Consider the following 57,671-nt stretch of genomic DNA (forward strand, 5'->3'; position numbering starts at 1 on the left):
AAGTGAACGGCATTAGCCCACAGAGGGCGGTTTTGATTCAATTATTGGCGTGTGACTTATTCGCTAATCCGTTAACGACTTACTCAGCTAGCTGCTTCAACAGTAACTCTGTAGGGCGAACAATCGAGATGATCGATTCATCATAGATTTTCGCTGCTTCAGACAATATCGCTTGGTAAGCATTTGCATCTGATGCTCTAACTTTTTCATCCGCTTGTGCTTTAGCAATCAAGGTTAACGCCAAGTCTGCGACTTCCGCGGTTTTCTCTGCGACAATCACAGTCTCTACCGAAGACACATTACCTGCGAAGACAGTCTCAGCAGCGAGTGCAGCCGCTTTTGCTTGTTGATAATGCTGGGCAAGTTGCTCAAGCGCTTGTTGATTACCCGTCGCGACTTCGTTGACCAAATCTTGCATCTCATACACGGCGTAGCTTTCGACTGGCAGTGCATCAACAAAGCGATTTAGACGCTCGTATTGGCTGTATAAAGTGCCCTTAGGTTCAGTCGAATTCCACTTTTCCCAGTTACGTGCATAATATTGTGCTGGCTCAGTGTACTTGGCAAGCACGCGCAGGTCGTGAATATCTTGGCCTTTGGCAATGCGTTTTAACAACATATCAGCATCCGCATGGTGACGCAGCCCAACCGACACTTCAGACCATGTATCCATCGCTTTCATACGCTTGTACATGCTGCGTTCGTCCGTCAATTCCGCATCAGACCAGAAGCGCTCTGCAATCGCATAGCTGCGTGGCCATAGGTAGTTTTCGACCGTGAGGCTGTCTTTGTTCTCTAGCCACATGGTGATCTCGCCGCCCAAGATAAGCTCTTTTTCTTTGTCGGTTAATTCTGCAGGGTAACCACCATTTGGCTCAGGGATCACGCTGCCTTCAACATCGCTGCTCGCAATCACTTCACCTGTGGTTGGCCAACGCACATTACCGACCAATTGGTAACTGCCTTCTGCAAAACCCTTTGGATTCAGGTTTAGGTTGAATTCGGTGTACGACATGAAGTTATCGAAGTGGCCAACAAAGGTTTTACCCGGCACATAATCAAGGATGAAGATCTCTTCGCGAGACTTGCCGTTGTAATCACTGAATGCGCGGAAAGTGCCGTCTTTCGCTTCAATAATAGTCAGTGTTCCCTTACGTGGGCCGCCTTTTGAACGTGGCTTCTGCCATTGGTACGTCACGAACTTTTCGCCACTGTGCAGCTTATCGTCAACCGTGATGCCCGTTGGCATTGGGTCATTGCGATAGTGGTAGTTCGTCGGCTGAGGTTGATCTAGGTAATAACCCGTAGAAAGAATACCTGGGTAGCCCTCTTTCGCCGCACGACCAATGCTATCGTGCCCTTGCCAGCTTTGAATCACGATCGAAGTCGGCAGGTCTTTATGCCAAATCTCATCCCAACCGGTCATCTTCTTACCGCGCTCTTCGAGCATCTTCTCAACTTTTACATTGAGGTAAGACTGCAGACCACGCTCGCCATCGATATTGTTTTCTTCAATGAACTGTTGGTGCTTTTCGCTGTTTTTCCACTGTGCATAATTCGGCTCATCGCCACCAATGTGGAAGTACTCATCAGGGAACAGCTCGGTCACTTCATCAAACACATCACCAAGCATCTCATAGACTTCAGGGTTAAGTGGATCCATCAGTGGTTCAAACACGCCCCACCCTCTTTCTTGCTCGTAGTTTTGCCCTTCACCGCCCGACATCAAACGCGGGTAAGCGTGAGCAACCGCAGAAGAGTGACCCGGAAGAGAGACCTCAGGAATCACACGAATACCAAGATTACGCGCGTATTCAACTAAGTAGCGAACTTGGTCTTTGGTGTAGTAATTACCATCAGCGGTTTCAGACCATAAACGCGGCCAAGATTCGGTTTGAATGCGGATACCTTGGTCGTCCCAGAAGTGCCAATGGAATACGTTCATCTTCGCCGACGCCATCGCATCTAACTGACGAATCAGCACATCGAATTCAATGAAGTGACGTGAAGTATCGTAAGAAACACCACGCCAGCGAAAGCGAGGCTCATCGACAATGGTTACGGCAGGAATATGGTAGCCAGTCGCTGTGGTTTCAACGAGCTGTAAAAGGGTTTCGATGCCGTGAATCGTGCCGTATGGGCTTGGAGAGCTCAGCGTGATTTGTTCACCCTGAGTGGTAATCTTGTAGGACTCTACAGAGTCGATATTTTGTATTTCAGACTTTGGTGCTGCGTCGATATCTATGATCAGGTTCGCTTGATCTGCACTATCAACCTGCCAATTTAGAATCGGCACACCTGTCTGACGCTCAAGGCGATCAATAAAGCGTTTCGCCGTGTACTCAACGCGATCAGAATTAAAGCCTTTGATGTAAACTTTAAAATTACCATCTACTTTCACTTGCCCAGCTTGCAGCTCGACCGTTTGTGGGTACGGCATTAAATTTAGATCGGAATTTGGAGCCATTGCTAACGCCATTGGGGACACTACTGAACCTGAAATCGATAGGGATAATATAGTTTTTTTCATTATTAGTTTTCCTATATAAATATGGTTCTGTTTTGTTTATCGGAGGCAATTCACAAAACAGAACCATCAACCACTGCTGTTGTTTATCTTTATTCCAAACGCTTCTCGTTAGTCCACAAGAGCGACTGCTTCACGAACCAATGCCGCGATCTCGTCCCACTGTTCATTCTCGATCATCTTCGGAGATACCATCCAAGTACCGCCACAGCACACCACGCGATCCACGGCTAGGTAGTCATTCACGTTGTGCTTGCCGATACCTCCCGTTGGCATTAAAGACACATCAACGTATGGCGCTAACAGAGATTTCACCATGTTGATGCCGCCAGACGCTTCTGCAGGGAAGAACTTCAAGAAGTTAAGGCCAAGCTCTAGCGCTTGCTCTACTTGGCTTGGGTTATTTACGCCCGGAACGATTGGCATGCCGATTTCTTGGCAGCGTTTTACGGTGTTTGGGTTCAGACCCGGAGCTACGATGAATTCGCTGCCCGACTCTTTCGCAAGGTCGATCTGCGCTGGCGTTAATACTGTGCCAGCACCGATACACATTTCTGGATACGCATCGCGCATCGCACGAATCGCGTCTGCTGCCGCTTCAGTGCGGAATGTCACTTCAGCAACGGGTAGGCCGTTTTCTACCAACACTTTTGCCAGTGGAATCGCGTGTTCAACCTTGTTGATTTGGATAACAGGGATAACTTTGAATTGCTTAAGTGTGTTGATCATTTCTTGAGACATAATAATTCCGCTTTTTATTTTATTTTTTAATCAGTTGGCTCATAGCGCTCACGGGGATGATTGCGCCAGAGTATTGAATAACGATTGAAGCCAGTTGGTGGCCAAGTTCGGCTGCGTCGGTGGCGCTCTCGCCAGTAAGACGCGCAGCTAAATAACCCGCGGCGAACGAATCACCCGCCGCGCAGGTGTCGACCACGTTAGAAACACGCGTCGCTGAAACATAATTCTCAACAATATCGTCCTGATCAATTTGAACAATCTTGCATGGCTCACAGCCACGCTTGATGACGATCTCTTGGCAACCCAAACGAAGGCAGCGTTGTTGAACGCTCTCTGAGTTACCCCATACAAGCAGGTCGTCGTCTTCGGTAATCAAGGCGATGTCCACCAACGGCAGTAACTTGGCATACCAATGTCGAGCTTGCTCAGTGCTCCAAAGTTGCGGGCGATAGTTATTATCAAAAATCACCTTGCCGCCTTGGTTTGAGAACACGCTAATGGCTTTGAATAAACGCTCGCGAGAGGCATCATCCAAGATCGCGATACTGATACCGCTGATGTAAACCGCCTCGACTTGCTTCTCTGTCAGAGCGATTTCAAGCTTATTCAAGTGATTAGCATGGAAATAAGATTTTACCGCCGCATCGTTGCGCCAGTAGTGAAAGTGTCGCTCGCCCGTTTCATCGGTTTCGACCATGTAGAGTCCAGGCAGCTTGTTTGGGATGCGTTCAACGAAATTGGTTTGAATACCTTCGAGCTGCCAGCTATCAATCATATTTAGAGACAGCTCATCGCTACCAAGGCCCGTCGCGTAATGAACAGAGAGGTTTTGATGTTGAGTTAAGCGAGAAAGGTAAAGTGCGGTATTAAGTGTGTCACCGCCAAACTTTTTGGTTAATGGAGAGCCGCTGATTTCGACCATACATTCGCCAAAGAAAGCAATATTGAAATGAGAAGATGCAGGCATAGCCGATCCTAAAATAGAGATAAATGGGGAAGAAGGCTCTGCCGCTAAGCAGAGCCTGAGCTAACTAAATCACTCCACTGTTTGTCGTACTAACTTTGCTGTACTGACTCGCCGCGGAGCGTTGAGTTAGCTTGTTTGATTTGCTGGACGTTGAGGTGCCGCTTCTTCTTCAAGTACGCCAGACTCAGACATTTCCATCTCCATCAGAGCGCGCTCGTCATCAAGAATTGCTTTCGCCATTTCTGGTGTCACTTGGTTAGCCGGAGTACATAGGCTTACCAGCACACCCGCCGTTAGAGCCACTAGACAAGAAGGAATCACAGGGTTGCCCCAAAAAGCCGTGTAGTCTGCATTTAGCATTACGACAAATGAAGCCACAGATGCACCCGCTAGCGTAGCAAGAGCACCCTGCCAGTTGTAACGTTTCCAGAATCGACCCAACATACCGCACACAAACATGCCCGACATTACGGTTGAAATCATTTTCGTGATGTAGCCAATGATGTCGTTTGACGTCAGTGCGAACAGCAGTGCAAAACCAATCACCACAATCAGTGCCAAGCGAGAGTAGTTCACCATTGACTCTTTGTTCGGTACGCGGCCAGTAAACATCACGTAAACATCACGCAGTAGGATAGAAACACCAGCTATCGCATCTGAACTTGCACTCGACATGGTTGCAGAAAGACCCGCGATAAGAACAATCATGCCAACGCCAACCGGAAGAACCGTTGCAGCAACATAAGGGAACGAGTAGTTCGCATTATCCAATGTTGGGTCAATGGCATGTGCTGCCATACCGATGATTGCAGGGATGATTGAGAAGAAAAGGTACAACACACCCGATGCAACAAATGAGCGACGAACCGTTGATACATCTTTACCTGAGTAGATACGCTGACGGAATGAAGGCGTCGCCAGTACACCCACGCCGATAACCACAGCCAGAGATACAGCAGGCAAAAGACCCAGTTTATCGATTGCTAAAAAGCTTGTAGCAGCAGGATCCATCGCAGCGTAAAGGTTATCCATGCCGCCGATGTAATCGACTGACATTACCGCCATCAAGATGAAGCCAGCAAAAAGGATGATCGCTTGAATGGTATCGGTCCATACAACCGCAGTGTAACCACCGATCACCACGTAAATAGTGAATGCTGCAGCAATAATGATTTTCGCTAGGTTGAGATCGATGTCTGCAATCCACGCTAAGTACATGCCGCCACCTAGAATGTGAGCGCCTAACCAACCAATTGAGGCAACAAAGATCAGTACACCTACAACGTTTTTCACGATGCGGTTAGCGCCAACATAGTAAGCCAGCTCTTCACTCATGGTCATGAAGTTCAATTTACGAACCGGAGCAAACCAAAGTGCAAGTAATAGGATGCCTATCGCACCACCAATGCCGTACAGAGCACCTGCCCAGCCATTTGCGTAGCCGAAGCCAACCGCACCCATACTTGAACCCGTACCGACCATCGTCGCTACTGTTGTACCAAGTACTAAGAACATAGGTAGGCCACGGCCACCTAATAAGAAATCTTCGCCAGATTTTTGATTACGCGAGACAAACCAGCCTAACCAAATTAAAAATAATACGTACACGCCGAAGCCTGTAAGAAAAAGTGTACTGTTCATTTGACACCTCTCAGTGAAATATTGAGTTCATTCCTGAACTTTATTTATGATTCATTCATTTTATATTTCATATAATTACTTTATTGATTTTATCTTTTTTAATTAAAGTAATTTTTATAAATGTAGGGTGAGAGTATTAAAGGATAATAACAGGGATGACTAACCCCTAATACTCTCAAAGTAGGTAATTGTGATTAGGTTATTACTATCCGCGATCGGCGCGGTAGCAAGTCACATCTACTTCAACCTTCACGTCTACAACTAAGTCGCAGACCATGCAGATTCGAGCCGGTGGGTTAGCACCGAAGAACTCTTTGAATACCTTATTAAAAGATTGGAAGTAACGAGAATCCGTTAGCACAACCTTTACGTGCATTACGTCTTCTAGGCCGTAGCCCGCTTCAGTCATGATATCGACACAGTTTTGGATCGCTAGGCGAGACTGGTCAACAATACCACCCTCAACCACTTCACCATCTGTCATCGGTGTCTGGCCAGAAACGTATAGGAAACCACCTGCTTCAGTTGCACGTGCAAATGGTAAATGTTGTCCGCCTGTACCTGTACCGCCTTCAACACCGTAACGTTTAATAGTCATTTTTTAACTCCACTTATTTATAGATAATATTGGGTTTATAGATAACATTGGTTTTATAGATAAAACAAATTCTATTCCAATATATTTAAATTAATTCGCCGTTTTTATAATTATCTGAATTTAATAAATAATTTAAATTCTAGTTTCGGTAAATAAAAACGCCTGAACGATTATTTCTTACTTTTCCTTGCTGGTAAGTTAACTCACCATTTACAAATACACTTTCTATTCCTTGAGCAACTGAAATAGGATTTTCAAATGTTGCTGTGTCTTTAATATTCTTTGGATCAAATAAAACTAAATCGGCAAAGGCACCACAGCGAACTTCGCCTCGGCCCGCTAAGTTGTAACGCTGAGCCGACATTCCAGTCATCTTGTGAATCGCTTCTGGCAACGAGAACAGTTTTTCGTCTCGGCAATAGTGACCTAGCACTTTCGGGAAGGTGCCCCACAATCTTGGGTGTGGATGCGGGTCATTAGGTAAACCGTCGGAACCGACCATGGTCAGTTTGTATTTCAATACGCGCTTTACGTCGTTCTCATCCATGCAGTGATAAACCGCGCCCGCTGGTTGAAGCGCTTTTGCTGCGTCCATCAGGGGGAGGTTCATTTCATCAGCAGTCTGCTTAAGCGTTTTGCCTGCATGTTCTGGTTTTGCTTCAGACCAAGTGATGAAGATGTCGAAATCGTCAGTCACTTGTTTCAAATCTAATGTTGAAGAGCTCGCTGAGTATGGGTAGCAGTCGCAAGACACATCTTGGTGCTCAGAAACCTTGTCCATTAAGTCGAGTACTTCAACGGTTCTACCCCAGTTCCCCGCACCTGCACATTTAAGGTGGGAGATAACAACAGGCACTTTCGCGTATTGTCCTGTCTCAAACGCCTCTTCCATCGCGCTTAAGATCTCTTCAAATTCGGTACGCATATGCGTGGTATAGATGCCGCCGTGACCAGAAAGCACTTTCGCTAACTGCATCACTTCGTTGGCATTCGCTTGTTTCGCGCTGGCGTAAGCCAAACCCGAGCTCAAACCTAATGCGCCTTGTTCCATCGCCAAATCAAGGTTGGTTTGCATCGCTGCGATTTCGTCTTCGCTTGCAGTGCGTTGCAGGTCATCCATCACTTGGTTACGCAATGTGGTATGGCCGACTAATGCTGCAACGTTTACCGCCGGTTGAGCTTGCTCTACCGCTTGTGCATACGCGGCGAAAGTTGGGTATTTAAAGTCAGCTTGTGCGCCTAAAAGATTCATTGGATCAGGTGGATCGCCAGCCAAAACGGTTGGTGATGCGCTGATACCACAGTTACCAACAATCACGGTTGTGACACCTTGGCTGATCTTAGGCAGGCAGTCTGGGTAACGAATTACATTGGTATCGTCATGTGTGTGTACATCAATAAAACCAGGAGCCAATGCTAAGCCTGCTCCCTCAACCAATTGGCCACAATCTTCATGATCGATTTGACCAATTTCGGCGATTTTTCCATCTCGGATTGCTACATCGGCACAAAACGATTGTTCGCCGGTGCCATCAAACACCTCTACATTTTTAATTATCGTATCGAACAACATTTTCACTCTCTCAATCCACTGTGTTGATGGAGCTATATTAGAAATTCAGCCGATTATTTTCAGTGACAAAACACACATAATATTTTAATTTGTGTGATAGCTTCTACCACAAAAAAGATTGCGGATATACTAAAACATTAAATAACAACAACTTAAATCATGTTAGGAATCAGCAATGAAACATAACCCTGCACATAAAGATGTTATAAAGTATCAAAACGATAGTTTTTTCTTGACTGAAAAAGGCCAAAAAGGGAGAGCGGTATCGCAATCTGAGAACGGTGTTTATCGACTAGTTAATGAAGATGTTTCGCTCCCAGTTGCGGTTATCAAGCAATCCGCCTTAACCAATAACCTAAATTGGATGCAATCATTCGCCGATCATCATCAGGTTAAATTGTCGCCACATGGCAAAACATCAATGACACCTGCTTTTTTCCGCCAACAGCTAGAAAATGGCGCTTGGGGAATTACCGTTGCGACACCTGCACAAGCAGAAATTGCAGCAATGGCAGGTGCAAAACGCATCATCATGGCTAATCAATTGGTGGGCAAAACCAACATGGCGATCGTTGAACAGCTGATCAGTGAGTTTGATGTCGACTTTTACTGTTGTGTGGATTCTTCAGTAAACGTGCAGCAACTTAACCAATATTTCGCCAATACAAAGCAGACGCTAAAGGTACTGATCGAATTTGGTGTACCGGGCGGTCGCTGTGGTTGTCGTTCACCGGAAGAAGTTCTAGAACTGGCTAAATTCATCCAAGATACACCAGCCCTTTCGCTGGCAGGTATTGAGGTGTATGAGGGTGTGATTCACGGTGACAATGCAGAACAAGACATTCGTACCTTCTTAAATCAGGCGCTCACTTCAGTCGAAAGCCTGGCATCAGATGGCCTAATTGCAGGGCAACCTATCATCACTGGCGCAGGCTCAGCTTGGTATGACGTGGTTGCAGAATGTTTGGCGAACCTAACCGATTACTTGGCGATCATCCGCCCGGGCTGCTATGCCATTCACGACACAGGCATTTACCTAGACGCACAAAGCAAGGTGTTGCAACGCGCTCAAGTAAACCAAGGTTACGCGTGCGAATTGGGAGGTGATTTAGAATCGGCACTTGAGGTATGGGCGTATGTAATCTCTCGTCCGGAGCCAACCAAACTGGTGATCGGGCTAGGTAAGCGTGATGTGGCCTTCGATGCAGGCTTACCGATTGCCGAGCGCGGCTATCGCAATGGCGAAGCAATCTCAGTGAAAGGCTTAACCTCTACTGCGGTGATGGATCAACATACCTTTGTTGAAACCGATGGTTCTTCTGAGATTGAAGTGGGCGACATGATTGCTTTCTCGACCTCACACCCGTGTTTAACCTTCGACAAATGGCGCTACATTGCCATCAGCGATGATGATCATCAGGTAAGACACTGGGTAGAAACCTGTTTCTAGGTCGATTTTTCAATAAGCTAGAATCAACGAAACAATAAGATATACTAACGGGGCTAAGCTTTAGCGACCAATGACTAGGTATTAGCAAATAGCCCCATCAACAAAGGATCAGGATTCTTGAGTTTAGAAGTAGATATCATTTCACAGATAACAGAGCGTTTTCCTGCTCTTCGTGATGCAGAAAAGAAAGTCGCCAAGCTGATCATGGATGACATTGATTTTGCTGCTAATGCCAGCATCACAGAGCTAGCCGAAGGTGCTCAAGTGAGTGAAGCCACCATCACACGTTTTGCTAAAGCGATCGGTTGCAGCAACGTACGTGATATGAAGATTAAGTTGGCTCAGACGCTAACCGTTGGCCAGCGCTTTATCCTCGAACCTGTTGACCAAACGGGTTATCAAGGTATCTACGAATCAATCAAGCAGAGCCTAGATATCAACCGAACTCTGTTCAAAGAGCAAGACGTTGAAACTGCAGTGAACTGGCTACATAACGCCAGACAGATCATTGCTATCGGCATGGGTGGCGGTTCGACCATTGCTTCTCAAGAGCTGCAACATCGACTGTTTCGTTTAGGCTACCCAGTGGTGTCGTACAACGACGGCTTGATGTCACGTATGGTAGCCGCCACGGCAGATGCCAATGATGTGATGGTGATGATTTCAGCGACAGGTTTTACACCAGTGATCACCGAAACCGCCGAATTAGCCAAGCAGTACGGACTTAAGATCATCGCGATTACCCCACAAGACACACCGCTGGCAAAAATTGCGGATATCTTGTTGCCAATCAAACATATGGAAACCGACTTCATCTACAAACCATCGGCTTCTCGCTACGCTATGTTGGTGTTAGTGGATGTGCTTTCGATGGGCATGGCGGTCAATCACAAGAACCGTTCGCGCGATAAACTGCGTCGCTTAAAGGTAGCGCTCGATTCTTATCGAGGCGGTGGCGATAGACAGCCTCTCGGTGACTAACGAATCAAGGATAGAATGAGCTTAAATTCACGCGCGCGGCAGTCCTTTACCAGTTCGTATAAGCTCATTTCCAATCCTGTGATTTCGATACCAGCATCCATTAGTCGACAGATTGCCAGATTCTTGTTGAGCGCCGTTCGCGAGCTAACACAGTCGCCAACTACCTGAACCTTGTACCCAAGTTCCAACAACCCCATTGCGGTTTGATAAACACAAATATGAGCCTCAATACCACATACTAACCAAGTCTCTACATCCTTGTCATGATTAGAATCAGCGTACTGCTTTGCTTTCAACAAACACCGCAACAAATACTACAATAGAACAAATACAATGTTTTTTATGTTTTATTTTTCAATTAGTTAGGCAAACCCGCTCTCACTTCAACCTTAAAAAACATCGTTTTATTTAGCAAGTTTAACCTTTTGTCAATATGTGAATTTTATTTATAAAGAATATAACCAACAAATATGACCTTACCTCTTGATAAATCAAGGGCTACAGATAGTCACTTTATCAATGAAAAAATAGGTTTCATTTGTGAGGGTTTTATAAATCATTCGTCAGCGATACCGTGATTTACATCACAGGATGAGTAAACAAGGTATTATCATGAAAAAATCAGTATTAGCACTCGGCTTAATCGGTTTAGTTTCACTTCCAACTTTTGCAGCAAGCACAGATGGTGGCGCGTATGTAGGTGGTGGACTTAATGTCTATCAAGATTCCGATACAGATGGTCACGGTAATTTAGATTCAGATGGTATGGGTTATAACCTATACGGTGGTTACCAATTCAACCGTATTGTTGGCGTAGAGCTTGGCTACAACGATTATGCAGATTACAAAAATGGCGCAGAAAAACTTTCACCAACGTCTATTTCTGTATCAGCAAATGTCGGTTACACGTTCGACAACACCATTCGCCCATTTGTACTAGCTGGTTTAAGTTCCGTAGACCTCAACGCGAACAGCGGCGCTGGCTACAATGATGATAGCGGCACAGGCTTCCACTTTGGTGTTGGTGTTGAATACACACCGGTTGAACACTTAACACTTCGCCTGATTTCGCAAGCAGACGCAGTAAGCGTAGAAGACTCTTATCAAATTAGTGGCTCTACGATCTCAACTGACGACCACACTCTAGCATTCAACAGTGTTAGCTTCGGTGGTTCATACAACTTCTAATATTCACCCCAAACGACTACGTCGTAAGTAAATAACTCAAATACACTTTGCTACTCTGCCCTATGATAAGGCAGCACAGTAAAGTGAATTTTTGTATCTATGTAACGATTCAACTTACAAAGCCATACAGTAATAGGTACAAAACTACGGAATAATGCTCACGAACGGTCGAAAGGTCGCAAAACAAAAGTTATTGATACTGGCATGACATTAAAGAGTGAGTAACGAAGATGAATAAGATAACAAAATCAGCATTAGCACTGGGTTTAATCAGCGCAGTTTCTCTTCCCGCTTTAGCAGCAGGTACTGACGGCGGTGCTTACATTGGTGGCGGTCTTGGCGTATCCCAAGATTCTGATACTGATGGTCAAGGTAATTTAGATTCAGATGGCATGGGCTACAACCTATACGGCGGCTACCAATTCAACCGTATCGTAGGTGTTGAACTTGGCTACAACGATTACGCAGACTACAAAAAGGGGGCTGCAAAACTGTCTCCGACGTCTATTTCGTTGTCAGCAAATCTTGGTTACACATTCGACAACACAATCCGCCCATTCGTATTGGCTGGTTTAAGCTCTGTTGACCTAAACGCAAACAAGAGCGCTGGTTACAATGATGATAGCGGTACAGGTTTCCACTTTGGTCTAGGTGTTGAATACACGCCAATCGAACATCTAACACTACGTCTAATTTCACAAGCAGACGCAGTGAGTGTTGAAAACGACTACGGCTTTAAGAAAGAAGACAAAACACTAGCATTCAGCAGCCTTAGCTTCGGTGGTTCTTACAACTTCTAATGTGATTGAACCACATAGAATAAGCTGAATTTACTAATTCGCTTTGCTGTTCCACCTTGTCATGAAGGTCACTCAGTAAAGTGAATTTTTTGTATCTTCACAACCTATCGCGTCATGTCACTTTTGCCAGTTTATCGCTCACCGTTACTTATTTGAGCTTTATGCGTTGATATTAGAGCTTTCTTGGTAGCGAGACTAAAATAAAGAGATAAGATACGCAGGAAAAAAGACCTATGAATCTACCAAGCTTAAACATGTCGATAAACAAGCTGCCCTTTGTGTTGGCTGTGTATTATCTGCTTATCATCAACATCCCTCTCTCCCTAGAACTGTTTAGTATTGTTCAGGCATCAAAGTCTGAAAGTATCGCGTTTCTTATATCCATCCAGATCTTCTTCCTTGCTGCTTTTAATTTCATCTTCCAAGTCTTTAATTGGCCGATATTCTCCAAACCGTTTTTCATCTTATTACTGATCACCTCAACCTTAGTCAGCTACAGCATGTTCAATTACGGCATATTCGTCGACTACGGGATGATAGAGAATGTGTTTGAGACCAATAGTGGTGAAGCAGCAAGCTATGTAAGTACCCACTCCATCTTATGGTTACTTGCCATGGGCGGTATTCCATCGATCATCCTGTTGTTCACCAAACTTGAAAAAGAATCTTGGAAAGATTTCTTTGTCTGGAAATCGATTGGGCTGCTCTCCTCCTTGATCGTCATTGCCATTATTGCCGGGCTTTTCTACAAAGATTACGTATCGATTGGTCGTAATCATTCGCACATCAAAAAGATGATCATCCCGACCGAGTATGTGTCATCAACGGTTAAATATATCAATAACACCTACATAAAACAGCCCATCCCTTATCAAGAGTTAGGGTTAGATGCGAAGCAAACAGCACAAGCCAAAGCGGCAACCAAACCAACATTATTAGTGTTTGTTCTTGGTGAAACCGCACGCGTGTACAACTACCAATATCATGGCTATGAGAGAGAAACCAACGCTCATACCAAGCCTTACAACCCGATATTTTTCTCTGATGTTCAGTCGTGCGGAACAGCCACCGCGGTTTCTGTGCCATGTATGTTCTCGAACATGAATCGCAGCAACTACGATCGCGACAAAGCCTACAACCAAGATAACGTGGTCGACATTATGAACCGCGCGGGCATTCACTCTATCTGGCGAGAGCATGATGGGGGAGACAAGACGGTCGCACACCGAATCAAAGAGATGACGCTCGTCGCAAAGGACAGCGATCCATTCTGTAATAACGACGTATGCTACGACACAGCTATGCTAGAGAACTTCGAACAAGATACTCAAGAACTCAAGCAAGATAGCATCATTTTCTATCATATTTCGGGGTCTCACGGGCCTACTTACTTTGAACGTTACCCCGACGAACATAAGAAGTTTACGCCAGACTGCGCTCGCGCTGATATTGAAAACTGCACCAAAGAGCAAGTGGTTAACACCTACGACAACACCATCTTGTACACAGATTTCTTTCTCTCACAGGCTATTCAAAAGCTAGAGAAACTCACTGATAAGTACAACGTGGCGCTGATGTACATTTCCGATCATGGTGAATCTTTAGGGGAAAACGGCGTCTACCTACATGGCATGCCTTATTCATTGGCACCGAAAGAGCAAACCCATGTGCCTATGATCGTGTGGATGTCTGATGGTTTTGCCGAGCAGAAAGGGATAAACCAAACCTGCTTGAGAAAGGCAGGCAAAGAACAGAGCTTCTCCCAAGACAATCTGTTTGACTCACTGCTTGGTCTAATGGACGTACAAACTAAAGAATATCGAGAGAACCAAGATATTTTTGCTTCTTGTCGCTAGTGCTTTTGCTTATGTAAACCATCGGAAAACTCAAGTTGCCTGAGCAAGCTCTCCTCAACTTCCCCTAAAAAGAAAAGACCTCGGTCTTTTTTTTTCGTCGCTAACATGGAGCCAGAGTGCTAATTTATAACGACGAAACAATGAGCTACATTTAATAGACACAATAATGGAAGAGTCCGTCGTGCTCCAAAGACCAACCTGTCTTATTAGACTTAATCTCACTCACATCGCTCATTGAGCTTACCAAGATTAAGCTCAGTTCAATACGGCACCTGAATGGCGCCTAATATCAATGTTTACGTCATATCATTAAGGACAAATGAATGGACGCTTTCATAATTTCAAGCTGGCAATTTTCTGAGGGTGTGGCACATGAACACACCACCAGCCCAGCCTCATTCGAGCAATCAACTTGGTATCACTGCCAAAGAGATGCTGACGGTTTGAGAGAATGGCTCCACAGTAATACGGTTCCAAATGCCATCATCGATTCATTACTCACCGATGACACCCGCCCTCGGTTCGAACAGTTTGGCCACGACTGTTTTTTGATGATTCTGCGAGGCATTAATCTAAACGAAGGTGCTAACCCTGACGACATGCTTAGCCTACGCATCTTATGGTACAAAGGCACTTTAATATCGACACGTAAAGTTCCTTCAAAAGCGGTCAGTAATCTGATATCTGATCTCATTCAAAACCAAGGCCCTACATCATTACCTGATGTGTTGTTGGGCATGATCCGTGGAATCAACCACAGTATTTCAACCTTCCTAGCACCCGTCGAACTATTAATTGACGAGTTAGAATCTAAATCCAATATCGACATAAGATCCATTAACGCTCTACATTCAAGGCTACTCAGACTAAGGCGTTATTTGAAGCCACAGAAATACGTTTTTGAAGATTTAATGAGTGACCTACCTGCACCATTGAGTAAGCACAACAGTCATATAAAGAACAGCCTTGATACCATCCTGAGAATTAACGAGTCTGTTGAGTTTTACATCGAACAAATTAATGTATTTTTAGCGAGCCTAAGTCAGCAACAAGCTGAAAAAATGAATAGAAATACGTACCTATTTTCTATCATTGCAGGTATTTTCCTCCCTGCTGGGTTTTTCACCGGTTTACTGGGTGTCAATATCGCTGGGATACCCGGAACAGATAACCCAATAGCATTTCCACTATTTTGCATTGGGCTGCTCGTGGTCGTAGCGGCAGAGGTCGTTATTTTGAAAAAATTGAGGTTTATTTAATGGTTGAGTTTTTGCAATCCAATATGTGGCTTAGACAAGTAGTTTTAGGTTTACTTCTTATCACTGTGTATTGGGTGATCAAACGCTTAGGTAAGAACTGGATAGAAACATTAGCGGAAAATAAGCGTGTCGAATTGAAGCGAAAGCAGTTCGTGATTAAGTGTTTCAATATTGTTCTGTTTCTACTCTTCATCGCTGTGTTTACGATTGTTCTTAACTTGGGTTTTGGTGATATTTCGCTGTTCTTATCATCCATATTTGCGGTACTGGGTGTCGCTTTATTCGCGCAATGGTCCATTCTAAGTAACCTCACAGCCAGCGTACTAATATTTTTCGTCTTCCCTTATCGCATTGGCGACAGAGTAAGAGTCGCGGAGAAAGACGAAGACATCAGCGGTGTGATCATCGATATCACCATGTTCCACGTTATTCTTCGACACAGTTCGGGTAACATTATCACCTACCCCAACAACCTGATTTTACAAAAAGGCGTGATAAAGGTTTTGGTTGAACCTGAAGCAAAAAGTGAAGCTTCAATAAGGTAACAGGCCTAACACCGAACACCTATGCCAAAGAAGGTGGCTTAACCATTGATGTGTATGGAGGAGTGAGATCGGAGTAACCACTCTTTGTCTATAACGCACATTCTTTCTATAGCGAAGGCTCTGTCTTTTGTGTCCCATTAGCCGCAAGTTTTATTGAGTTTAGATTTGCGACTAAATATACTGGAGATACCATCAGACGGAGGACAAAAATGAATAATAAAAACAAACATATAGTTTTAATTCATGGTCTATATATGCCTGCGTTGATCATGCAATATCTGGATAGAAACTTCAAAAAACGCGGCTTTACAACGCACAAGTTTGCCTACAACTCGCTGCGTTTCCCTTCTGCAGCCAAACATCTCAATCGTTTCGTGAATGCTCGTTTTAATGAGTATGATGAGGTCTATTTTTTCGGTCACTCACTGGGTGGCTTGCTGATTCGTCATTACTTTAAATTCTACCAACCACACTTCGCCGACACCTGCATTATTACCGCAGGCACACCGCACAATGGCGCGACTATCGCTAAAACACTGTCGAATCATGGTCTTGGCTTTATATTCGGTTCGAGCAAAATGATCTTAAGTGATGGCTTGGGTGATTACGACATTGATGTGCCGATTGGTGTCATTACCGGCACTTACGACGCCGGAGTTGGACGAATTGTTCTGGGAAGAAATCCTGGCGATGGTACAGTAACACTCGAAGACGCCAACCTGAGAGGAGCCACTGATACTTACGCCCTCAAACTCAACCACACAGCGCTTGTCTACTCCAAGGAAGTCGTAACACTGTCAGCTCAGTTCATTGAACACAGAGCTTTTAAGGACGCTTCATAGCTTATTCGAGTTAGCTTTTGCGCGTTGACTCCTGTATCGAGCTCTGTTCTCTTATTTGTGATAGACAAAAACAAAAATACCACTCTGCAATAAGAGTGGTATTCAAAGATTCATTGCTAAAGTGAGTGCTTGTTATACTTTCTATACTTGTTACAAGCGATTCACTCGCGTTGGTAGGAACACCTCACCCAACATGCATCGCACCGAACCACCGCCGATGTCTTCGATCGTTCTCACGTTAAATGGTAGTAGCTTACCGTGCGTCGAAAGCTGAGCTAACTGAGCTGGAGAAAACGCATCGTAAGCCGATTGAGACATCGCGATCACCTTGTCGCCATTCACAGTTTCAAGCTGAAGGATGTTGCCACAAAAACGATTCATCTGATCGATTGAGATAGAGATAACTTGCTTGTCTTTGGCAAGAGACTTCACAACAAAGCGGCGCTCAAACTCTGGGATCACTTCATCACAGATCACGCAGAAGTTATCACCAATCGCCATCATCACATTGGTGTGGTAAATCGGTTGACCAGACGGTAATGCCGTTTGGAACGAGACCACGCGAGAATAGCCAATGCGCTTCGCGTAATCTTCCAATACTTCGCGGTCACAACGTTGTGAAAGCGCAGCATAAATGGTCTTGTTGATATGGTCGATCACCATCACGCCAGTGCTCTCTAGATAAGAACCTTGAGCAACGTACGACTCCATAGACTCACTGTGATTAACAATGCGACCAGACGCTTCCAACGCTTCAATAAGTGCATTCGGCTTAACTTCATTTTGACGGTTTTCACACGCCATAGGGAAAGTGAATAGGCTTCCATCACTACAAGTACTGAACCAGTTGTTTGGGAACACTGCGTCAGGGGTTTCAACACCCAGTTCCGGATAATCAAACTCTACAACTTGCACACCTTCTTTACGTAGCGAAACCACCATAGCCTTAAACTCGGCCATCGTTTCTAGCTTTACCTCAGCTTCAGTCAGATCGACTCTGTGCTGAAACTCGTTATCACGGGCTGTTTCTTCGTTAAATTTAAATTCTTTTGGCGGCACCATAACAACGCAATTTGCGTTTTGAACATTAGTAATATGCAGTGATTTTTTGTGTAGGTTTAACATTTTAACCGTCCCTATCTTTTATTTACCTCAGAATTGTAAACAACTTGTTACGACAAAATTCACTGAAAATCACAATGATTTGAATATTTATCCCAAGTAATTACTGCAGATTTTAGATTAGTCGGTAATTTTTACTGCAAGATAACAACACATCAGAAAGAACCAACTGTATGCATATTCGTTAAAGAATTTTCTGGATAAATATTCTCATTTCATTTTTCAGCTCCACACGAGTTTTGATTACAATTTAATCCATTTAACGTTAGGATTATCACCGTTGCATAACCATCAATTACGTTTGAAATAAGCTTAACTTTTCCTGTCTAATTCAATCTAAAATTAGCTTCATGAAAGACACTCTTTGGAAGTGTTCTGTGTCGCTTAAACCAAGTACTTACATAAGAACTAAACAAAAATCTATCGAATGGCTTAATACTTATAAGAACGCGTTGGCACTTATATAATTTCAAACTAAAACTGAAAAATTCAAATCAAGACTATAAAAACAAAGCTGCACATCACGATGCTCTAGCATCAAAGATGCAGTAGCTTATAAAGGGAAAACTATGTACAAGAAATTTGAAGGCTTTACTGAAGCCTTTCCAAAGGGAGAGCCGATACAACCTCCTACTGGAATACTGGCATTCTGCCGCCATTACACACGAGGTTTTGAAAAGCCGTTGATCTTGCTCGGATTGATGAGCATGACCATCGCGATCATCGAAGTTGCGCTGTTCGGTTACATGGGTCAACTGGTTGACTGGCTATCAACCAGCAACCCGGACACTTTCTTGGCAGACAACGAGTCGACACTGATGGGGCTCGGCGTTCTGCTGTTGGTCGTGATGCCAATCTTGATCAGTGTTTATTCGCTATTGCTTCACCAAACTTTGCTAGGCAACTATCCAATGTCGATTCGTTGGTTAGCTCACCGCTACCTTTTGAAGCAAAGTTTGTCGTTCTATCAAGATGACTTTGCCGGGCGTGTCGCGACCAAAGTGATGCAAACCTCGCTCGCGGTACGTGAAACCGTGACCAAAATGGTCGATGTGTTTGTTTACGTGACGGTTTACTTTACAGCGATGCTGTTCATACTCGCTGAATCGGATTGGCGCTTAATGGCTCCAATGTTGATTTGGTTGTTCATTTACGTTGGCATTCAACTGCACTTCGTACCAAAGCTGAAAGACGTGTCTTCAGAACAAGCGGATGCTCGCTCGTTGATGACGGGTCGCATTGTGGATAGCTACACCAACATCGCTACGGTCAAACTTTTCTCTCATAGTAAAAGAGAAACCGAGTACGCAGAAGAAGGGATGGAAGGCTTCCTAGACACAGTCCATCGCCAAATGCGCTTGGTTACTGGCTTCAACATCTGCGTTGAATTCGCTAACTACTTGTTGGTGTTCAGCATTGCCGGTATCTCTATCTACCTATGGCTAGATAACGCGATCACCGTAGGTGCAATTGCGATTGCGGTCAGCTTAGCTCTGCGTATTAACGGCATGTCGAAATGGATCATGTGGGAAATAGGTGGTCTGTTTGAAAACCTAGGTACCGTGATTGATGGTATTAAAACACTGTCTAAGCCCATTGCTATCGAAGACAAAAAAGATGCGAAACCTTTGGACGTTCCACAAGGCGGTATCAACTTCGACAACGTGAGCTTTAACTACGGTGAGAATAAGGGTGTGATTAACAACCTTAACCTCAACATTAAACCGGGTGAAAAAGTCGGCTTGGTTGGCCGTTCAGGGGCAGGTAAATCGACATTAGTTAACTTGCTACTGCGTTTCCACGACGTAGAAAGTGGTCGCATCCTGATTGATGACCAAGTGATCTCAGATGTCACGCAAGATTCTCTGCGTAGCAACATAGGCATGGTGACTCAAGATACCTCACTGCTGCACCGTTCGATCAAAGACAACATTCTTTACGGTCGTCCTGAGGCAACAGATGAAGAAGTGTATGCCGCAACCAAACAGGCACACGCTCATGAGTTTATCGAAACGCTAACTGACCCGTTTGGTAACGTTGGCTACGATGCTCAAGTAGGTGAACGTGGCGTTAAGCTTTCTGGTGGGCAGCGTCAACGTGTCGCTATCTCACGTGTACTTCTGAAGAATGCTCCGCTGTTGGTTCTAGATGAAGCAACATCAGCTCTCGATTCAGAGGTTGAAGCTGCGATACAAGAGAGCTTGATTGAACTAATGGAAGGCAAAACGGTTATCGCGATTGCACACCGTTTATCGACGATTGCAGCAATGGACCGTTTGATCGTACTCGACCAAGGTAATATCGTTGAAGAAGGCACGCACCAAGAGCTGATTCACCAAAATGGTATCTATGCTCAATTGTGGAATCACCAGACTGGTGGCTTTATTGGTGATGATCTTGAACAGACAACGAGCGCTTAATTTATATTCCATTTTAAAAGTGCGGCGTAATTCACACCAAAATGTTAATTGGCGGTAAATTACACATGGCAGAATGTTATGTCGTAATCATATAATGACATTAACAGCAATGACGCTTCGCTTGCGCGTTCTGGAATAAGGCTAGACTTCGGGGGGAGGCTAGCCTTTTTTATGCCTGTTGATCTTCGTCCCTTTCTCATCTGTTTTCCTTTGTCCCATAAACTTCATCGATCCTTTTGTTTTTTTCTTGGCGTTTTTTTCTTAAAATGCGCGCAGTATTCTTTCTAGAGATCAACCATGAACAAAAGTGTCTTAACTAACGTTATTGCGTTAGCACTGCTTGCTGGCGGCTATGCGACAGCAAACCAATACTTGCTTTATGCAGGCCTATTCGCCTTTTCTGGTGCTATCACCAACTGGCTTGCGATTCACATGTTGTTCGAAAAAGTACCCGGCTTATACGGTTCTGGTGTTATTCCAGCACGCTTTGAAGAGTTCAAGGCTGCAATCAAGCAACTAATGATGGAACAGTTCTTTACTGAAAGTAACATCGACCGCTTCCTTAGCAGTGAGATGACCGGAAAATCGCTCAATCTAGAGCCCGTAATTAAAAAGCTCGACTTTAACCCAGCATTCGATTCACTGGTTCATGTTATCGAAAACTCACAGTTTGGTGGCATGTTGGCGATGGTTGGTGGCACAGAAGCACTACAGCCAATGAAGGCGCCATTTGTTGAGAAGATGCAAGAGTCTGTGATTGAAATCAGCAAGAGTGATTCGGTAAAAAATGCCATCAAGGATGAACTTGAATCACCTGCGATGATGGATGAAATCAAAGAGAACATTGAAGCGATCATCGATCAGCGCTTGAATGAACTGACACCAAAACTGGTTAAAGAGATGGTTCAGACCATGATCAAGAAACACCTTGGTTGGTTGGTCGTTTGGGGTGGGGTATTCGGCGGTGTGATTGGTTTAATCTCTGCCGCAATTACGCTGTAAGGCGGAGAAGTTTATCCGATTGCTCTTTATCTGACGTTCAACAAAAATGGAAGCTTATTGGCTTCCATTTTTTATATCTAAATAACCTTGGTAAGGCAAAGCCGGTCACTATTTTATGGTGGCCAACAACTCAGGGTTAACACCAAAGCCCTTCTTGTGTTCTTCAATCACCACTTCGCTGCGTGTCTGAATCACACCTGGCAGGGTACCCAATTTCGTTGCCATAAACGCTTGGTACGCCTTCATGTCTTTTACTCGAACCTTGATCATGGTGTCAAAATCCCCCGACAGCGAATAGCACTCTTCGACTTCAGGCATCGTTTCAACCGCTTGGGCAAATTTATCAAAAATTGAAAAACTGGTTTGATCGAGGCGAATATGGATAAACACTTGGACATCGAGCCCCAACTTTTCTGAACAAAGCTCAGCATGATAACCAGTGATGTAGCCCACTTTTTCCAATCGCTTCAACCTATCAGAGCAAGGTGAAGTTGTTAGGTTGACCTGTTTCGCTAGTTCAACAACGGGCAAACGGCCTTTCATATGCAGAATTCTTAGTATCTCTTTATCGATACGATCGAGTTGATGCTGAGACATAATATTCCTTAAACATTCTAGATTGCGCTCAGTATATTCCATACTAAGAGCAATCGAAGAAAACCTTGCTCACACATTTAGAAAACTAAATAGACCATTCCTATTCACGTTAAATATAAAACCGAACGGAGCGATAACAACCCTTATAAATCAAACTCCAGTTATTAACAAATTATTATAGAAATGACCCGATTAACAAATAAGTTGAGCCAGAAACGAAAGAAAGGATATAGGCCAAAGTGAATAATAGAATTCTCAAAGAGAAAGGATGACTCTATTATGAAAACGCAAGAACTCGCATATAAACCTTACGGAATCGGTTCATGGACACACGTAACGGTATCAAAAGATGTTGCCCAAGCACTCGCAAGTGAATACTCAAACTATGGCTGGGAAGTTAAGATTGATGGTAATGTCGTCGAGGCAGAACCTTCACTAAAAGCGGCATAAAAAACGAAAAAACCTCCATTAGGGAGGTTTTTAAATCTAAGTTAGTAAGCACTTACTACAATCTAAGCCAGACCAACTTGGGGAACTGCAGTTCCTGTTTCACAACGACAGTTACACGTTCGACAGAAGTGTTGAGTTTCCATGTCGTAGTACAGGTTTCCACTAAATAGCTTTGACGTCCATTGCATCATACGGCCAGAGGTTGTCTCAGGCTCAGATTCACAACGTTTCATTATAGACTTATGTAGTGTTGTTTTTTTACATCCTTTGCAATAGAGATCAGGCATACCTTTGTCCTATAGGTCTTTAGTGGTTACTGATAATTGACACATGATGTCCAATTCAGTGTAATAATTCACCGAGCTAATAACAAAAGTGAGCGCCAAGTTCAAAAAATAGCCATTTTATCGGTTATTTTTTGACATCAAGCGCTATGAAAAGCCTTTATCTTCTATTTATTTCCCTTCTATCATTTGGTTTCGATTTACATTGTAAACCTCATAACAGCCGTGCTTCTTCTGTATCCTACTGGTTTTTTATAAGACAAAGGTAGTGCCCAGACAAAAAAATAGAGCCACCGAAGTGACTCTATTGCTTTTATTTTTCAATTTCTTTTTACAATTGCTTTTTAGCTAACGTTCTTTGCTAATTCACATATGTTTTACAATGTAAATTAGTCTAGCTCAACTAGGTTCTTCTCGAACTCAGCGTGTTGCTTCTTAACTTCGTCTTCAGGCTCGCCAGTCATTAGGCTCACGATAACGATAGAAAGCGTCGATAGGATGATTCCCGGTACGATTTCGTACACATCGAACCAACCGCCCGTGAACTGCTTCCAAAGAACAATCGTAACACCACCAACCACGATACCCGCTAGAGCGCCGTTACGGTTCATACGAGACCAGTATAGGCTTAATACGATTGCTGGGCCGAATGCAGCACCAAAACCAGCCCATGCGTAAGATACAAGGCCAAGTACTGAGCTGTCTGGTGTCATCGCCAGAACAAGAGCAACAAGAGAAATTAGAATAACCGCGAAACGGCCGACACGAACAATCTCTTCTGACGTTGCGTCTTTCTTCAAAACTTGCTTGTACAGATCTTCTGCCATTGCAGATGAAGAAACAAGAAGTTGTGAATCCGCAGTACTCATGATTGCCGCTAGAATGGCAGCAAGTAGGATGCCGGCGATTACTGGGTGGAACATCGCGTTCACAAGAAGCATGAAGATCTTCTCGCCATCATCTAGCTTAGGTGCGCCAGAGTTCGTCACATAGATTAGACCAACAAGACCCACAAGCATTGCACCAATCATAGACAGTGCAGTCCAGATAACGGCAATGCGGCGCGCTGTTGTTAGGTCTTTATTACTACGTGTTGCTTTGAAACGCGCAAGGATGTGTGGTTGACCGAAGTAACCCAAACCCCATGCCGCTAGTGAGATGATCGCAATAGCAGACAGTGGCTCACCCTTCGCATCATTCCATAGCGTTAGCAGCTCTGGGTTGATGTTGTGTAGGTCGCTAGAAAGCTGACCTAGGCCACCGTTCATTGCCGCGATTGGTACAATCAATAGCGCTGCAGACATGAGTAGACCTTGAACCAAGTCAGTCCAAGATACCGCTAGGAAACCACCAAACAGAGTGTACGAAACTACACAGACTGTACCGATAATTACCGCTGTTGTGTAATCAAGGCCGAATACCGTTTCAAACAATTTACCACCTGCTACCAAGCCTGAACTTGTGTAGAAAAGGAAGAATAAAAGGATAAAGAAAGCAGAAATTGTTTGGATCAGCTTAGAATTATCATTGAAACGACGAGATAGGAACTCAGGCAGCGTCAGTGATTCAGTCGTAATGCTGTAAGTACGTAGACGTTTTGCACTGATTAACCAGTTTGCCCAAGTACCAACAAGTAGACCACCAGCAAGCCAAAATGCTTCAAAGCCAGCAGCGTAAGCGTAACCTGGCAGGCCAAGTAGCAACCAACCACTCATGTCTGATGCGCCAGCAGAAAGTGCAGCAGGCCATGGGCCTAACGAACGACCACCTAGGAAGTAGTCTGTTGAGTTAGATGTACGTTTGTAAGCAATAACACCGATCGCTAGCATCATAATTAGATACGCAATGAACGTCGTCGTTATTGCAAAACTGTTTTCTATCATTTGATAGTCCTCATTTTGTAGAAAGCCTTCCATGCCTAATTCAATGCAAGACACTCACCGTAAAGGCAAGCGAGTGCATTGAGTTAGGTATTGAGGCTCCAATGCACTATGAATTAAATCCAAAGATGGAGAAAACCCAACAATGGAAAAAACCAAAAGTGCTTAGAGCCAATTTTACTGAAGGTTAGTGAGCTTCGCTTCCAAGTTCGAGCAAGGTCGCGTTACCGCCCACGGCTGTTATATTTATAGTTCGCGTACGCTCGGTAATGAAGCGCAGCGATAGGTGTGGATCATTAGCAACATTCATTGTCGCCAGATCCGTTTCAGCTACTAAACCGACGATTGCACCGTCACGCTTAGCAAGCTGTAAATTGATAGCTTGTGCCGTTTGCGAGTTACCTACGTAACCCACGCTACGTACATCGCAAGACAACAACTGTTGAGCAGCGTCATACGAGGCAACTTGCACCAAGTTAGTTGGCAAGTTCGCCGACTTAGCTGCGTCTGCAACTAAGGTATTGAACTGCACATCATCACTGCACAATTGGACGCTGTTACCTGCCAATAGCGCAGCAGTAATCAAAGCCATTGCAGTTTGCAGCGCTGGCACTTTCACTTCGCAATCATCAACAATCACCAAAGCCACACCGCGACCTGCGGCATATAGCTCATTGGTTTCGCCCGTAGGACCTGCCATTAGGTGATGTTCAGAAAGCAGTGCAGACGCTTGCTCTAGATGATAAGTCGCCACCATCGCCAAAGGCGCAGATTGACTTTCGATCTCTGATTTAAGCGCAAGTACCTGAGCACTCTTGTAATCAAAATCGGTAAGATTCCATTGTTCCCACGCTAGCAAAGCATCAGAAAAACCTGTCACTTGATGAACCATGATAATGCTCCTTATGCCTTGTCTTGTGATTGAGAGAAATGAACATCAGTAAAGCGATATAGGTAGTGAGGACCACCCGCTTTAGGGCCAGTACCTGACAAGCCTTGACCACCAAATGGTTGAACACCAACAACGGCGCCCACTTGGTCACGGTTGATGTAGCAGTTACCCACACGAACGTGTTTTTCGATCCAACGGTAAGTTGTCTCGTTACGGCTGTGGATACCCATGGTTAAGCCAAAGCCCGTTTGGTTGATTTGGTCTACCACTTGCGCTAGCTCACTCGCTTTGAAGCGAACAATGTGTAGCACTGGGCCAAACTGTTCTTCTTTCAAGCAGTTGATGTCATCAATTTCAAAAGCACTTGGTGGAACAAAATCACCATGTTCACAATCACTACCTAGAGAAAGTTGAGCCACCTTCTTCTGGGTATTGGTCATGTTTTCTAAGTGCGCCATTAGCTTCTGTTTTGCGTTTTGGTCGATAACAGGGCCAACATCGGTTTTATGAAGGTGTGGAATGCCAACACTCAGCTCGTCCATTGCACCGTGAATCAATCCAACCACGCGGTCTGCAATGTCTTCTTGGATGTAAAGCACACGTAGTGCAGAACAACGCTGACCTGCTGAAGCGAATGCTGAACGAATCACATCACGAACTACCTGTTCAGGCAGTGCAGTACTGTCGACGATCATCGCGTTTTGGCCACCTGTTTCCGCAATAAACGGAACTGGCTTAGCGTTACGAGTAGCTAATGACACATTGATACGCTGTGCCGTTGGCGTAGAACCCGTAAAGGCAACGCCCGCAATCGCATCATGGCTTGTTAGTGCACTGCCGATCTCAGCGCCACGACCCGGTAGTAACTGAATGGTACCAGCAGGGAAACCCGCTTCATTCATCAGTTCCACTGCGCGAGCTGCAATCAAGCTTGTTTGCTCCGCTGGCTTAGCCACAACCGTGTTACCCGCAACCAAAGCTGCTGTAATTTGGCCAAGGAAGATGGCGAGAGGGAAGTTCCAAGGGCTAATACAAACGAACACACCACGACCTTGTCGTGAAGCGATTCGAGTTTGGCCATCAAAACCTTTTAGTTCGAAACCTTGTAGGTTATCCGCTTGTTTTGCGTAGTAACGACAGAAGTCGACCGCTTCACGCACTTCATCAACGCTGTCGTGAATCGTCTTACCTGCTTCTTGATGACAAATTGCCACCAGCTCAGCAAGGTTGTCTTCCATCAGGTCAGCCAACTTATCAAGCGCCGCCGCTTTGGTTTCAACTGAAGTTGCGTTCCAATCAGCAAATGCTGCATCTGCGCCAGTGATCGCTGCGGAAACATGATCAAGGTTAGCGAAAGCCACCTGACCGACATTAATACGACGATCGTAAGGTGCGGTTACTTGCTCAACGTTCTGATCAACCTTGATCATGCTTTCGACAAGAGATTCACCGTTGATCACAGGGCCCGCAGTCCATTGATTGTTTAAGAAGCCTTTTACTTGCTCTTCAAACTGATGCGCTTCGCTTTCAATATCAATGTTCACACCGTAAGAGTTCTTACGCTCAGGGAAAACCGCTGGAGGCAGAGGAATCTTAGTGTTGTGCAATGTATCGAACGCCAGAAGCATATCGACAGGGTGTTGAGTCAGCTCTGCCACAGGGCAACGCGCATCAACTAGGCGGTGGACAAACGAGCTGTTTGCGCCGTTTTCTAGCAAGCGACGTACTAGGTATGGCAGTAGATCTTTATGGCTGCCAACCGGTGCGTAGATACGTACCGACTGTTGGTAAGCTTCCATCGCATGGTTGTACAGAGAATCACCCATGCCGTGTAAGCGTTGGAATTCAAAGTCTTTATGGTCGGTCATGACAGCAATAGCAGAAACCGTATGAGCATTGTGGCTCGCAAACTGCGGGAAGATATTGCCGCGAACACTTGGGCTCAATAGGTAACGCGCACAAGCAAGGTAAGCTACGTCTGTCGCTTCTTTACGTGTGTAAACTGGGTAATCAGTAAAGCCAGCTTGTTGCGACCATTTGATTTCGCTGTCCCAGTACGCGCCTTTCACCAAGCGAAGCGGGATCAAATCACCCTGCTCTTTCGCTAAGCGGTTTAGCCAAACCAGAACCGGTAGTGCACGTTTTGAGTAAGCTTGAATAACCAAACCAAATTTACCCCAACCTTTCACAAGATCAGTGCGGTACAGTTTTTCGAATAATTTAAGAGAAAGCTCTAGGCGATCCGCTTCTTCCGCATCAATCGTAATCGCAACATCGAGCTCTACTGCACGGCGCAATAGCTGCTCTAGCGTGTCGCAAAGTTCAGTCAATACGCGGTCTTCGTTCGCCACTTCATAACGTGGGTGAAGCGCAGAAAGCTTGATAGATACCGATGGCGCAGGGCTCGATTTTGAAGAGACCTTCGATTCTGGAGAAACATAGTTGTCTCGACCTACGGCTTCAATCGCCATTAGGTAATCTTTGAAGTATTTGTTTGCGTCAGCTGTAGTCAGTGCCGCTTCACCTAGCATGTCGTATGAATAGGTAAAACCTTTGTCACGCATAGACTTACCGTTCTTCTGCGCTTCAGCAATGCTGCGGCCAAGAACAAATTGGTGACCCATCACCTTCATTGCCTGGTGCATCGCTTTGCGAATTACCGGCTCAGAAAGCTTGTTCACTAAACGGTTAACCGCTTGACCTGCACTCTGCTCTTTAGATGAAAGTCCAACCACCTTACCTGTTAGCATTAATCCCCAAGTGGATGCGTTAACAAATACTGAGTCTGAATTCTTTAGGTGAGATTTCCAATCCGCAACGCTTAATTTGTCACGAATCAGAGCATCAGCGGTTGCTGAATCAGGAATACGCATCAAGGCTTCCGCCAGACACATTAGCAAGATGCCCTCTTGAGTATCTAAGCTGTATTCAAGCAACAATGCATCGATCATCTGGATAGAAGTCTTATCCGCACGGATAGCTTCGATCAATGATGTCGTTTTGTCTGTGATCTGCTGCTTTTCTGACTCAGAAGGGGTAGCTAGCGGCAGAAGTTGCTCTAGCCATTGGGTTTCATCCACCATATATAATGGTGAGATAAGCGACCATAGATCAGCAAGCGACTGCTCGTTGAATTCTGGCTTTAACACATCAGTAGCTGTAAACATGCGTTTTCCTTAATCTCACACCCGGAATTAGCCCGGGATCTCTACAATGGCTGCAGTGTATTTAGAGTATATAAGGATTACTTGTCAAAAACTCCGAGTTTTTTGCTAAAAACTCGCTTTATTAACAAAACAAACACAAGGTCACATATGAAACTTTAAAATAATATGCCGTTTTGTTTCACTATTTAACAGAAATTTTCTTTTTGTATTGAGATGGTGACATGCCTTGAAGGCGTGAAAAGGTGTGAGTAAAGGAAGATTGACCGGAGAAACCAGCCAGTTCAGCGACCTGACCGAGGCTGAGGTTACCTTGTTCGATTAAACGACGAGATCGGTCGATACGCTTACCTAACACGTACTGATGCGGAGTAATACCCATTTGATCTTTGAATAGCATGTGGAACTGGCTTTCACCCAAGAACACACTACCCGCAAGCTGCGCGACGGAGATCTTATTTGCTAAATGCTGTTCTATGTAGCGATCCAACGCTTCAAGATCAAAGCGTGAATCTTTGATTGAGGTTTCGAATGCCGAGATGTGTCTTTGCATCAGCGCGATCACTGTGTCATTACAGGCTCGGCTTAGTAGCAGATCATTAGGACTCGCCTGCATTTCTTGCACCAACATATGGATAAGCTTTTGAATTTGCGCGTCTAATTGGAAGTAGACGTTCGATGATTCTAACTGATTGATCTTCTCTAGCATCAGAGGGTCATCATCCGTTGGCACTGGCATATTGAGTACTAGGATGTCCGACTGGCCAACCACACCACCGAAAGCATGATCAGAGCTCGCCGTTACCACACAACCTTGACCTGGGCCGACAAGATTACCTTTACCGCTCACTTCAAATTCAGCCTGACCTTTTAAACCAATCACCACCTGCGAATAATGATGATCGTGACAGTCCATATGCGAAGGCAAAGTTATGATTTCCGCTGGTCGGGGGCCTGTAAGCCCTAGCGGAGACAAGTCTAGGTTTGGAAAGGGTAAAGGTTTTGGCATGACAGCAAAGTACTTAGGTCGACATGATAAGAATAATACTCTGAAATCTGCAGAAGATGAATTTGTAAATGATCATGAGAGATGTTTTCTCTTCTTCAAAGAAAGATCATTATTGATAACCACGTGATCATGTCTCCGGAAGTATGATCAAGTGAGCCCAAACTACGGGCTTTGTAAAGTCAACCTTCCAATCTTTAGGCCACTCTTCCTTGTTCCAAGAGCAAATAAATCTGAACACCAAAAGTCAAAGCAAGTCACAAATGGAAACCAAATGACTACACCATAACGACAATATTTTCTTATATAGCTCAATTATTTCGGTGTAAATATGTAAAAAGTGTATCCGAAGTACCGAAACTTAGCTTTTGAGTAGATTGGAGGGCAATAAAACGGTATAAAGACGGGTACTGTGTTAATTGCTAATAACTAGTGACTGACAACTAGGAAGTAGACACTTTATTAACGAGCCAATTTTAAATATACAAGTTGCAGGGACCTATGACTAACTTTCGAATTTCAGCGCTTTTACTTGCGCTATCCCCACTTTGGGTATCTGCATCGTTATCAGCTGAAGAACTGAATCAAGTCGATCCCGTTTCAGCTATCGATGCAAAGCTAACAGAGAAAAACTCAGATATTGAGCGTATTTCAGCGACCAAAGTATCGGCAACTGAGACCTTAAAACAACTTCAAAACCAGAACAGTAAGTTGTTACGTGAAGGTGAAGAGTTAAAGGCAAAACGTAACCGAGCTAAATCTGTACTCGACAAACAATACAGTCGCTTACTTGACGATCCAGAAACGGATCTGGTTTCTTTTCAGAAAGGATACCAAGATGCTTGGGCTGCGGTTAAAGAGAATCAATCGTCTCAGCTAGATAATCAGCAAGCGATGAATGAGAACGAAATTTACCTTTCTCAAATTAAGCAAAAGCAAGCTCGTTTGAATAATGAGCTGGCTAACTTGAAAGAATCAAAAGTTGAAGCTCGCGTTAAACGTATTGCAACAGAACTTCGTGAAAGTGCCGTTCTTGAAACGAGCTACACCACCACATGTTCATCAACAATGACACTGGGTGAGTGTATTGCTCAAGGTAAACACCTGACGAAGCAGAAAGCAGTACAAAACTTCAAGAGCAAATTACTTGAACAGCTCACAGAAAGCACGCTAGCGAAGCAAAACTTACAAGGTGTTCAATTGAACATTCATGTTCAAGACAGCCAAGCAATCAAGAGCGGTTTCTCTGGAAACAACTCTTACTTTGTGCAGATGCAAGCTCAACTTCAAGCAAAACCAGAAGCGATTGCAGCATGTAACTTATTGAACGTTTCAACTCGCTACTGTTTAACGGACAGCGACGTTAAGGTTACAAAGAAGAGCGACAAGCAGTGGGCAAACGTGATGGTACGTTCTGATCAGTACAATGACTCAGTCACTATCAACGGCATTAAATACGGCAGCACACCCCTAGAGGTTTCGCTACCGAGCGGTCGTCATCAAGTAACCATTTCAAAAGAAGGTTACGAGTCATACAACCGCACAGTGACTATCAACGGCAGCGATACTATTTGGGTGAAACTCCTTCCTAGTAAAGAAAATGAAATCTAAATATATAAAGCTAAGCCTGATATAAATAGCCGTGCCTATTTCACAAAGCTGAATGAATACTCGCCATCTTGTTGTAGTTATAGAAAGTAGCTTCAAACGAAATGGCGTTTTCGTTAGAATATTCAATTAACCTAAATTACGACTGAAGTAGCCCAACATGCGCCAAGGTTTTCCTACTCTATTATTTGCACTTGCTCCATGCTTAATGACGCCTGCTGTTTTCGCTGAAGCGACATCTCCAGCAATCACGTCATCAGTCATCGACATTGAAAGCTCTCTTTTCGAAGAACATGCCAGTTTAACGGCTATCGAGAAGAAGATGGCGGACAAACAAAATCAAGTCGACAACCAAGCAGAGCAAATGGCACGTCAAGCCAAGTTATTAGCTCAATCAGAGCAAAAACTCGCAACGGCGAAAACTAGCCTAGAGCAAGATTACACTCGCATGATTGATGAGCCAGATTTCGATATCTCACCAGCTCAAAACCGCTTTCAAGATGCCTGGAAATCGGTAAAAGAGCACAAGCTTACGATTTCGGATTCAGAGCAAAAGCTTCAAAGCTTAGTGATGGAACTAGAGGCCATCAAAGCCGAAAAATCGGCTGTAGAAATGTCTATCGCCCATTTGAATCAAGACAAATTAAGAGCAAGAGCTGAGAGATTAAGAAGCGAGGTTACTCAAACACAAGAACATACCGTTAGCTTTACCAACCGCTGTAGCAGCGACATGACGTTAGCTCAATGTTCAGACCAAACGGTGGCTTTGACACTTCAAAAAGCAGTCAAACAATTTCAAAATAGCCTTGTAGACAACGCGACAGAATCAAAAATAATAAAAGAACACCTAGCGTCTGCATCTTTGAATATTCACGTTCTGCAACACAGCGTGAAATCATCCGGCTTCTCCGAAGATAACCGTTACCGAGCCGTGATTACCGCGAATTTAGAAACTCGTCCAGATAAGAACACCCCTTGCCGCCTACTTGGTATTAAATCCTCGAACTGTTTCGATCAGAGCGATCTGCAAGCCGATGATCAACAAAAAGAAGTTGCTTGGGTTAACTTGGTGGTTCGTTCAAATCAATATAATGACAAGGTTTCTATCAATGGTGTGAACTATGGCAGCACACCGGTTGAAGTGATGCTACCTACAGGGCAACACATGGTTACGATTGAGAAAGAAGGTTACCTTTCTTTCCACCAAGAGCTGAAAATAGCCCGAGATCACAACCTAAGAGCAGTATTACAAGCGAAGCAGAACTCACTGAATGTGGGGACTAAGTTTGCTGACCCAATGGGCAATGGTGCTCAAAGTCCAGAAATGATTGTGGTTGGATCTGGGACTTACCTACTCGGTGAAAATAACGCTGAGCAAGTCACGATCAAACAGCCATTTGCATTAGCGGCAACCCCAACTCGTGTTCAAGATTTTAAAGCATTTGTGAAAAATACGGGTTACCAGACAGACGCAGAGCTGATGAACACTTGTGATACCTTCGTGAATGCAGAAATCACGACTGTGTCAGACAATGACTGGAAAGCTCCTGGTTTCAAGCAAGCTGATAACTCACCCGTTGTATGCGTCAGCCAAAGCGATGCGAAAGCGTACACACGTTGGTTATCTAAAAAAACAGGCTTTACTTACCGCCTACCAACACAACAAGAGTGGGAAGCGGCGGCAAGAGCGGGTCAAGATACCAGCTTCTGGTGGGGCAACAAATTCCGTTCAGGTAGAGCTAATACTGGTTGGTCTGGTACACAGTGGTCAAACGTCAGTACTTCTCCTGTAAAATCATTCTTGCCAACGCCAACGGGTTTCTACGACATGGTAGGTAACGTTTGGGAATGGACTGCAACCCAAAAAGGCATCGCTAAGGGGGGCGCGTGGAGCTTCTCTCCTGAAGAGGCAAAAGTGTTTGCTGAACTGTACGTTTCGCCTTCTACTGCCGCTAACTACTTAGGATTCCGAGTATTACGAGAGCTATAAGCTCTTGGTATTACTCAAAGCCCTCAAATATTTACCTTAGATTCTCCTAGTATCAGGTTGAGTCAGTGTTTATAGGGGAATTCCCTCCTTATATTCGATCTCGCCTAGGAGTAAATTCGTCGATAGAGTAGTAAGTCACTCTGGGTATCTATCTGATACCTCAGCTTAATTTACATGACCCTCGTAAATTAAACTGGAAATCTTCTACGTGTCGACAAGGTATATCTTGTCTTTGGCCAGCCCTTCTTCAGGCTGGCTTTTTTTTGCTTTTTCCTCATCCTTTTTGTTTAGCTATTGATCAATAAAGGCACACTTAAACAACATACCGTTCAACCATTAATCACGCTCCATTTTTGATGCATAACTCGACTTCTAATTGTCATTGCAGCTCTATAAGAAACTGATATCATTGCAATACTTCCTCTTACGAGATAAAACCTTGCCGGATTCCCTCAACTCCATACATCGTTCTTTATTTGAACAACTTCCAGGTTGCTGGGGGTGCAAAGATACTGACTCTGTCTTCGTGTATGCCAACCTTGCTTACAACCAATTAATTGGCTTAAAACCCAACGAAACTTGTACGGGCTTAACCGATTTCGATATGCCTAGTCAAACAACCGAATGCGCGCAGGATTTCAGGGCTCAAGACAAACATGTAATGGATACACGCAGTACTCTTAAAATCCTCGATATTCACCCTTATCCAGACGGACGCTGGCACGCCCATATTTTTACTAAAACCCCTTGGCTTGATGGGAATGGCGAAGTTCAAGGCACCATTTTTTATGGTCAAGAACTCACCGACACCGCCATCTTAGAAGTAGGCCATTGGGTGTGTCAGGCAACTTGCGAAAAAGACAATCAAGTGTCCATTGCAGGATCAAAGCCACGCATATCAAAGCTCAAAAAGCGACTGACTTCGCGAGAATCAGAAGTGCTGTTCTTGCTGCTATTCGGCAAGAAACCACAGTACATCGCGTCTACGTTGAACATTTCAATCAAAACAGTCGAAGGGCATGTCGCCAGGTTGAAACAGAAATTTGATGCGCGCAGTAAAAGCCAGTTGATTGAGTATGCGTTGGACTCGGGGCTAGGCTCTATGATCCCAGAAACCCTGCTTAAAAAGCAGATCTCCGTTGTTCTGCACAGTGACTAGATATTGGTTTGATGAGATGCAGACAAAAAATACCGTTGATACGTCTAATCAACGGTATTTTTGGATCAGTTAAGCAGTTAAGCAGTTAAGCAGTTAAGCAGTTAAGCAGTTAAGCAAAATTAAGGCGCTAGGCGGTCGATATCCCAACGGCTATCTTGGCGTGAGAACAAGAAGCGATCATGCAAGCGGTGCTCTCCACCCTGCCAAAACTCAATGCTATCCACGCGCACACGGAAGCCACCCCAGAAAGAAGGCACCGGAATCTCTCCTTTCGCGAACTTCTGTTTAAGCTCTAGATACTTACCTTCTAAAATGCCACGAGCTGAGATACGGCTACTCTGCTTACTTGCAATTGCGGCCAATTGGCTCTCTTTTGGTCGTGACGAGAAGTACTTCATATTTTCCATTGCTGTCAGTTTTTCAGCCGTGCCTGTAATATGAACTTGTCGCTCAAGAGGGTGCCAAGGGAAATGCAAACTGATTTTGCTATTGCGCTCTAGCTGATGCGCTTTACGGCTACCTAAATTGGTGTAAAAAACGAAGCCGTCTTTATCAACATTCTTTAGCAGAACAATTCGCTGGAATGGCTGACCATTTTCATCAACCGTAGCAACTGTCATGGCAGTAGGGTCCGTCAACTTAGCTTCAATAGCTTGCTCTAGCCATAGATTGAATTGCTCAATCGGGTCTGCGGCTAAGTCTTTACGTCTCAATCCACCCTTAGCGTATTCGCGACGAATATCGGTCAGTTCCATTTGGTTGCTCCTTTCAATTTTTTTTGATTCTGCGCTGTAATCCTTTGAAACACAAGTCTAAGCCATGGTTTTGTCTCACAGAAGGTGCTCTGTGTTAACAAGATCTCGGTACTCTATCCATCATATTGATAATCTTTATACAAACCGATGACATGCTGAGATCCTAGTGACTAAGATACTGCTTAACATAATGACTCCCTTCGTTTTATTCTCATTGTTATTGGGGGCTATTGGGCTGAGCGCAACTCATTTTTTGGCAGTACAATTTCAAGAAAAAGTGGTCACTCAAAAGCTCAACGAAGCAGCCAATAAAGCGAACCTACAAATCGACTCTGAACTGGATAAATTCAAACAGATCCCTGATTTGCTCAGCCATGACCCACGTCTGCTCTCTTATTTTGACTCATCACCACAAACAGACAAGATTTCCGCTGCGCAGCTCAATCAATTGCTATTTGAATGGTCTAATCAAAGCCAAGCTGACACCATCTATATTCATGACCCGAGCGGTACTGTGGTCGCTTCCAGTAATTACCAGAAGCTCGGTACTTTCGTGGGTGAGAACTTCTCGTTTCGTCCTTATTTTGCGTCCGCGATTGAAGGTAACAGCACACACTATGTCGCACTGGGGGCTCGCTCCAACGTACGCGGTTACTTTTTGTCTTCGCCCCTGTATATAGAAAATGACATTGTTGGGGTTATCACCGTTAAAGTGAGTCTAGAGAACCTTGAAAACATCCTAACCAGCGATGATTTTGAGATTGTGGTACTCGACTCTAACCAAGTGGTTTTTCTCTCGAGCCAAACTCAGTGGCTTTATCACTCGTTGTTGCCGTTAAGCCAGAAGCAACAAACCGATATCGCCCTGCAACGCCAATACGGTCAAAGCGAAATTTCGATCATAGAAGCTTTTCGCTCTTCCAACTATCAACCACAAGTTAACGACGCTAATCAGCCCAACAACATTCAACCAAATCGAGTACAAAAAGAACTTACGGCAAACCGATTGTTTAAACTTGGGCCGTTCAATCTTTACCCCGCCACCTTCAGTAACAATCAGTACCAAGTTGTCGCATTAAAAAAGGCCAAAGCAGAGCTTATTAAAGTGCTGCAGATCGATGTCATCTTCGTGGTGATTTACAGCTTGGTGATGCTCATCGCGTGGTCGTGGCGACAGACTTACGTCGCGAAAGTGGCGCTAACCCGGCTCAACCAAAACCTAGAACAAACCGTTGATAAACGTACTCACTATTTGAAGAAATCCAATCAACAACTTCAGCAAACCATTTTTCAATACCAAGCATCACAGTTAAAGCTGAAGCAGACAGAACAAGAGCTGACCCAAACAGCAAAATTAGCGGTACTCGGAGAGCTGTCAGCCAGCATTAACCACGAAATCAACCAACCGCTTGCAGCACTTCGAACTTATAGCGAGAACAGCTTAAAGCTGCTAGAAATGGAACGGACAGATTTAGTGAAGAGCAATCTTGAGAAAATGATTGGCCTCAACAACACCATTACCGACATCATAGCGCGACTCAAAGTCTTTACTCGCAAGGTCACTAAACAAGAACATCATGTCGCGAACCTGCACCAAGCGGTCAACAACGCCACCAGTATTCTCAGTGCGCTGATGATCAAGCAAGGCATTACACTAAGACTAAGCACGGTGCCAAATCACATTAATATTGCCATTCATCCAACCGAACTCGAGCAAGTACTGGTGAATCTAATTCACAACGCGACCCAAGCGCTTCAACAACAAGTTCTTGAACAGAAAATCTTGCAGGAGCAACAAAACCTGGAAAACGTTGACCAACCGGCCAGCCCACAGATAGGCATCGAATGGCAACTGCATCATAACTCTTGTCAGCTGATCATTTGGGACAACGGAATTGGCATGCCGGACGATAAGCTAGAACAGCTGTTCAACCCGTTTTTTACCACTAAACCGGAAGGCTTAGGGCTAGGGCTTTCAATATCGAAACGGATTATTGAAGCTTATCACGGCACGATCAGCGCCAACCGATTAGAGCCTTCAGGCATGGTATTCTCGCTAAACATCCCGTTATATAACGATAAGGGCTAACGTGCCGTTGTTATCGTTGATTAGAAAATGAATTTTACATACTGCTAATTTCACACATAGCTAACCTCACATACTGTTAAGGATTCGACTTTTGCACCCTCTGCCTAAACTCTATTTTGTCGATGATGAACCCGCCATTCGAGACTCCGTAGAACAAGCCATGCTCATTGAAGGCATCGATATTACCTGCTTCCCCAATGCCATTGAGGCACTAAAGAGAATAGATGTGACGCAAGCTGGGATTGTCATTACCGATATTCACATGCCAGTGATGGATGGTATTCAATTGACACAAAAGCTGCTGAATCAAAACCCTCATTTTCAGATCATCGTACTGACAGGCCATGGGGACGTGCAAACAGCCGTATCCGCAATGAAAGCTGGCGCTTATGATTTTTTGGAAAAACCGTTTGTGGTCGATGCCCTGCTGACCGCAGTAAAAAAAGCATCGGATAAGCTGGCACTGGTTGAAGAGAATAATCTATTACGTAAAGAGTTGGCGGTACAGAATCAGGTGGGTCCAAAGTTGATTGGTCAATCGCCATCAATGCAGACATTACGCCGAGAACTGATCTCTCTAGATACCAAAACTAACCCACTTCTACTGTTCGTCGGCGATTTAGGAACGGGTAAAAGGGTCACGGCGCAGTACACGCACGATCTTCACAGCCATCAAGCCGCAGAGCTTTGCCCTGTTGCTGCGTTTAATTTGCCACGCAGTGACGAAGCGACATTCCATCAGTTTGTTTTGCAACTGTTCTTGAAACATCAGGGTGGGACACTTTATATCCATGAAACAGAAGCATTAACTCAAGACCAATGGCAGTGGCTAGCGAACCTAAAACCCACTCTACTTCGTGAAAACTCATGCAAGACCAGTGCAACTTGTATCATTTTAGCAACCACAATACTTCCTACTACAATGGTAAGTGAGTTCCGTCGATTTGATTTGCTACCGCTAGCGCAACGAACAGAAGATATTGGTTCTTTGTTTAAACATTTTGCTCGTGGTGCGGCAAGTCGATACCAGTTACCCCCACCGGTGATTACAGAAAAAGAGGTTCAACGATTGATCGCCACTCACTGGAGTGAAAATATTCGACAGCTTCGCCAACATGCAGAACTCAGAGTGTTGACTAAACCCAAGCTGGAATCGCTTGAACCAGAGCCTAATCATAATCAAGAGCAAAGCGATAAAGACCACATCGTTCTAAAGACAGAAGAGCAACAACTGTCATTAAGCCAACGAACCGATAGCTTTGAGCAAATCCTCTTGATAGAGGCACTACATCGTCATCAAGGGCGCTTAAAAGAGGTACAGCAAGAGCTGCAAGTATCGCGAAAAACGCTTTATGACAAGCTGAGAAAACACCAACTTGATAAAACAGATTTCAAAAAACAATAAGAGTTAAAAAATATATAAATTCAAAGATTTAAAGGAGCAAAGCCTTAACATTTATCAAAAGTAAGAATACACTCACAAAGCTTGCACTTTTATTTAGCGAACAAGGACTGTTATGAGTCAGAAAAATTTCAGCAAATTGAACGAGACCGAACTTGAGTATGTCGATGACAAAACAGCGGCACTGCTCCTCAATACGCCCACCAGTGCGCGTATTATGTTGTGGGTTATCGTTCTGTTTTTTGTCGCTGCTATTGGTTGGTCTGCTTGGGCTGAAATCGACAAAGTGACTGTTGGCCAAGGCAAGGTGATCCCTTCCTCTCAGATTCAGGTGGTGCAAAACCTTGAAGGTGGTTTGGTTAAAGAAATTTTAGTCAAAGAAGGGCAACGAGTTCAAAAAGGGCAACAATTACTATTAATAGATGACACTCGATTCCGCTCTGACTTTCGTGAACGTGAGCAACAAGTTGCGAACTTAACGGCTAATGTACTCATGCTGTCCGCCTCACTGACCAGTGTGGTTATCAATGAAGAATTCTCAGTAAAAGAGTGGAAAAAAAGTGTCTTACTCGATTATGGTAAACTCGCCTTCCCACCACTATTCTACGACCTTCACCCCAAATTGGTTAATCGCCAAAAAGCAGAATATCGTCAAGATCTGAATAACCTGAAGAACCAACTTTCCGTTTTTGATCAACAGGTTGGACAGAAGCAACAAGACCTAGTTGAAATAAAAGCGCGTGTTCAGAATTTAAGACAGAGTTACAACTTTGCCCGCCAAGAGCTGGATATTACCAAGCCTCTTGCTGATGAAGGGGTGGTGCCAAAAATTGAACTGCTCAAGCTGCAAAGACAAGTTAACGACACTCGTCGAGAAATGACCTCTAGCGAACTCAAAATCCCTCTTCTACGTTCAGCAATCAAAGAAGCAATGCTCAGTCGTATCGATGCTGCATTGAACTTCCGATCAGAACAACAAGAGAAGCTAAACCAAGCACAAGATAAGCTCTCTGCAATGACGGAATCAGCGGTTGGCCTTGAAGACAGAGTTAATCGTACTGTAGTAGTTTCTCCAGTAACAGGAACCGTCAAAACGCTTGGTATTAATACCGTAGGCGGTGTTATCCAACCGGGTATGGACATTGTTGAGATTGTACCAACTGAAGATTCCCTATTAGTTGAGGCGAAAATTGCTCCACAAGATATCGCATTCCTCCGTCCAGAATTGAGCGCTGTGGTTAAATTCAGTGCCTATGACTTTACTAAATACGGTGGTTTAGTAGGTGTGTTAGAACACATCAGTGCTGACACCACTCAAGATGAAGAAGGTAACAGTTTTTACATCGTGCGTGTTCGTACCGAGAAGTACAGTTTTGGGGCTAATGAAGAGCTGCCTATCATTCCCGGTATGACCGCTTCTGTCGATATCATTACGGGTAAAAGAACCGTGCTTGAATATATGTTGAAGCCAATTTTGAGTGCTCAAAACAACGCACTAAAAGAGTAAGGACGGTTAATGCTTGAGAACGTCTTCCTACATGCAGTGAAAAAACAAGAGCAGCGGCAATGAAATCTCGGTTTTCGTTATTGCTACTGTTCCTTACCTCTTTTACTTCCGGAGCACTGAACAAGAGTGACCAAAGGTGGATAGACGCAGTCTCTGTAACCTACGGAGAAAGAGCAGGGAAACGAGTATCGACATGGCGCTCGAATATGACGTCGTACGCAGGGTTAAGTGAAAAAGAAAAACTCGATTCGGTAAACCGGTTCTTCAACCAAATGTACTTTGTCGATGACAGTATACTTTGGGGAAAGAATGACTACTGGGCGACACCGCTGGAATTTTTGGGCAGTAACGCGGGTGACTGTGAAGATTTCACTATCGCAAAATACTTCTCTTTACTTGAACTCGGCGTCCCAGATAAGAAATTACGATTAGTGTATGTAAAAGCACTTGAGTTAAACCAATTCCATATGGTGTTGGCTTACTACTCTACACCCAGTGCAGAACCACTAATTTTAGACAACTTAAACCCTGAAATAAAACGCGGCTCCAAGCGCAGAGATCTACGACCGATATACAGCTTCAATGGTAAAAACCTATGGTTAATCAAGTCGGCGGCAGGCAGCGGCAAGTTATCAGGAAAATCTTCAAGATTGAGCTTATGGAACGACTTACGTTCGCGTGAGCGCTCTCTAAAATTAAACAAACCCATTATCAATTACGATGAGTAGGTACAATGACTTTATATAAACAGCTTGTGGTCGGAATGGTTGCGGTTTTCATATTACTGATGACCTCAGTTTTTATGATCGAATTCAATACCACCCGTGACTACTTAGAAGAGCAGCAACGCTCTGAAGTAAATAATACCATTAATACTGTTGGACTGGCGCTCGCCCCTTACCTCGAAGAAAAGGATCAAGTGGCTGTAGAGTCTGTTATCAACGCACTGTTTGATGGTAGTTCTTACTCTGTCGTACGATTGATTTTTTTAGACACAGGAGATGATATTCTTCGTTCATACCCTGTGAAACCAAGTGGTGTCCCACAATGGTTTACCAACCTGAATTTGTTTAAACCGATTCATGATCGCCGCGTGATTACTAGTGGTTGGATGCAACTTGCTGAAGTTGAGATAGTGAGCCACCCAGGCCCAGCCTATACTCAGCTTTGGGAGGCATTTACACGGCTAGTGACCTTCTTTGGAGCGATTTTCTTACTGGGTTTGATCTCGATTTCATGGATACTCCAACGAGCACTACGTCCGCTGTCATTAATCATAAAAAAAATGGATCAAATCGCCAAAAATCAGTTCGGTGAGCCTCTGGTTCGCCCTAAAACAAAAGACCTCATCTTAGTCGTCGACGGTATTAACCACATGTCGACTCAAGTTGAACTTGCATTTAAGAGCCAAGCACAAGAAGCGCAACGACTTCGTGAACGCGCGTATATCGATCCTGTATCTCAGTTAGGTAACCGTGCTTACTACATGTCTCAACTAACTCAGTGGTTAGAAGAGTCTAGTTTAGGTGGTCTGGCGGTGCTAAAAGCCGAATTTATTAGTGAAGAATATGATGACAAAGGCTATCAAGAAGGCGATGCCTTAGTTCACCAATTAGCTGAACATCTACAGGCTTCTATTTCATCTCCAGATATTACTATCGCTCGTATTTCTAGTGATGAGTTTGGCTTCATTATGCCGAACATTGATGAAAATGAACTGAAACTCGTCGCGAGCAGCATCGTAAACTGCATTCAAAATCTAGGTTCAGATCCAACAGGTATGGCAAATCCACACATAGCTCTCGGTGTGACATACAGCAAGAAACGTAAAACCAGTACTGAAATCATGTCTTTGGTCGATAACGCACTGTCTAGCGCGAAAGCTAACCGTGAGCTCGCTTACGGTTACGTAACTGCTGACGACCATGGCGCTGTAATGGGTAAACAGCAATGGCGCATGTTGGTCGAAGAAGCAATCATCAATGACCTAGTAACTTTCCGCTTCCAAGCTGCAAATAATAGTTTTGGCAAAACCTATCACCAAGAAGTGTTCTCTGCGATTGAGAAAGAGGGGGTTCGTTACGGTGCCAACCAATACTTATACGCATTAGAACAGCTTGAAATGAGCCACATCCTCGATCAATACGTTATCGAGAAGATGATTGATAAACTGAATGCAAAAGAGCTTACTAGCCCCGTTGCTATCAATATCTCGCCAAGCAGTATTTCTCAGCCAAGCTTCATCCGTTGGATCGGAAAGTCTCTTGAGAAAAATGCGTCAATCGCTCATCTGTTGCATTTTGAAATTCCAGAAAACTGTTTCGTCAATGTTCCTCACTACACAGCACTATTGTGTAACACCATTCGCAACGCTGATGCGGTGTTTGGTGTTGATAACTATGGACGCAACTTCCAATCGCTCGATTATATCAACGAGTACCGCCCTAGCTATGTGAAGCTGGATTACCTATTTACTCATAACCTTGATGACGAAAAACAGAAATTTACGTTAACGTCTATCTCAAGAACGGCTCATAACCTTGGTGTGACGACTATTGCGTCACGAATTGAAACTCAGACTCAGTTAGATATTTTGTCTGATAACTACGTAGAAGTGTTCCAAGGCTTCATTGTTGATAAATAGTTGTAAGGTTATATCGCATGCAAGATCCACTATTAAACTCACTGATCTACGTTAGTCGGTATTACGGGTTAGCTAACTCGCCCGAAGCGTTGATCAATGGGCTACCACTCTCAGATGGAAAGCTAACCCCTTTCCTTTTCCCTCGCTCTGCAGAGCGTGCGGGGTTAGTGGCCAAAGAAAACCGTTCCGATCTAGAAAACATCCCTCACTTAATTCTGCCAGCCGTATTGTTACTCAAGCAAGGTGAGGCTTGCGTTCTTAATAGTATCGATATTGAGAAGCAAGAAGCCGAAATCATCACAACGGAAAGTGGGATGATGCCAATCGTCATCCCAATAGAAGAGTTAAAAGAGCAATTCATCGGCCGTTACTTCTTAGTAAAAAAACAATTCCGTTATGATGAACGCTCGCCAGAAATTTTAAAAACGCGCGAAGGTCACTGGTTTTGGAGCACAATTTGGCAATCTAAAAAAATCTATCGAGATGTGCTGATCGCATCAATTCTAATCAACCTTTTCGCTATTGCAGCTCCAATGTTTACTCGTTTGGTGTACGACAAAGTGGTACCAAACCTTGCGTTTGAGACGCTATGGGTACTCGCGAGTGGTATTTTTGTCGTCTTCCTCTTTGACTTGCTTTTAAAGTTAATGCGAAGCTACTTTATTGACGTTGCGGGTAAGAAATCCGATATCCTGATTTCATCTAAGTTGTTCAGTAAGGTGCTCGGGATTCGCATGGAAGCGAAGCCTGCTTCTGTCGGTGCTTTTGCTAAAAATCTGCAAGAATTCGAGTCAATCCGTGAGTTCTTTACTTCGGCAACAATAGGCTCATTAATCGATTTGCCATTCGCTCTTATGTTCCTGGCGTTAATTTGGTTAATGGCTGGCAACCTTGTGTTTGTTCCTGTCGTTGGCGTGGTAATACTGATCATCTATGCGTTGTTAATACAAGGCCCGCTGCGTCGTACCATTGAAGAAGGCTCTCGCCTTGCTTCTCAGAAGTACGCAAACTTAATTGAGAGTTTAGCGGGGCTAGAAACCGTTAAGCTATTCAGCGCTCAAAGCCAGTTCCAATTCCGCTGGGAAGAAGCTGTTGCGCACATGGCGAACTGGAATATCAAGAGTCGTCGTATTACCGATAGCATCCAAAATACTGCTGGCTTTGTTCAACAAAGTACCAATGTGGGAATGATTATTTTTGGTGTGTACCTAATGGCAGAAGGCACTCTTACAATGGGTGGCTTGATTGCCGCTACTATGTTGAGTGGTAGAGCAATTGGTCCTCTTGTCCAGTTATCATTGCTTTCTACGCGTTATAACCAAGCGAAGTCATCAATGACCTTGATTGAACAAGTCATGTCGATGCCCAGTGAACAAGAGGAAGGTAAGCGATACATCCACCGTCCGATTATTCAAGGGCATATCGCGCTTGATAAAGTAACATTCCATTACCCTGATTCGCCAATCGCGTCTATAAGAGACCTGACTCTTAATATTAGTCCAGGTGAAAAGGTCGCGATTATTGGGCGAATTGGTTCAGGTAAAAGCACACTTGAACGCCTGATTATGGGCCTGTATAAGCCCACAGAAGGTCATGTACGCATTGATGACACCGATATGGAACAACTTCACCATGTCGACGTACGACGCAATATAGGCTGTGTGCCGCAGGACAGTAATCTATTCTATGGCACGGTAAGAGACAACATTACCTTGGGACGCCCGTTGGTTGACGATCGTGATGTCATGGATGCAGCCAACCGTGCAGGTGTTACCGCTTTTACTCAGCAAGATCCCGCAGGCTTAGAACGCCAAGTCGGTGAAGGTGGTGGTTTACTCTCAGGAGGTCAACGTCAGTCGATAGCCATAGCTAGAGCCTTCCTAGGGCGCCCTCCTGTATTGTTGATGGACGAACCTACCAGTGCTATGGATAACCGTTCAGAGATGCACATTAAGCATCAGCTGAGCCAGCTGTTACCTAGTGAGACTTTGATTCTTATCACCCACAAAACGTCGATGTTGGATATCGTGGATAGAGTGATTGTGATGGAGAAAGGCAGCATTATTGCCGACGGACCAAAATCACAAGTTCTGTCAGACTTGAAGCAAGGAAAGGTAAAAGCGGCAAGTTAAAGCGCTCATGTGACTTAAAGAATCGAACTAAGTCAATATCAGCAAAAGCAAAGGGGGAGCATCAGCTCCCCCTTTCTTATTTGGTCTAATGAGCAGAAAACTGCTCGAACCGCTCTATTTAGTATTGGGCAATTTCAGAGTCGCTCAATTACAATGAGATATCTTCTTTCTCCATTTTGAAAGAACATTGAATTTCATATTGATTGAACGAGAAAACACTGCCGCCGTGCGTTCGCTTAGTCGTCACCATCTCATCACCAAACAAAACAGATACACGGGTGTACACTTTCTCGTGCGCCTCTACTGTGCACTCGGCAAGGTTTGTCTCAAATTCAGCTTCGAGTGTATCCAACTGCGATTTAGTCTTCTCTATCGCTTGATTGTTTTTTTCTCGTTGCTGCTCAATCTCCAACGCTTGCTCTTCGCTTCTTTCCGCTTTTGGTCGCTTCTTAAATTCGAGTTCTTGACGGATGACGTCCATGGTTTGTTCTTGAGCGTGCTTATAAATCTCCTTCAGTTGAGCTATTTTTTTTTGATATCCCTCGAAGCGAGCAAAACCATGAACCTTAGTTGCTGTATCCCCTTCAACGCCTAAGAAAACACATTCCACTTTACCGCCGACTTTAGCTTCACCGCCACTAAGTGTGCCATGCTTCTTAAAGGTATCCATCACAATGAGGTTGTTGCCACAACGAATGTCGTTACTCATGCTATGTAGATTGAGTAGAATGTCATTGCTGGTTTGCAGTTCAGTATTCTGTGCGTAGCTTGCTGTGATAGAGCCTTTGCTAAGTACCTTACAACTTTTTGGCTCATCCTCTTTGATCGTATGACCAATGATTCCTTTCGCGACTTTTATATCCCCCTGAGCCTGAACTTCTGCAGATTCAATAAAGCCACCAACAGTAATGCTTCCGGTCGCCTTCACTATCATTCCAGGTTCTATATTCCCAGAGACAAACACATTACCTTTGAATTTAACGTGCCCAGTAGATACGTCGACATTGCTAACACATAAGGCGTCATCCACTTCGATACTTCGCTCTTTAATAATGGGCAGACCAGAGGATGAAGAAAGTAATAAATTAGGGTCGTCAGGGGAAATGTGGGTGCCTTTTCCCGGCTTAATCAAACTGTCTTGGCCCGGAAGGGGTGGGATAATTCGACCTTGGACGGTAAAGCCCGCAATACCTTTGGTGGCAGGAGTACGTTTCATTAGCGGGTCATTCTGACCAACGGTAATGGTTTCGCCGAGATCTCGCATATCGATCTTACCGGCGTCTTTACTGCGAGGCTTTAATACTTGATGAGTAATGTCTTCAACCAATGCTGAAAACTTAGCATCTTTACCCTTCACAGCTGGAGAACCTTTGGCAACGGGCTGAGTAAATTTTTCACCCGGCTTTAGCTTGCTACTCATCATTAAGACTTTTCTAAGTGCTAGCTTATTAATTCCTTTCGTTATGTGAGCCTGAGCCAAGCAATGAATGATATCGCTGCCACGTAATGCCTGCCCATTATATGCCCCAGTTACAACAAGACTTGCGAGCATCTCATCATCAGACAGTTCAACCGTAACACTGGAATTACGAACTTCAGCAATCAATATTCCTTGATAAGCTTCTCCCTTACCTTCTTTAGCAAGAGTGACAAAACGCAGTATCTCTTCTTCGAAAATAAAATAGTTTGATGCGTTCAAAGCTTCTAAGGTTGTTGGTAATGTCTTATTGTCAAAGCTTGCGTTGACCACAAACCCAGACGGCAGACATGCCATCACTTGCTTCCTATCTTCCGACAATGTAACGATGCTATCCCACATTCGAATTGTGTACCCATAATAACTCTGTTGTTATGCAGTCTATATAATTCGCTCTGTGCTTAGAATCACTACAGTAGAATAATCAGCGTCACATCACTTACTTTCGATGTTGCAAAGGGACTCATAAATAAGACTGACCGATTCTAATCTCTTCTTCACCTTTACAAAAAAGATTCTTTCACGATTTTTCAAACTATGAATATTGGGTACGAGCATAAGATCGCAATACAGCGACGGATCTTCATCACCAAACGATTCGGGATGAATTGATGTGATAATATGAAATTATACCTTCCAAACAACGGCGATGATTAGATCGGTAGAATTGAGATAGGAAATGAGCGCCATGATGGACATGTTCAACAAATTGAGAAATTGCATAAAGATTGGATAATTGAAATCACATAGGTCATTACATACCGCGGTTCAGTTTACAGTGTAAATCCGGCCTTCTAATTTACACTGTAAATCTAATTAACAGCTCGACATATGCTCTGTCGTTCCAAATTTAGTGACGATCGTTGACCTACTTATTTACAGTGTAAATTTAATAGTAGAGTACCGACATCTTTCCTAAACTGTAGCTCAGCTTGTTTTCGTCCGACTAGATTAAACTGTTCGACACAAGTCCCCCACTCTTTCTGCTGCACGACTTTCGCGATAAGTAAGTCTGGAACAACGAAACCTGTATCGATTATAGCGTCAGATTCAGTTATGTGCGCTTGATGACCATTACTTTGGAGAATCAAATTCAGGACACTGAAACCAATGCTGTCGTAACTATTACCACCATCGACATAATTCCTGATGAGTTGGATTTCAGACTCTGCCATAGATTCTGCTTGCCTTGGTAATAATGCGCGCACCATATCAACCTCGAGAGAAGCCAAAGAACCAGAAGTGAGAAAACAGAAACTACGTTCAAAGTGACTTATCAGATTGTAGACCCAATTCTGTGCGCTTTTATTAAGTGGCTTAACCATCAATACCGAGTGACAGCCGCTTGCTTGATCGCGCTGGTGGCCAATGTGCACAGGTACAAAATCGTTATCGCGCCAGAATGAAATCAATTCACTGGTAGCGCCAAAGCTCGTTGCTAAGTAATCCGCCTGATTAGTTTGCTTTGACAACTGCCCCAACATCCAACGACCAATCCCCGAACCTTGATGACGTGTTGAAACGGCAATACGCATAACTCGAAGGCAACGACTGAGCGCCGCTTGCGTACAACCCAGTTGGTTTGCGAGTAACACTGGAGCTAGGTGACCTTGAGGTCTTCGTTTTCCAAGTTGAATCTGAGCAATCAGATCGCTATCCAACCCACCTTCTTCAGTTACCAACATACAACCTAAACATTCGTTTTTCTGCCAAGCAGCGTACAAACGGATTGCTGGATTGTTGAGAAACTGCATTAGATCGTTTGGTGACGTTTGATAATGAGCGTCAACAAGAAGAGAAAAGCATTGCTGTAGCGGCTCCGGGTTCGCCAAGCATTCTGCCTTTGATAACTCGACCAAGCTCAGTTGGTTGATTGCCAGATCAGAAAAGCTATCTAACTCATGAATCACCGAGTCACTTAGCGACGCGTCGTTACCAAGCAAGAAGCAATCAAACAACCAACGCTCTAGTGGATCATTGCGATTCCAACGAATGGGCTGATCGAGCTTAAAACCTTTCCACCCCGGGCGATGCTCTGAAAGCCAAGACTCGAACTTAAGTCCAAACCCTCTCCCACTCCCCTCGTATCCGTGAACGGTGGTTGAAAAAACCATACGATGATAAATGCCAACCATAGATTTGAGCATCGGGATTGGAATTGCAGCCGCTTCATCGACTAATAGCAAATCACAATCAGGCTTAGACTTAAGTAATTCATCTGGTGCTACGAATCTTAAACTTCCGCTTTGATAGCAAATGTAAGTTGCGTTGAGCACTTCACAGTCTTCTAGGCTTTGACTCGCGTGGGAAAATACAGGCTCGATTGCTTTCACTGAAGGCGCTGTCACGATGATATTTAATCCATGACGCTCAACCAAAAGCTGAGCAGCGGCAATACCCAATGTAGAGCTTTTACCACGTCCTCGATCTGCCGTGAGAACTAAAGGTCGTTTACGATGCCCAGACACCACTTTTTTAACCAACTCAACAGCCAGATTTTGCTGTTCGAATTTGTCCAAACTGTTTTCAAAGTCTTGCTTGAGAGGAAGTGCTTTAGTCGCTTGAACAACATCGTCTGTTTCGTTGTGTTGTGAAACCGAAATGAGCTTATTGAAATTCTCCTTTAACCAACGTTGGCCAAAGCTCTCGTTATCTTCAGAGTCATCAACTTTTGGCGGCAACACCAACAACAGCCCACCACCGATTAACGAACCTAGTGCAGCGCTAAAACCATTCGCATCAAACTGATCTCTAAAATCACAAACAACAACTTGGCACTCACGACCAAGCAATTGTTGGCCTTTTTTGACTGGAGCATAAATCACACCTTCAAACGGAGTTCCACCAATCTGGAAGATGCTCGGTGTGTACGAATTTTGAAGGAAGGTAAAAACAGCAGAGTTTTGCCAATCAAAGTCGCCATCAAAGACCACACCGTAACGGTGACCATTGTGTTGGGCAATATTAGAAAGTGTATGCAGAAAAGTATTGGTTGGGTTTGTCATAGTTAGCGTCCAGATTCATCTAAACACAGTTTATCACAGCCAAATAAAAAGCCGCATAAAGCGGCTTTAGAGGAGTAATCAAAAGTCGTGACTTAGTCTAACTTAGATTGTACGAATGCTAGGATTTCTTCCATTGTTGTATCATCAACTTTCTTAAGATTTAACGCCAAGTTTGAACCCTTACGGCTATATGACGCTCGACCTTTAATAAGTTCAACTTTTGGAGAAGCTTTCTTCGCGGGTGCTGGTGCTAGTTCGAGCACCCAACCTTCTAAAGTCTCTGTCACATCTTTTGTTAAACGAGTTACGCCTTGAGCTTCGCTGCGCTGCCACACAAAACCTTCAGAAGCATCACACTTGGTCAGTAATGTTTGTTGCTGCTCACTAGTAAGACCGCTAAATTGTTTGTGTAACTTAACAATAGTCGGGCGGCCAAGATCGCTCACATTTGGGTAAGCTTGTAATAATTCAAGTGGTAAAGCCGCCGCTTTCAACGCGCCACTCACCAAAGCTTCACTACACTGGAACATTTTAGCGAGTGCTTTCTGATCTTCAGCTTCGCCTTTATCAAGCTTCGCTTGCATCTCCTTCCCCTTCTCATAGAGAGAAAGTGGTTTATGAGCGTTAGCTACATCTGATAGAAACTTAGCATGTTCGCCGTTAATGTTTTCAGCGACATAGATCAAGAACTCTTTGTCAGCCAAAATACATGACATACGACGACGGCTACCATCAAGAACTTCAATCTTGCCGTCTTTGTTCTTACGACCAACCGCTGGATATTGCTGGCCGCGCTCTTTAAGCGTAGTTAGTACGTCAGAAAGCGCGTGCTCATTTAAGAAAGACTGCTCACGAGCATTCTCTTCAAAAACAACCGTTCGTGTTGCTACATCAGCGGCTGGAATTCGAACCAATTCAAATGAAACTAAATCTTCACCCGCAACAGAAAGCTCAATTACTTGAGCTTGCTCTTTTAGCGCAGCTTGAGCTTCTTGTGGCGTAGCTACGCGACGTTTATTTGCTTTACCAAATAGCTTTGCATTTAAGTCAGATGTTTTAATTGCCATTCTTGTTATCCCTGATTAAGTGAAGGCCAGTTGCTATGTAATACACGCTCTAATTCTAGAGCACTTTTTTGTACTGCGTCTTGAGCGACAGCCAGAGTTTTCTTACCGCCCTCAAAGTCGCTTACCGTCAGATCGAAAACCGTGCTGTAAGTGTCAGCACAAGTTTCAAAGGCGCGGCTTCTTGGAATCGTGGCCATCATTACTTGGTCATTCAACAGGTAGTTCATCTCGGTCAGAACTGATACCTGTTTTTTGTTGTCGTCTTCAAACATCGTTGGCATTAGACGAACGAACTCAAGCCCTTTCCAATCGTCCGGGAACATTTCATAAACCGTTGGCAAGTGCTGGAAGAAGTTAACCGTTGAAGCCCAGTCCAAACGCTTGGCTGCACATGGAATTAAAAGTGCGTTCGACGCGTACATTGCATTCCACACTAACGGGTCCACGTGTGGCCCAGTATCAATCATGATCACATCAAAATCATCGGCGATTTTGTCGATAAGCTTTTCTTTCAAAAGACGAACAATATCAAGTGACTGATCTCTAGACAGGCTTTGCCATGCTTCAGCATTAAACATCGCATCTTCTGGGAAGGCTGAAATAGTCTTCAAGTTAGGATACTGAGTTGGCAACAGCACGTTCTTACGCAAGAATTCTAGGTCAACATCCTGCTCTTCTGGCACATTATCCAACATGATATCGACTGCAGAATAAATGCTGTCATGCTCTGCACCACTAATTTGTGGGTTTAAGAACAGACGCAAAGAGCCTTGTGGATCCAAGTCAATCAGACAGATACGGTAGCGCTTATCCAAATTTAGAGATAAGCACGCAGCTAAGTGAACTGCCGTCATTGATTTACCCGTACCACCCTTTTGGTTTTGTACGTTGATAATCCATGGTTTATTGTCAGCATGCTGCTTACGTTGATGGAACTTTGGCACTTCTGCCGCGTCCATCAACATGTGAGCTTCTGTCAATGAAATCGAGTAGTGATTGGCGTTGTTCTTTGTAAACTGATGGCCATCAGCTTCAAGTTTAGTGATCGCTTCATCGAGTTTACGACGCGTTAAACCAGAACGAGTCTCCATCATAGCTTTAGACATTGGAGGGAAATGTTCATCACTTCGCTCTTCCAAAATAATCTCAATTCGGTCAGCCTGAACTTGTTGAGTTTGTTCGGCTAGCTGATAGAGCTTATCAATCGTTTGTTCTCTTTTCATTGCCAGTTTCCGTAATGATTAACTAAGTACAAATTGTACAGCGATTAACAACAAACACAACAAAAACATGAACATGCATTTATGAGTAAACTCACATAAAATAGACAGTGTTTTTACAATTTGATGAAACATCACCTCAGAGTAATACTAAAAGTCATCATTTTCATCATGCACAACCATGTTATTTTAAGCGCACATTTAAAGTGTTACAGCATCACTTATTTACAATGTAAATGAAATTATCGCTAAAAAGCTGCGGAACGATTGAAACACAAGCATAGATTACGGTTGGTGTGATTTGCATTCGAATTTCTAGATTTTCAATTCAATAAAAATTAAACAAACCTCAATGAACAAAAAATTCAAAACATAAGAGAAGAGGAGGTGCAAAAAAACAACAGAGGATTCTAACCTGAGCGGAAGAATGATCATGGAACACATCTAATGTAAGAGAATTAATAACACCAAATTATGAAGCATGATCAAGGCGCAAACTTAGCAATATTGATCCGAGCAACTGCACATTACAAATGATCAAACTCCGGAAAAATGATCAAGTAAATATCGTTCCGGAAGCATGTAATTTAAGAGCTAAGTTACGGACAAATGCTTTTGTAATGGGGATTCAACGCCTATAAGGGCTCAATGATTGAAAATTCAATCTACACTGACCGAGAATACGCAAACATGACAATTTCATGATCATGCTTCCTAGTTAACTCCCACCTACGCTAAATACATCAAAGCTATCCATTTTCAACAGATACAGGTTAAATTTTATCCTCAATAGGGCGGGAAGGATAAAAAAGTACCATCACTTGATCATTGTTCCGATAGATTGGGCATCATAAATATCCGCATTGAGTTGTATGAAGTGACTTAGAAGATGATGTTGACTTCCGAACTGTGGATAAGCTGTATAAGTATAATGATCATGCTTTCAAGCCAATAATGATCATGCTTACAATGAGTTAATGATCATACTTCTGGTGTTCTGTGATCATGCTTTCTTTGATTTAATGATCATAGTTTCGGGGTTTTTATGATCATGCTTTCCAAGGGGTTTTATTTTAAACCTTTAAATTCAGCCACTTAAAGCTGCGAGAACAGCCAGATCATTAGATCACTTAATCATTTAAGATCATATTAATCAAAAAGATCAGTTATTTAAAAGCCAATAAATTCTCTTTATTTATGATCATTCTTTCTTTATCATTCAGGAACTATAGTGAAATTACGGTTAGTGTGATACGGATCAAAAATGAAACCAGAAGAGAAATTGTTAATTAAGGCACGAAGCCACAAAGATGGTCATTTATTTGAGGTATCTGAAACAGCCGTTGAATGGATAGAACAATATCAACACTTCAAAGGTGTCACCAAAAGCATCGTTGAGCTTCTTAACCTAATTTCACTTCGTGGGTTTAGCAGCAAAGACGGTTACGTTTCTACTACCGAGATTATTGAATCAACCGATGGTCAAGTTACTCGTGCAGCCTTACAGCAAAGGTTAAGAGCTGCGGTCAGTATCGGTCTTTTCAGGCAAATTCCGGTTCGCTTTGAAGAAGGTCTTGCTGGTAAAACTATGCTGCATCGCTTTGTTAACCCAAACCAATTGATATCAGTACTGGGTGCTACTAGCTTAGTGACAGAAAGCGTGAAGCAAAATGAGAAGCAAAAGCGATCTAAAGCTCTAGCTCAAACCAAAGTCAACAAACGCTTATTGAATGAACACGGACTCAATACCCCACCAACGATGAAAGACGAAGCTGATCAATTTATTGTGTCGCCAACCAATTGGGCGGGTATTATTGATCAAGCCTTAGCGCCCCCTAGAACGCGCAAGAGCTACCAAAAATCAATGGTTTCGATCTCTGGCACTCGAGCGGTGATCGAGACTCGATCTTCAAAAAACATTATGACGGTTGATGATCTGATGACGCTATTCGCGTTATTCACGCTTACTGTTCAATATCATGATCATCACCAAGATGATTACCATCTAGACGCGAAACACACACCGAACAAAACACCACTTTACATCACGGATATTTTGTCCTTGCGTGGCAAGAAAGACAGCGGGCCGGCACGTGATTCGATCCGTGACAGTATTGATCGTATCGAATTTACCGATTTCCAATTGCATGAGCTCACAGGCCGTTGGCTTAGCGAGAACATGCCAGAAGGCTTTAAGAGTGATCGTTTCCGATTCCTAGCTAGAACCATTACCGCATCGGAAGAAGCGCCTACAGAAGGCTCTGACGGCGAAATTCGCATTAAACCGAACCTATACATCCTGGTTTGGGAACCTTCGTTCTACGAAGAGCTGCTGACGCGTGACTATTTCTTCCTATTTCCGCCAGAAATCCTGAAGCAACATACCTTGGTCTTCCAAATGTATTCGTACTTTAGAAGCCGTATGGCACGCCGCCATACAGATTGCATGTTGCTCAGCGAGCTGAATCAGAAATTGGCGCGTAACATCGATTGGCGTCGTTTTTCGATGGATCTGATCCGCGAGCTCAGAAAGTTAGGTGAAGTAGGGGATCAAGAAGATACCTTCCTGGTTAACCTTTGGGGTTATCACTTAACGATCACCGCGTTGATCGAAAAAGGAAAAACGACTGATTATCAGGTTGATATCAAATGTAATGTGGAAGAAGTCTTACGTTACTCAAGAGCACGCACCACCAATGCAGGCAAGCGTAATATGGCACCAACGTTACCGAACCCACTGCGTAATGAAATGGTGTCTAAGCAGAAATTGGAAGAGTTGTCTGAGATTATCGATGGTGAGTTTGAGCCAATTCAGCGCAAAGCACCGTCGCCAAGAGGCAAATTGGGACGTCGAGTTAAGCAGCGTAAACACTCTGTTGAGATCAACGCTGACGAGATCATGATTACTCTCTCTAAATATACCTCTGCAGAGGCTCTAGAACGCAGTATAACGGCTTTATCTGCTATGACAGGGCATTCACATGCTTCAATCAAAGAAGAGTGTTCTGAGCTCATTGAGAAGCTTGATTGGTTGAGAGTAGGGGAGGACGTTATCCCATACGAAACACTGAGTCGCTTGATTGAGCTTTACAACGACCGTGACAGCACCAGCAATCGACACTTGTCTATTGAGCGTTTGATCTCTGGTTTAGCTGTGCGTCGTAAAGTGTGTAAACAAGTTCACGAAGGTCATTTAGACGAAAACGTGTTCTTAGCGCTCGACGAAATGGCGATTGGCCACTAGTCACCAATCACTGTCACTGCTCAGTTGTAAGAAGCCCATATTTACGGTCGACGAATGGATAGTTTTAACACATTAGGTGCTGATTAAAACCGCACCTAACGCTGACAAATTGATGACAATGTAGCGCATCCAGTTGATTATTATTTATCCCGAATAGACAACCTTTTGTCCTTTCTTATGATTAATAGATTGGCTCATATTTTGTTACATCATACTGAATAGATTTTTGCGAGTTCCTAAGGGACTCGCTTTTTTTTGCCTGCAATTCGGCTAATCATTAACATTCAAAAGCTTACCATTTAAATTCTACAGCTTATGGAGTCCGTTCCTGAAGCATGATCAAGGTGCTTATTTTTGATGAGGTTCAGCTTTGATGCTTGATCGAACAGGGGTTGAACAAGGAGTGGATCAGTGCAGTTGACGTAGAGCTATACCTTGATCATCGTTCTGGTGTTGACTTGCCATAAAGCGTACATGCGATTCGATCAATTTTTCTGATTCTTCTTTCCAGCGCGGTTCTTGTTGTTGGTTGGTAAACTCCAAAGCCAATACACACAAGTGCTGTAGCCGCTGTGTACACCACTCTTGTAAGTCAGGTTCTGATTTTGGATTACAAGACACAGCTTGAAGCTTACTATAGGCAAACATCAGGTATTGGAAAGCTTTTTCCTGATGGTGCGAGCCACAAAGTTCGTTTGAGATAGATGGTGGGCTTGGTGGTGGAAGCTTTGTCGATGCCGTCAGAATTTCATCTTTATATCGATAAAACGTAAAGATTCTCAAGCATCCGTCTAACCAGCATGCGATGCCTTTGCTCTGTTCATCCGTGATCAAAGGCCCCCAGAGTGCATCTGGAGGCGTTAAGATCAAAGGCTCTAACTTCTCCACTTGATCATGCTTTCGGTCTTTGTACCAATTTCCGATCCGCTCTAACCAAGTGTCTAGTTCATTCATGCAACGTTATCCCACTGTTTAACATAGTGATTATCTGAAACTTGCTTGATCTCATGCTGTATTTCACTGCTTTGTTCACGAATACGATCTGCGTCTATTGAATAGTTTGGCTCATTTTTCACGAGTTCGCCAAATGGTAGATCAGGATCGGGCACTGCAGAGATCAATAACTTAGTGTACGGGTGTTGTGGGTTGGTTAAGATCGACTGGGTTGATCCCCACTCAACGATCTGCCCCTTGTACATCACAGCCGTCTCTTCTGCGATGTAGTGTGCTGTTGCGAGATCATGCGTAATGTACAAAAAACCTATCCCTAACTCTTTCTTCATCCTCTGCATTAGGTTCAAAACACCGAGTCGTATTGAAACATCCAACATCGAGGTGGGTTCATCGGCAAGGATAACCTCAGCACCGACTGCGAGTGCTCTGGCTAAGTTTATGCGCTGTCTTTGGCCTCCACTGAGCTCATGAGGGTATTTGGTGAGAGTTTCGATGGGCAACTCCACCAGCGTTAATAACTCGTTGAGACGCTCTGCGAGAGCTTGTTTCGTAGCAACTTGCTTGTGGATCTTAAGGGGCCGTGTTAAGTGGTGTTCAATGGTGTGGGTTGGATTGAGTGAGCCAAATGGGTCTTGAAATATCATTTGCACGCGGCTTCGGTAATCCAAGATATCTTTACGACTTTTTAAGGTAGAAATATCTCTGCCATTGAACAGTATTTCTCCCTCTGTTGGCGGATAAACTTTGGTCATCAGTCGAGCGCAGGTGCTTTTCCCGCAGCCTGATTCGCCAACCAGTGCCAATGTTTTACCTGCATGTAAATCAAAACTCACCCCATGCAGTGCTCTAAAGATCTCTTCTTTGCCAAATCCACCACCAACAGTGAATTCTTTAACGAGGTTTTTTACTTGAAAAATAGGTTGTGACATGGAGCTCTCCTAGCACGCAGTTGCGTGAGCGTGTTCGTGAATATTGGGGAAGGAACTCCATAGCTTTTGGGTGTAGGAGTGCTGAGGGTTATTGCGAATCTCATGGGCTTGGTTGACTTCAACTATCTGTCCATGACGCATGATGGCAATTCGATCGCACAGTTGGCTCATTAGTGCGAGGTCGTGGGTGATAAACAATATTGAGAAACCAAACTCTTCTCTGAGTTGATGTATTTGCTGCAGAATTTCGCGCTGTACAACCACATCCAGTGCCGTGGTCGGTTCATCCATGATAATCAACTTAGGGTTGAGCGCGAGAGCTATCGCAATCACCAAACGTTGACGCATCCCACCGCTAAACTGGTGTGGGTACTCGGCTAGACGGTGGCGAGGGATATTGACTAGGTCGAGTAACTTTTCGGCGCGATCTTTTGCTTGCTCGTTGTTCATGCCCTTGTGGTGGCGCAATACATCGGCAAACTGTTCTTCAATGGTCAGTACAGGGTTAAGCGAGTTCATCGCGCTCTGGAACACCATTGCGATCTCACTCCAACGTAAGGTGTTCAAGTGGCTGTCCGATAAGCTCAGCAGATCTTGCCCGCCAAACAGTATTTGTCCGCCAGAGATGAAAGCCGGTGGCTTATGCAGGCGGTTAATGGCAAATGCGATGGTACTTTTGCCACACCCGGATTCTCCCGCTAAAC

Annotated in this window: 42 protein-coding genes and 2 pseudogenes (1 of these 44 running past the window's edge); 22 read left to right on the top strand and 22 right to left on the bottom strand. The window is 44.0% G+C overall.

All coding sequences use genetic code 11. The annotated features are described in order from the left end of the window. Positions 1 to 79: 79 nt before the first annotated feature. The 6 genes from AB4589_RS00085 to AB4589_RS00110 form a co-directional block, all read right to left on the bottom strand. Positions 80 to 2,530 carry a family 20 glycosylhydrolase gene (locus AB4589_RS00085; RefSeq protein WP_372099052.1) on the bottom strand — a complete coding sequence of 817 codons (2,451 nt, stop codon included), beginning with the start codon at positions 2,528 to 2,530 and terminating at the stop codon, positions 80 to 82. Positions 2,531 to 2,638: 108 nt separating this feature from the next. Further along, positions 2,639 to 3,268: a bifunctional 4-hydroxy-2-oxoglutarate aldolase/2-dehydro-3-deoxy-phosphogluconate aldolase gene (locus AB4589_RS00090; protein WP_372099053.1), complete on the bottom strand. Its 630-nt coding sequence runs from the start codon at positions 3,266 to 3,268 to the stop codon at positions 2,639 to 2,641. A gap of 19 nt (positions 3,269 to 3,287) precedes the next feature. Next, complete coding sequence (locus AB4589_RS00095; RefSeq protein ID WP_372099054.1) at positions 3,288 to 4,235, bottom strand: sugar kinase; 948 nt, start codon at positions 4,233 to 4,235, stop codon at positions 3,288 to 3,290. 126 nt (positions 4,236 to 4,361) lie between these two features. Continuing rightward, positions 4,362 to 5,876 carry a sodium:solute symporter family protein gene (locus tag AB4589_RS00100; RefSeq protein ID WP_372099055.1) on the bottom strand — a complete coding sequence of 505 codons (1,515 nt, stop codon included), beginning with the start codon at positions 5,874 to 5,876 and terminating at the stop codon, positions 4,362 to 4,364. Positions 5,877 to 6,081: 205 nt separating this feature from the next. After that, positions 6,082 to 6,474 (bottom strand): RidA family protein, encoded by a 393-nt coding sequence (locus AB4589_RS00105; protein ID WP_004732497.1) that lies wholly within the window; start codon positions 6,472 to 6,474, stop codon positions 6,082 to 6,084. Positions 6,475 to 6,613: 139 nt separating this feature from the next. Further along, a complete protein-coding gene (locus AB4589_RS00110; RefSeq protein WP_280532095.1) occupies positions 6,614 to 8,047 on the bottom strand; it encodes a D-aminoacylase in 1,434 nt (477 codons plus the stop codon). 175 nt (positions 8,048 to 8,222) lie between these two features. Between AB4589_RS00110 and AB4589_RS00115 the strand changes: the two genes are divergently transcribed. Together AB4589_RS00115 and AB4589_RS00120 are read left to right on the top strand one after the other, a co-directional pair. Next, positions 8,223 to 9,497: an amino acid deaminase gene (locus AB4589_RS00115; RefSeq protein WP_372099056.1), complete on the top strand. Its 1,275-nt coding sequence runs from the start codon at positions 8,223 to 8,225 to the stop codon at positions 9,495 to 9,497. Between the two features lie 117 nt (positions 9,498 to 9,614). After that, entirely contained in the window at positions 9,615 to 10,478 is an 864-nt protein-coding gene (locus AB4589_RS00120) for a MurR/RpiR family transcriptional regulator (RefSeq protein ID WP_372099057.1), read from the top strand. Here AB4589_RS00120 and AB4589_RS00125 read toward each other — a convergent pair. Next, positions 10,475 to 10,741, bottom strand: a pseudogene (locus tag AB4589_RS00125) (isochorismatase family protein); the annotation flags it as partial. The gene AB4589_RS00120 and the pseudogene AB4589_RS00125 overlap by 4 nt on opposite strands. Positions 10,742 to 11,090: 349 nt before the next feature. On the opposite strand from AB4589_RS00125, the gene AB4589_RS00130 reads away from it, so the two are divergent. The 7 genes and pseudogenes from AB4589_RS00130 (at position 11,091) to AB4589_RS00160 (ending at position 16,968) form a co-directional block, all read left to right on the top strand. Beyond that, the gene (locus AB4589_RS00130) at positions 11,091 to 11,666 is read left to right on the top strand and encodes a porin family protein (protein WP_372099058.1); all 576 of its coding nucleotides are present in this window, start codon (positions 11,091 to 11,093) and stop codon (positions 11,664 to 11,666) included. A 230-nt stretch (positions 11,667 to 11,896) separates the two neighbouring features. Then, positions 11,897 to 12,466, top strand: a complete 570-nt coding sequence (locus AB4589_RS00135; RefSeq protein ID WP_372099059.1) for a porin family protein — start codon at positions 11,897 to 11,899, stop codon at positions 12,464 to 12,466. 233 nt (positions 12,467 to 12,699) lie between these two features. Beyond that, on the top strand, positions 12,700 to 14,322 hold the full coding sequence (locus tag AB4589_RS00140; protein ID WP_372099060.1) for a phosphoethanolamine transferase: 1,623 nt from the start codon (positions 12,700 to 12,702) through the stop codon (positions 14,320 to 14,322). Positions 14,323 to 14,645: 323 nt separating this feature from the next. After that, positions 14,646 to 15,581: a CorA family divalent cation transporter gene (locus tag AB4589_RS00145; RefSeq protein WP_371694815.1), complete on the top strand. Its 936-nt coding sequence runs from the start codon at positions 14,646 to 14,648 to the stop codon at positions 15,579 to 15,581. Then, complete coding sequence (locus AB4589_RS00150; protein ID WP_009845990.1) at positions 15,581 to 16,126, top strand: mechanosensitive ion channel family protein; 546 nt, start codon at positions 15,581 to 15,583, stop codon at positions 16,124 to 16,126. The genes AB4589_RS00145 and AB4589_RS00150 overlap by 1 nt, the downstream gene beginning before the upstream one ends. Further along, positions 16,120 to 16,203 (top strand): annotated as a pseudogene (locus AB4589_RS00155) (AraC family transcriptional regulator); the annotation flags it as partial. The gene AB4589_RS00150 and the pseudogene AB4589_RS00155, both read left to right, overlap by 7 nt. 132 nt (positions 16,204 to 16,335) lie before the next feature. Continuing rightward, the gene (locus tag AB4589_RS00160) at positions 16,336 to 16,968 is read left to right on the top strand and encodes an esterase/lipase family protein (RefSeq protein ID WP_372099061.1); all 633 of its coding nucleotides are present in this window, start codon (positions 16,336 to 16,338) and stop codon (positions 16,966 to 16,968) included. Positions 16,969 to 17,118: 150 nt separating this feature from the next. Here AB4589_RS00160 and AB4589_RS00165 read toward each other — a convergent pair whose 3' ends face one another. Continuing rightward, positions 17,119 to 18,093: an arginine deiminase-related protein gene (locus AB4589_RS00165; RefSeq protein ID WP_371694814.1), complete on the bottom strand. Its 975-nt coding sequence runs from the start codon at positions 18,091 to 18,093 to the stop codon at positions 17,119 to 17,121. A gap of 566 nt (positions 18,094 to 18,659) precedes the next feature. Between AB4589_RS00165 and AB4589_RS00170 the strand changes: the two genes are divergently transcribed. Further along, positions 18,660 to 20,510: an ABC transporter ATP-binding protein gene (locus AB4589_RS00170; protein WP_372099062.1), complete on the top strand. Its 1,851-nt coding sequence runs from the start codon at positions 18,660 to 18,662 to the stop codon at positions 20,508 to 20,510. 297 nt (positions 20,511 to 20,807) lie between these two features. Next, a complete protein-coding gene (locus AB4589_RS00175) occupies positions 20,808 to 21,512 on the top strand; it encodes a DUF445 family protein (RefSeq protein ID WP_372099063.1) in 705 nt (234 codons plus the stop codon). Positions 21,513 to 21,620: 108 nt separating this feature from the next. Here the strand turns inward: AB4589_RS00175 and AB4589_RS00180 are convergent, their stop codons facing one another. Next, positions 21,621 to 22,109, bottom strand: coding sequence for an Lrp/AsnC family transcriptional regulator (locus tag AB4589_RS00180; protein ID WP_009845995.1), 489 nt, complete (start codon positions 22,107 to 22,109; stop codon positions 21,621 to 21,623). Between the two features lie 279 nt (positions 22,110 to 22,388). On the opposite strand from AB4589_RS00180, the gene AB4589_RS00185 reads away from it, so the two are divergent. Continuing rightward, on the top strand, positions 22,389 to 22,559 hold the full coding sequence (locus AB4589_RS00185) for a hypothetical protein (RefSeq protein ID WP_009845996.1): 171 nt from the start codon (positions 22,389 to 22,391) through the stop codon (positions 22,557 to 22,559). Between the two features lie 62 nt (positions 22,560 to 22,621). On the opposite strand, the gene AB4589_RS00190 is transcribed toward AB4589_RS00185, so the two are convergent. From AB4589_RS00190 to AB4589_RS00210, 5 genes are all read right to left on the bottom strand, one after another. Further along, positions 22,622 to 22,792, bottom strand: coding sequence for a hypothetical protein (locus AB4589_RS00190; RefSeq protein ID WP_017097212.1), 171 nt, complete (start codon positions 22,790 to 22,792; stop codon positions 22,622 to 22,624). A 440-nt stretch (positions 22,793 to 23,232) separates the two neighbouring features. Beyond that, positions 23,233 to 24,759, bottom strand: coding sequence for a sodium/proline symporter PutP (gene putP / locus AB4589_RS00195; RefSeq protein ID WP_017097211.1), 1,527 nt, complete (start codon positions 24,757 to 24,759; stop codon positions 23,233 to 23,235). 151 nt (positions 24,760 to 24,910) lie between these two features. After that, positions 24,911 to 25,615: a 1-pyrroline-5-carboxylate dehydrogenase gene (locus tag AB4589_RS00200; RefSeq protein WP_017102250.1), complete on the bottom strand. Its 705-nt coding sequence runs from the start codon at positions 25,613 to 25,615 to the stop codon at positions 24,911 to 24,913. Between the two features lie 11 nt (positions 25,616 to 25,626). Continuing rightward, positions 25,627 to 28,782 carry a bifunctional proline dehydrogenase/L-glutamate gamma-semialdehyde dehydrogenase PutA gene (gene putA, locus AB4589_RS00205; RefSeq protein WP_372099064.1) on the bottom strand — a complete coding sequence of 1,052 codons (3,156 nt, stop codon included), beginning with the start codon at positions 28,780 to 28,782 and terminating at the stop codon, positions 25,627 to 25,629. Between the two features lie 181 nt (positions 28,783 to 28,963). Beyond that, the gene (locus AB4589_RS00210; RefSeq protein ID WP_012600035.1) at positions 28,964 to 29,788 is read right to left on the bottom strand and encodes an AraC family transcriptional regulator; all 825 of its coding nucleotides are present in this window, start codon (positions 29,786 to 29,788) and stop codon (positions 28,964 to 28,966) included. Between the two features lie 498 nt (positions 29,789 to 30,286). Here AB4589_RS00210 and AB4589_RS00215 point away from each other — a divergent pair, with 498 nt between their 5' ends. The 3 genes from AB4589_RS00215 to AB4589_RS00225 all read left to right on the top strand — a co-directional run bounded on the left by AB4589_RS00215 (position 30,287) and on the right by AB4589_RS00225 (position 34,542). Further along, the gene (locus tag AB4589_RS00215) at positions 30,287 to 31,396 is read left to right on the top strand and encodes a PEGA domain-containing protein (RefSeq protein ID WP_009846003.1); all 1,110 of its coding nucleotides are present in this window, start codon (positions 30,287 to 30,289) and stop codon (positions 31,394 to 31,396) included. A 157-nt stretch (positions 31,397 to 31,553) separates the two neighbouring features. Further along, positions 31,554 to 33,383, top strand: a complete 1,830-nt coding sequence (locus tag AB4589_RS00220; RefSeq protein WP_372099065.1) for an SUMF1/EgtB/PvdO family nonheme iron enzyme — start codon at positions 31,554 to 31,556, stop codon at positions 33,381 to 33,383. 376 nt (positions 33,384 to 33,759) lie between these two features. Beyond that, the gene (locus tag AB4589_RS00225; protein ID WP_372099066.1) at positions 33,760 to 34,542 is read left to right on the top strand and encodes a PAS domain-containing protein; all 783 of its coding nucleotides are present in this window, start codon (positions 33,760 to 33,762) and stop codon (positions 34,540 to 34,542) included. Positions 34,543 to 34,661: 119 nt separating this feature from the next. Here the strand turns inward: AB4589_RS00225 and pdxH are convergent, their stop codons facing one another. Then, positions 34,662 to 35,297, bottom strand: a complete 636-nt coding sequence (pdxH, locus tag AB4589_RS00230; protein WP_372099067.1) for a pyridoxamine 5'-phosphate oxidase — start codon at positions 35,295 to 35,297, stop codon at positions 34,662 to 34,664. Between the two features lie 190 nt (positions 35,298 to 35,487). Between pdxH and AB4589_RS00235 the strand changes: the two genes are divergently transcribed. The 6 genes from AB4589_RS00235 (at position 35,488) to AB4589_RS00260 (ending at position 45,071) form a co-directional block, all read left to right on the top strand. Further along, entirely contained in the window at positions 35,488 to 37,386 is a 1,899-nt protein-coding gene (locus tag AB4589_RS00235; RefSeq protein WP_372099068.1) for an ATP-binding protein, read from the top strand. 100 nt (positions 37,387 to 37,486) lie between these two features. Further along, positions 37,487 to 38,791, top strand: coding sequence for a sigma-54-dependent transcriptional regulator (locus AB4589_RS00240; RefSeq protein WP_372099080.1), 1,305 nt, complete (start codon positions 37,487 to 37,489; stop codon positions 38,789 to 38,791). A gap of 112 nt (positions 38,792 to 38,903) precedes the next feature. Beyond that, positions 38,904 to 40,295: an HlyD family type I secretion periplasmic adaptor subunit gene (locus AB4589_RS00245; protein ID WP_009846009.1), complete on the top strand. Its 1,392-nt coding sequence runs from the start codon at positions 38,904 to 38,906 to the stop codon at positions 40,293 to 40,295. Between the two features lie 59 nt (positions 40,296 to 40,354). Continuing rightward, a complete protein-coding gene (locus tag AB4589_RS00250; protein ID WP_012600028.1) occupies positions 40,355 to 41,023 on the top strand; it encodes a transglutaminase-like cysteine peptidase in 669 nt (222 codons plus the stop codon). 5 nt (positions 41,024 to 41,028) lie between these two features. Then, the gene (locus AB4589_RS00255; protein ID WP_372099069.1) at positions 41,029 to 42,939 is read left to right on the top strand and encodes a LapD/MoxY N-terminal periplasmic domain-containing protein; all 1,911 of its coding nucleotides are present in this window, start codon (positions 41,029 to 41,031) and stop codon (positions 42,937 to 42,939) included. 17 nt (positions 42,940 to 42,956) lie between these two features. Next, complete coding sequence (locus AB4589_RS00260; protein ID WP_009846012.1) at positions 42,957 to 45,071, top strand: type I secretion system permease/ATPase; 2,115 nt, start codon at positions 42,957 to 42,959, stop codon at positions 45,069 to 45,071. Between the two features lie 148 nt (positions 45,072 to 45,219). On the opposite strand, the gene AB4589_RS00265 is transcribed toward AB4589_RS00260, so the two are convergent. The 4 genes from AB4589_RS00265 to AB4589_RS00280 form a co-directional block, all read right to left on the bottom strand. Then, positions 45,220 to 46,890 carry a FapA family protein gene (locus AB4589_RS00265; protein WP_372099070.1) on the bottom strand — a complete coding sequence of 557 codons (1,671 nt, stop codon included), beginning with the start codon at positions 46,888 to 46,890 and terminating at the stop codon, positions 45,220 to 45,222. Positions 46,891 to 47,420: 530 nt separating this feature from the next. Then, the gene (locus AB4589_RS00270; protein ID WP_372099071.1) at positions 47,421 to 49,553 is read right to left on the bottom strand and encodes a GNAT family N-acetyltransferase; all 2,133 of its coding nucleotides are present in this window, start codon (positions 49,551 to 49,553) and stop codon (positions 47,421 to 47,423) included. Between the two features lie 92 nt (positions 49,554 to 49,645). After that, on the bottom strand, positions 49,646 to 50,620 hold the full coding sequence (locus AB4589_RS00275; protein WP_372099072.1) for a ParB/RepB/Spo0J family partition protein: 975 nt from the start codon (positions 50,618 to 50,620) through the stop codon (positions 49,646 to 49,648). A gap of 5 nt (positions 50,621 to 50,625) precedes the next feature. Further along, on the bottom strand, positions 50,626 to 51,843 hold the full coding sequence (locus AB4589_RS00280) for a ParA family protein (RefSeq protein WP_009846016.1): 1,218 nt from the start codon (positions 51,841 to 51,843) through the stop codon (positions 50,626 to 50,628). Between the two features lie 1,261 nt (positions 51,844 to 53,104). On the opposite strand from AB4589_RS00280, the gene AB4589_RS00285 reads away from it, so the two are divergent. Then, entirely contained in the window at positions 53,105 to 55,084 is a 1,980-nt protein-coding gene (locus AB4589_RS00285) for a replication initiator protein RctB domain-containing protein (RefSeq protein WP_017100481.1), read from the top strand. 408 nt (positions 55,085 to 55,492) lie between these two features. Here AB4589_RS00285 and AB4589_RS00290 read toward each other — a convergent pair whose 3' ends face one another. The 3 genes in view from AB4589_RS00290 to AB4589_RS00300 are tightly spaced (at most 9 nt apart) and all read right to left on the bottom strand, a layout consistent with a single transcriptional unit that may run on beyond the window. Further along, on the bottom strand, positions 55,493 to 56,038 hold the full coding sequence (locus AB4589_RS00290) for a hypothetical protein (protein WP_017097200.1): 546 nt from the start codon (positions 56,036 to 56,038) through the stop codon (positions 55,493 to 55,495). Further along, on the bottom strand, positions 56,035 to 56,967 hold the full coding sequence (locus AB4589_RS00295; protein WP_371726830.1) for an ATP-binding cassette domain-containing protein: 933 nt from the start codon (positions 56,965 to 56,967) through the stop codon (positions 56,035 to 56,037). Before AB4589_RS00295 ends, AB4589_RS00290 begins: the two co-directional genes overlap by 4 nt. Before the next feature lie 9 nt (positions 56,968 to 56,976). Then, positions 56,977 to 57,671: the 3' portion of an ABC transporter ATP-binding protein gene (locus tag AB4589_RS00300; protein ID WP_372048144.1), read on the bottom strand. 130 nt of this gene lie beyond the right edge of the window; 695 of the gene's 825 nt are visible here — the last part of the coding sequence; the start codon falls outside the window, past its right edge; the stop codon is at positions 56,977 to 56,979.

Origin of the sequence: Vibrio sp. 10N.222.49.A3 (assembly GCF_041475145.1) — a bacterium.
Taxonomy (GTDB): domain Bacteria; phylum Pseudomonadota; class Gammaproteobacteria; order Enterobacterales; family Vibrionaceae; genus Vibrio; species Vibrio tasmaniensis_A.

Coding starts and splice junctions, on each gene's coding strand:
- AB4589_RS00085 (WP_372099052.1), bottom strand. CDS start 2,530: ATGAAAAAAACTATATTATCCCTATCGATTTCAGGTTCAGTAGTGTCC.
- AB4589_RS00090 (WP_372099053.1), bottom strand. CDS start 3,268: ATGTCTCAAGAAATGATCAACACACTTAAGCAATTCAAAGTTATCCCT.
- AB4589_RS00095 (WP_372099054.1), bottom strand. CDS start 4,235: ATGCCTGCATCTTCTCATTTCAATATTGCTTTCTTTGGCGAATGTATG.
- AB4589_RS00100 (WP_372099055.1), bottom strand. CDS start 5,876: ATGAACAGTACACTTTTTCTTACAGGCTTCGGCGTGTACGTATTATTT.
- AB4589_RS00105 (WP_004732497.1), bottom strand. CDS start 6,474: ATGACTATTAAACGTTACGGTGTTGAAGGCGGTACAGGTACAGGCGGA.
- AB4589_RS00110 (WP_280532095.1), bottom strand. CDS start 8,047: ATGTTGTTCGATACGATAATTAAAAATGTAGAGGTGTTTGATGGCACC.
- AB4589_RS00115 (WP_372099056.1), top strand. CDS start 8,223: ATGAAACATAACCCTGCACATAAAGATGTTATAAAGTATCAAAACGAT.
- AB4589_RS00130 (WP_372099058.1), top strand. CDS start 11,091: ATGAAAAAATCAGTATTAGCACTCGGCTTAATCGGTTTAGTTTCACTT.
- AB4589_RS00135 (WP_372099059.1), top strand. CDS start 11,897: ATGAATAAGATAACAAAATCAGCATTAGCACTGGGTTTAATCAGCGCA.
- AB4589_RS00140 (WP_372099060.1), top strand. CDS start 12,700: ATGAATCTACCAAGCTTAAACATGTCGATAAACAAGCTGCCCTTTGTG.
- AB4589_RS00145 (WP_371694815.1), top strand. CDS start 14,646: ATGGACGCTTTCATAATTTCAAGCTGGCAATTTTCTGAGGGTGTGGCA.
- AB4589_RS00150 (WP_009845990.1), top strand. CDS start 15,581: ATGGTTGAGTTTTTGCAATCCAATATGTGGCTTAGACAAGTAGTTTTA.
- AB4589_RS00160 (WP_372099061.1), top strand. CDS start 16,336: ATGAATAATAAAAACAAACATATAGTTTTAATTCATGGTCTATATATG.
- AB4589_RS00165 (WP_371694814.1), bottom strand. CDS start 18,093: ATGTTAAACCTACACAAAAAATCACTGCATATTACTAATGTTCAAAAC.
- AB4589_RS00170 (WP_372099062.1), top strand. CDS start 18,660: ATGTACAAGAAATTTGAAGGCTTTACTGAAGCCTTTCCAAAGGGAGAG.
- AB4589_RS00175 (WP_372099063.1), top strand. CDS start 20,808: ATGAACAAAAGTGTCTTAACTAACGTTATTGCGTTAGCACTGCTTGCT.
- AB4589_RS00180 (WP_009845995.1), bottom strand. CDS start 22,109: ATGTCTCAGCATCAACTCGATCGTATCGATAAAGAGATACTAAGAATT.
- AB4589_RS00185 (WP_009845996.1), top strand. CDS start 22,389: ATGAAAACGCAAGAACTCGCATATAAACCTTACGGAATCGGTTCATGG.
- AB4589_RS00190 (WP_017097212.1), bottom strand. CDS start 22,792: ATGAAACGTTGTGAATCTGAGCCTGAGACAACCTCTGGCCGTATGATG.
- putP (WP_017097211.1), bottom strand. CDS start 24,759: ATGGAAGGCTTTCTACAAAATGAGGACTATCAAATGATAGAAAACAGT.
- AB4589_RS00200 (WP_017102250.1), bottom strand. CDS start 25,615: ATGGTTCATCAAGTGACAGGTTTTTCTGATGCTTTGCTAGCGTGGGAA.
- putA (WP_372099064.1), bottom strand. CDS start 28,782: ATGTTTACAGCTACTGATGTGTTAAAGCCAGAATTCAACGAGCAGTCG.
- AB4589_RS00210 (WP_012600035.1), bottom strand. CDS start 29,788: ATGCCAAAACCTTTACCCTTTCCAAACCTAGACTTGTCTCCGCTAGGG.
- AB4589_RS00215 (WP_009846003.1), top strand. CDS start 30,287: ATGACTAACTTTCGAATTTCAGCGCTTTTACTTGCGCTATCCCCACTT.
- AB4589_RS00220 (WP_372099065.1), top strand. CDS start 31,554: ATGCGCCAAGGTTTTCCTACTCTATTATTTGCACTTGCTCCATGCTTA.
- pdxH (WP_372099067.1), bottom strand. CDS start 35,297: ATGGAACTGACCGATATTCGTCGCGAATACGCTAAGGGTGGATTGAGA.
- AB4589_RS00235 (WP_372099068.1), top strand. CDS start 35,488: ATGACTCCCTTCGTTTTATTCTCATTGTTATTGGGGGCTATTGGGCTG.
- AB4589_RS00245 (WP_009846009.1), top strand. CDS start 38,904: ATGAGTCAGAAAAATTTCAGCAAATTGAACGAGACCGAACTTGAGTAT.
- AB4589_RS00250 (WP_012600028.1), top strand. CDS start 40,355: ATGAAATCTCGGTTTTCGTTATTGCTACTGTTCCTTACCTCTTTTACT.
- AB4589_RS00255 (WP_372099069.1), top strand. CDS start 41,029: ATGACTTTATATAAACAGCTTGTGGTCGGAATGGTTGCGGTTTTCATA.
- AB4589_RS00260 (WP_009846012.1), top strand. CDS start 42,957: ATGCAAGATCCACTATTAAACTCACTGATCTACGTTAGTCGGTATTAC.
- AB4589_RS00265 (WP_372099070.1), bottom strand. CDS start 46,890: ATGTGGGATAGCATCGTTACATTGTCGGAAGATAGGAAGCAAGTGATG.
- AB4589_RS00270 (WP_372099071.1), bottom strand. CDS start 49,553: ATGACAAACCCAACCAATACTTTTCTGCATACACTTTCTAATATTGCC.
- AB4589_RS00275 (WP_372099072.1), bottom strand. CDS start 50,620: ATGGCAATTAAAACATCTGACTTAAATGCAAAGCTATTTGGTAAAGCA.
- AB4589_RS00280 (WP_009846016.1), bottom strand. CDS start 51,843: ATGAAAAGAGAACAAACGATTGATAAGCTCTATCAGCTAGCCGAACAA.
- AB4589_RS00285 (WP_017100481.1), top strand. CDS start 53,105: ATGAAACCAGAAGAGAAATTGTTAATTAAGGCACGAAGCCACAAAGAT.
- AB4589_RS00290 (WP_017097200.1), bottom strand. CDS start 56,038: ATGAATGAACTAGACACTTGGTTAGAGCGGATCGGAAATTGGTACAAA.
- AB4589_RS00295 (WP_371726830.1), bottom strand. CDS start 56,967: ATGTCACAACCTATTTTTCAAGTAAAAAACCTCGTTAAAGAATTCACT.